This is a genomic window from Sphaerisporangium corydalis, from assembly GCF_025506355.1.
Classification (GTDB): Bacteria; Actinomycetota; Actinomycetes; order Streptosporangiales; family Streptosporangiaceae; genus Sphaerisporangium; species Sphaerisporangium corydalis.
The window spans coordinates 1-56110 of the sequence record NZ_JANZYP010000063.1 but is presented as its reverse complement, the minus strand read 5'-3'; the positions used below and the strand labels follow the sequence as shown (position 1 = coordinate 56110).

Here is a 56110-nt window from a genome sequence, read left to right as displayed (position 1 = left end):
GTGTACTACGACCTGCGCAAGGAGACCCCCGACGGGCCGCTGCACCGAGGCGAGGAGCGCGAAGCGCCGGCCGCGATCGGCCACGCCGTCAACTCCTTCTTCATCGACCACGACGAGCCGGCCGGTTTCCAGACCACGGACGCCGACGGCACCACGCGCGAGTACCGGGCGCACACCGGGCCGATCGGTTCGGGAGAGGCGGTCATCGCGGACGCCGAGTCGGAGATCATCAGATATCTGAAAACCTTCAATGACAAGATCCTCGCCGTGGACATGGAGGCCGGGGGCCTGACCCAGGCCTTCTTCGAGCAGGACGGCTCCCCGGCCGTACGTGGCTGGCTCGTCGTACGAGGGATCTCCGACGACGCCGGATCGGCCAAGAACGACGACTACCACGACATCGCCGCACGTCACGCGGCGACGGTCCTGCGCAGGCTCATCTCGTACCTGCCGCTGCCGTCCGACAGGACGTGACGTCCCGGCTCTCCCTGGGCGGCCGGTGACGAAGGAGACGGACGTGAACGAGTTCACACTCGGTGTGGTGAGCTCCCTCCTCGCCACCGCCCTCACCGTCGCGGCGGGCTGGGCCTTCTCCATGCGTTCCCGCCAGTGGCCGGTCGCGCTGCTCTCCCGGCTGACAGGTCTGGGGGTCCGGCGCGTCATCCCACGTCAGCGCCTGGCATCCAGGGAACTGACCGCCGAGCTGACCCGCGCGCGGTGGGTACGCGTGCTCGCCGGACGGGGGAACGAACTGACGCGCGACGGGTTCGCCGCGGTCTGGGAGGCGGCGGGCAGGCGGCTGGAGTTCGCGCAGGTCCTGCTGCCCGACCCCGGCCTCGGTCCCGGCTCCTGGCTCGCCAGGCGGGAGGAGGAGATGGCCCGCGTGGATCTGGGCTTCTCCGCCGGCCTGCTCGCCGAGCAGGTGCGCGTCAACGCCGCCTACGTGAGCGAGGTCGCCCGGCACCGCGAGCAGGTCGCGCTGCGCTTCTACGACCTGCCCAACCTGCACCGCGTCGTCATCACCGACGACGTCGCCTACCTGACCCTCTACCTGCGGACGGAACACGGCCGCAACTCGCCGTGCGTCGTCGCGCGCCGCCCCGGGCTGATGTACGACTACGCGTTACAGCTTTTCACCACCGCATGGGACCACAGCCGCCCGCCCGGGAGCGGCGATCAATGAGCACGCGCCTCGGGGGAGTGCCCGGTCAGCCGGGTGTCTGGGCGGTTTCCAGTTTGTGGATGATCGGGGTGAGCAGGGCGTTCAGCTCACGGACCAGGGCGGCGACCGCCAGGCGGGCGGTGTCGGGGAGGGACTCGGAAGGGCCGTCGGGGGCGGGCGGCAGGGCGTCGAGGGGGATGGGGGCGTCGATGAGCAGGGTGGTCCGCAGGAAGGGGGTGTGGGTGAGGTCCTGGTCGGTGGGTTCGAGGTACTGGCCGAAGGTCTTCGGCCACTCGCGCCACCCGCGGTCGCGCCACCAGTCACGGGAGGCGGTGAGCTGGGCGGGCAGGGGTGACACGAGCAGGATGTGGGCGGTGAGCGTGCCGTCCCAGGGGTTGCGGTCGCACGCGGCGGACAGCACGCGCCGGTGCCGGCGCACGTACGGCGGCGAGGGCGTGATCGCCAGCCGCCACGCGGCGCAGGCGAAGGTGACCGGCGCGATGTCGCCCCAGGAGCTCTCGAACGCCGCGGCGTTGCGCTTCACATGCTCCGCGTAGTGGCTCGACCCGTCGGTCGCGCGTTCGCGATCGTGGCCGTGGTCGATCCAGAAGGCATCGTGCTCGCCCATGCGTTCCTCTCCCCGACGTGCTTCCGCCGCCAGTCAACGCGACCCCGCGGCTCCGCGCGCGAATTTTCTCCCAGAGCCGACAGAACGCGCCCCCCTTGACCGGGCGGCATACCGTTGAGCACGCGTGAGCGCGGGTCACCGGGTCGGGCCGGTCATTCACCTGCCGGTCGGCGGGCCGCCCAGATCGTTCTTGTGGTGCGGACGGTTAGGTCGGTGCGGTTGAGGAGGCCGTGGGGGCCGTCGTCGGTGGTGAGGGTGTCGAGGGTGGACAGGTCGTCGGCGGTCAGGCGGTCGGCGAGGGCGGAGCGGAGGCGGCTCAGGGTCGCCTGGGCGTAGCGGCCGGTGGCGGCGGGGAGCGGGGGTGTCAGGGCGATGGGGAAGGTTCGTTCGGCCTCGATGGTGAAGCCCGCCTTTGTCAGCCGAGGTCCCCAGTCGGAGCCGAGATGCGGGACCAGGGCGGCGTGCCGTTCGGCCTGGAGGGCGTGGCAGCGTGCTTCGAGGCCGGGGCGGCCGATGCCGAGGTCGTCGGGAAGGAAGCGCGGGAAGGAGTCCAGTTCGGCGACGATCAGGAACCCGCCGGGGTCGATCGCGGTGAAGATCTCGGCGAGGACGCGATCGGGATCCGCCAGGTGGTGGAGGGAGGCGGACGCCCAGACCAGGTCGGCGGTGCCGACGGACGGCCACGCCGCGTCCAGGTCCGCCTGGACGGTGCGGACCCGGTCGGCCACCCCGAGCGCGCGGGCTTTGCCGCCGATGTGGTGAAGGAACCGCGGGGACAGGTCCAGGGCGGTCGCGTCGGCCCGGTCGAAGCGGTCGAGCAGGGCGAAGGTGCCGGTACCGGTTCCGCTGCCCACGTCGAGGATCCGGCGCGGGGGCCGGTCGGCGGTCAGTTCCTTGATCCAGGCGGTCAGTTCGGACAGGTAGGAGTGCAGGACCTCGGCGTCGAGGTCCAGCAGTTCGGCCATGGCCGATTCGTCGGTGTGTGCGGCGTGATCATGTGAGTGATGTGCGGCCTGATCATGTGTGTGGTGGTGGCTTTCCATGCCTCGACCCTATGTCCCTCTTGCCGCGATGACATAGTGTCTTGCCTATGACGCAAGACGGTGAACTCGACGTCCTGGTCCGCAAGCGGATCAGGGGGCTGCGGGTGGCGCTCGGCTGGTCCCTCGACGACCTGGCCGCGCGCTGCTACCTCAGCCCGTCCACCCTCAGCCGCATCGAGACGGGCCACCGGCGGATCAGCCTCGACCAGCTGAGCTCGATCGCCCGGGCCCTCGGGACCAGCCTCGACCAGCTCGTGGAGTCCGCCGACGACGAGGACGTGGTGATCAGGCCGCAGCACGACGCCGAGCGGGGGATCACCACCTGGATGCTGAGCCGGGAGGCCGGGCCGCAGGGCGTGACCGTGGCCAAGATGCGCGTCGCCAGACCGGCGCCCCGCCGCGACGTCGACGCGTTGAAGGTGCATCCCGGAAAGGAGTGGTTCACCGTCCTGTCGGGCACCATCGTGCTCCTGCTCGGAGAGCGGACCATCCTGATCGAGGCCGGGGAGGCGGCGGAGTTCTCCACCATGGTCCCGCACGCCTTCGGGGCGCAGGGCGGTCCGGCGGAGATCCTGGGCATCTTCGACCACGACGGCCAGCGCACCCACCTCCGGCCACTGCCCTGACCCACGGGACGGGCGGCGTGCTCAGATGTGCTCCATGACGATGATCGCGATCGTGTCGGGCTGGAGGGCCTCGAAGATGTGGGGCGCGTCGCCGGGGTAGGCGATGTAGTCGCCCGGGTTCAGTTCGACCGGTTCGGTGAGCGGGCCGACCAGCGCCCGGCCCGTGCCGAGGACCACGTGCTCGACGGTGCCCGCCATGTGCGGCTGGGAGATACGGGGTTCACCGGGCTGTACCTCCAGCCGGTAGATGTCCCGCCGGCTGTTGGCCTGACCCGACGCCAGCAGCGTGGCGGCGTAGTTGGCCTGCTCGGAGTAGGTGACCGGCCCCTCGCCCGCGCGGATCACCCGCACGTTCGGCCGCGGCGGGTCGACGAGCTGGCTGAACGGCACGCCCAGCGCGGCGCCGAGGGCCCACAGCGTTTCCACGCTCGGGTTTCCGGCGGCGGACTCCAGTTGCGACAGCGTGGACTTGGCGATGCCGGCCCGCCGCGCCAGTTCGGTCAGGGACAGCCCCGCGCGGTCCCGCTCCCGTCGTATGGAGGCCGCGATCAGCGCGATCAGCTCGGACGGGGACCTCTCGCCTCCGCCGGGAGCGGGCACGGACGACGGCCCCGCGGACTCGCCACGAGCGACGCTGAACGGACGTTCGGCGTGGGACAGGCCCCTGTTCCGCGCACCGGAGCCGGAGGCGGGGCCTCGGTTGCCGGATCTGCCGCCTTCGCCTGGTGAGCTCTTCGCCACCTGTTCGCTCCAGACTGCTAGTCGTTCGACTTGACGAACACTACCTCGTGTGTTCACTATATCGGCCATGAATTCGTTATGGCGAACAGTCGATCGTGGCACCCTTCGCGACATCGCTCTCGTATGTCTCGCTGATGCCATCGTCGCCGCCGCGTTCGGCGCGATCAGCGTGTCCGGGGGCCTGCCTGTGTGGGTACCGGTCGCCATGTCGCTGCTGGTCTTCGCCGGCGGCGCCCAGTTCGCCGCCATAGGCGTGGTGCTCGCCGGCGGCGGGCCGGTCGCCGCCGTCGCGGCGGCGATGGTGCTCAACGGCCGCCTGCTGCCCTTCGGGTTCGCCGTCGCCGACGTGCTCAACGGCCGGTGGTGGACCCGGCTCATCGGCGCCCACCTGATGACGGACGAAGCCGTCGCCTTCGTCCTTCGCCACGACGACCCGCGGAAGCGCCGCGCCGTGTACTGGACCGTCGGACTCGCCCTGTTCACGGTCTGGAACGTCGCGGTGGTGCTGGGCGCGCTGGGCGGCCGGGGGATCGCCGACACCGACGCCCTCGGGCTCGACGCCGCCTTCCCCGCCGTGCTCCTCGCCCTGGTGCTGCCTTCGCTCGCGGACAAGAGGACCCGCGTCGCCGCCCTGATCGGGGCGGTCGTCGCGGTGGCGGCCACCCCGTTCCTGCCCGCCGGTGTCCCGGTCCTGCTCGCGCTGGTCGGCCTGGTGCCGTCCATCCTGTCGCGAACCGGACGGAAACGGCCTGGGGAGGCGGCGCGGCCCGACGAGATTCCGGAGACCGGTGCCGCTACGGAGGCCGGTACGGCGACGAGAACCGATTCCACTCAGGAGACCTGCTGATGCCGCTGCTCGCGATCGTCGTGCTCGCCGTCGGAACGTACGCCTTCCGGCTGGCCGGGCCGCTGCTCCAGGACCGGCTGACCATCCCCGACCACGTGCGCCGTCTGATGTCGGTCGCCGCGGCCGTGCTCCTGGTCGCCCTGATCGCCACCGCCGCGCTCACCGAGGGCCACGGTTTCGCCGGCTGGTCCAGGCCGGCCGGTGTACTGGTGGCCGGCGTCCTCGTCCTGCGCCGCGCGCCCTTCCCCGTGGTCATCGTGGCGGCGGCCGCCACCACCGCGCTCCTGCGACTCTGCGGCCTGTCCTGACGCGATGCACGGTGTCGCGACGTGGCCGTGGTCGGGGTCGGCGGCACGACCGGCGTGCGGCCGTGATCCATCGCATTCAGGGTGGTGCGGGAGGGGGTGTGTCCGCTTCATTGCCCGGATTCTGGTGGTGGTCGCCGATGCCGTCGATTCTTAGGTGAATCAAGAGGGCCTTAGTCGGCGTTCCGGGCGATTCTGATGCTGCTGTGGTGCGTAATCTCGGTGCTGTGGAGTCTGTGTGGTTCGTCGGATTCGGTTATCGGGTTAGCCGGTGTTTCAGGTCTTGGGCGTTTGTTCGGGTTTTGTTAGTCCCAGGTGGTGCCGGGGGTGCGGCCGAAGGAGTCCCAGGTGGTTCCGGCGGTGCGGGTGAAGGAGTCCCAGGTGGTGCCGGCGGCGCGGGTGGCGGTGTTCTTGGCGGTGGCGGTGTTCGTCATTTTCTTGTTCCTTTTCTGGAGGGCCGTTGTTTTGTTCTCGCACTTACAACAATGCGGGAATCCGAGGCCCCGATCCAGATGAATGGACGGCAGCAAGCTGCCCGCCCGTGACCACTTCCTGCCACCGATGGACATGACACGCGGACCAGCCGGTCAGCCCCCAGGTCAGGGCGTCGACCGTCCACGTCGCGGTCGAGGGGAACCGGTCCCCGGCGAGCACGCGCCAGGCGCCCGCCCCCTGCTCCAGGGCCAGGCCATGCCTGAGGAGGACGCCGCGTGGATCCCGCCGACCGGACATCCTGGCGACGGCACCCGGCGGGTACACGGGCGCGGGCCATCGTCCGGCCCGACAGGCCGGCGGCAGGATGGTACGGAAGGGCGGTGCGGGAGGGGGGTGTCGCTTCTTGCTGATGGTCGCCGATGCCGTCGATTCTTATCTGAATCAAGAGGGACTTAGTCGGCCTACCGGGCTGATCTACTGCTGTGGTACGAGATTTCGATGCCGTGGAGCTGATATGGTCTGGTCGGTTTCGATTATTGGGTTCTTGTCATTGAATGAAATCGGATCTGGGACGTTCTCCAGAATTCTCTGATTTGTTAGTCCCAGGTGGTGCCGGGGGTGCGGCCGAAGGTGTCCCAGGTGGTTCCGGCGGTGCGGGTGAAGGAGTCCCAGGTGGTGCCGGCGGCGCGGGTGGCGGTGTTCTTGGCGGTGGCGGTGTTCGTCATTTTCGTGTTCCTTTTCTGGAGGGCTGTTGTTTTGTTCTCGCACTTACAACAATGCGGGAATCCGAGGCCCCGATCCAGATGAACGGACGGCAGCAAGCTGCCCGCCCGTGACCACTTCCTGCCACCACGGGAAGTGACATACCGGCCCATCCGGCCGGCCCGCGCATCGCCCCAGGTCAACCGGGGTGTTCAGACGAGCGGCGGCGCCTTCCTGGCAGACCCCCGGTAGCCCTCCACGGTGTAGCGCCGGTCGCTTTCGTCGAGTTTGGTGTTGGCCGCCGCGACCAGGTCGATGCCCAGGGTGTCGGCCAGCCGTACCAGATAGAGCGTCACGTCGCCGATCTCGGACCGCAGGCGCCCGGCCGCCTCGGGATCCGCCATGACCTCCGACGCCTCCGCGGGCGTCAGCCACTGCAGCTCCGCGACCAACTCCCCGACCTCCCCGGCCAGCGCCATCGCCAGATTCTTCGGCGTATGGAACTGCTCCCAGTCCCTCGCCCGCACGAACCCCCGCATCCGGGTGGTCAGTTCTTCCAGCTCGCTCATGCGTCCGGCCCCCCGTCGTCCGCTGCGACGTTGTGGGTCATTTGGGTTAGTACGTGGGTGAGGGTGGTGAGGTCGGCGGGGGTGAGGCCGGTGCGGAGGCGTTCGTCGTGGGCCTGGGCGGCGGCTCGGAGGCGGTGGAACAGGCGCTCGCCTTCGTCGGTGAGCTCGACCACGTGGATCCGCCGGTTGGCGGGGTCGCGGCGGCGGGTCACCAGGCCCTTGGTCTCCATGGCGTTGAGGTGGTGGGTGAGCGTCGCGCCCTCGATTCCCACGGCGGCGGCGAGCTCGCGCTGGTTGCCGAGCCGGTGGGTCTTGAGCGAGATCATGATCAACCAGGTCGGCAGGGAGCCGCCCGCGGCGGAGAGGCATTCGTCGAACGCCCGGCCGACGATCTTGGCCGCTCGGCTCAGCGCCAGCCCGATCGGCGGGGACGGTGGTGAGTCCATGACGGCAGCCTAGCGCAATCGATAGACATCTTACGGATTGACGCCTAATCGTTTGATGTCTAATCTTTGGAGGGTGAACGAGGGCGTCCGCAAGGGGCAGTGGCTGGACCGCTACCGGACCATGCTCTTCGTCACCCAACTGTCCCCGATCGCGGCCCCGTCCGCGTCCTGAGAGGAATCCGACATGTCCGTGCGGCTGAACCACACCATCGTCGAGGCCCGCGACCGGGACCTCACCGCCGATTTCCTCGTCGACATCCTCGGGCTCGCGCCCGCGCCGACCTTCGGGCCGTTCCGTGTCGTCACCGTCGACAACGACGTCTCGCTCGACGTCCTCCAGGTCGACGGCCCGGTGCATCCCCAGCACTACGCCTTCCTGGTCGGCGAGGAGGAGTTCGACCAGATCTGGGGCCGCGTCAAGGCCCGGGGGCTGGAGTTCTGGGCCGACCCCTACCGCCGCCGTCCCGGCGAGATCAACACCAACGACGGCGGGCGCGGCCTGTACTGGCCCGGCCCAGACGGCCACAACCTGGAGATCATCACACGCCCCTACGGTGGATGATCTCCGTCCGCCCACGGTGCCCGTAGCCGGTTCGGTGAACGTTTCACCTCGACCGCGCGACTCCACTCCTGCCCGGCCAGGTCATCCCCCCTGACTCTCCCGGGGCCGGCGGAGGCGGGTGGCGTGACCTGGCCACGGCCTGGCGCCGGTGCGATGCTTCTGGCGCTCGCCGGCCTGGTCGAAGCGGTCCGCGTGACGCCGGCGACGTCACCACGCAGGAGGATGGATGCGCAAAGTACGCAATCTGCTGGTCTCCGTAGTCCTGGCCGCCGGCATCGGCCTGTCCATCGGCGCGGCGCCCGCGAACGCCGACACGCTCCGGAACGTCTACTACTACGACTGGGACTGCCGCCGGGTCGGCGACCTCGGCATCACGAGCGGTTGGTGGACCTCCTACAGCTGCGTCCCCCAGTACAACTTCTGGTTCCTGTACGCCTGACGCCGCCCGGCAAGGGCCCGCCTTATGAGAGAGGCATGAAGGTCGCGGCGACGATCCAGACCGCCGCGACCACGATCACGATCAACCCGGCGAGGTCCCTGGTCCTCCGGGGGATCCGGCTCCACAAGGAGCGAAGGCCGTCGAAGCGGGGCACGGTCAGGCGGCGTCTCCGGATCGCCGCCACGACGAGAAGCGCCGCGAGAACCAGATGCCATCCGACCAGGCCGGGGTTGAGCGCCTTGACGTAATGTCCGGTGGCGGCGATCGCCGCGACATCCGCCGACGCGATGGCGAGCAGGATCCCGGCGGCCACGGCGCCGGCCCATCGTCCGGCACGGCCGGGGGCGGCGGCGCTGGCCGCGGCCGCCAGCACGACGACCATGAGGGGGAGGCCGGCCGTTTCTGCGTCCCAGATCCAGTACAGGGCGGCGTCCCAGACCGAGCCCGCGGGCTCGTAGACCACGCGAAGCGTCCGATCCGTCGGTTGCGGGATCGACGGGAGACGGCAGGTCGCCGTCCACCACGCCGACGCAGCGGCCGCGGCCGCCCACAGGACTGTACGGTGCCGGCCGGATGGCCACGGCGAACGGGCCACCAGGAGAAGGGACACCATCGCCGCGAGGTAGCAGCCGATCGTGGTCCAGGGCAGCGCGATCGGCAGCGGCTCCCCGGTGCACAGGTCGGTGCCCGGCCAGACGACCGCCGACCACAGTTCGAGCGCGAGGACCGAGCCGATCGCCGACAGGGCGATCGCGTTCGAGCGGCGTGGCCCGTGGAGCAGCAGGCCGGCGAGGACGGCCGGCAGCAGCAGGCCGGCCCAGTTGGTCAGCTCCCACGCCGCCGTCTGCGCGGCGGCGGGCTCGATCCAGGGGCCGGAGCAGAACCACTCCTTGGTCTGCCGCCCGAGTCCTGACACGGCCAGCAGGACCGGTCCGGCCGTGGTCAGGGCCGCGCCGAACCGGAGCGCCGCCGCGATGCGGGGAGCGGATCCCGCCTCCGATGCCTGAGTCACGGCCCTTTTCGTCCCGTCGTTGAAACAGATCAACTTGGGTGAGAGTAGTGCAGGGCGGGCGATTCAGGTGAGATGCGGAGGTATCAATGGCGCCTCGCTGCCGCACGAGAGCGCTGGTGCCGTCCTGCGCCTCGCCACCTGGGAAGGTGGCGAGGCGACGTCGGCGGGAAGGTCAGGTCGTGGGGCGGGTGGCGGCGGACAGGGCGGTTCGCAGGGTGGTGGCGTCGGTGGGGACGCCGGGGTCGGCGTCCAGGTTGGTGACGTTCTGCGGGTCCTTGAGGTAGGGCACGCCGTAGGCGGGGGTGCCGGGCTGGAAGCGCCAGCTTTCGGCGAGTGTGCCGGTGTTCACGGCGTCGAAACCGAGAGTGTCCAGGAGCGCCGTCGCCGAGGCGGTGGCCTCGGGGTCGTCGCCGGCGATCAGCAGGGCGGAGCGGTCGGGGGAGCCGGCGGGGCGGGCGAGAGAGAGCAGGTGCTTGTAGTAGATGTTGTTGAAGGCCTTGACGACCTTGGAGTCCGGCAGGTGCCGCTGGAGCAATTCGCTGGAGGTGGCCGAGCCTTCGTCCAGTTCCGGGATCTTCCCGTCGCGCTCCGGGTAGTAGTTGTTGGTGTCCAGGACGACCTTGCCGGCCAGCGGTTCCACCGGCACCTTGAGGTAGACGCCCAGCGGGACGGTCACCACGACCCAGTCTCCTGCCGCCCCGGCCTCGGCCGGGGTGGCGGCGCGGGCGCGCGGGCCGAGTTCCTCGACGAGCGAGGCCAGTGTCTCCGGGCCCCGGGAGTTGCTCAGCACGACGTCCAGGCCGGCCGCGACGGCCAGCCGGGCGAGGGTGCCGCCGATGTATCCGCTACCGATCAATCCGAGAGTTGCCATGACGGCGACAACCCCCCACACGGTATGGGTATTCCTATCGTGGAGGGGGGTTTTCACAGGGAGGACGAGATTTTACTCGGGAGTGGGCGGGCTCCCCGGTGAGGAGCCCGGAACGGCGTGGTGTGGGTCGTTTGTCCGGGTCAACCGCTCGTGGCGACAGCCGCCAGGCGGGCGGGGCGGTGGTCAGGCGCGGCGCGGCAGCGGTCAGGCGGGCGCGGCAGCGGTCAGGCGAGCGCGATATCGGTCAGGCGGGTGCGACGGCGGTCAACCGGGCGCGGCGGGATTCGCGGCGATCGACGAAACGGGAGGCGGAGACCTCCAGGCGGGACAGGAAGTCCGCGAGCACCTCGCGCGCCTTCTCCGCCTCAGGGTCGAGGTCGGTGCGGTCGAAGACCGACCATTGACGCAACACCGGCATGAGGACGTCGTCGAGGTGCAGGCGCAGGTCGTAGATGCCCGCGTTGGCGATGGTCATGGCCTTGCGCGTGAAGCCTTCGATGCCGGTGCCGGGCATCTGGAAGGTGGTGACCACGTCGGCGACGGCGCGCATGGTCTGGCTCGGGGTGAGCTCGAAGGCCGCGTGGAGCAGGTTGCGATAGAAGAGCATGTGCAGGTTCTCGTCGGCGGCGATGCGGGCGAGGAGGCGCTCGCAGTCCGGGTCCTTCGAGGCCCTGCCGGTGTTGCGGTGGGACACGCGGGTGGCCAGCTCCTGGAAGGAGACGTAGGCCAGTGAGTGCAGGACGCCTTCGTAGGAGTTGGTGAAGCCCTCTCCCATGTGCAGCATGCGGGCACGTTCCAGGGCCACCGGGTCGACGGCGCGGGTGACGGTCAGGTAGTCGCGGATGGCGGTGCCGTGGCGGCCCTCCTCGGCGGTCCACCGGTGCACCCAGGTGCCCCAGGCGGCGTCCCGGCCGAAGGTGGCGGCGATCTCGTGGTGGTAGCTGGGCAGGTTGTCCTCGGTCAGCAGGTTGACGATGAGGGAGACCCGCGCCTCCTCGGGGATCGCCGAGTCCTTCTCGGCCCAGGCCGCGCCGCCGAAGACGCCGTCGTAGTCGCGTCCCCGCGACCAGGGGACGTACTCGTGCGGGAACCATTCCTTGGCCACCTTGAGATGCCGGTCCAGCTCACCGGCCACCACCGGCTCCAGCTCGATCAGCAGTTCGGTCTCACCGTACTCACGCAAAGGATTGCCCCCGTTTTGGCTACGATTCCGTAACCTACGCTAGCGTAAGTTAGGAGCTCGCGAGCGGTCGGGTCCGGTGGGTCATCATCGGGGTGCGGGCGGCGCGGCTGAGTCACCCGGACGCCTGTCGGCCGTAGATAGCGGGTCGCGGCCGACGGAAACCGGCCCGCGGGAGGGCTCCGCCGGTTCGCCGACGGCTGAAACGGCGCCCGCCCTCGGCACCGGCCCGCCGCGTGGACGATCTCGCCGGACGGGCGCCGGACGTCTGCCGGACGGCAGGCTTCACCGTTCCATTCATGGTGGGCCTGAATGCGCTGTTCGGCGCGGCGCCCGTTCACTTCCGCACCACGCGTCACACGGCGCCAGGCCGGCGGCGGGGGTAGCGGGCCGGTGTCACCGCACGCCCCGGCCGTGTCCGCCCAGGTGGCGGGCCCGGCGGCCGGAGGCGGCGGTGAACGGCGGGTCCCGGCGGGTTAGGGCCGCCATTGTTGGCCGCCCAATTCCCCGGGTCCGGCCGCCCGGCGCCGCGGTTTGTGAAGATGTGAATGGAGTTTGTGAAAACGTGATCTGCGCCTACGGGCCCGGTAATAAGCGATTGACAAAAAGATCAGGTTGGCGAACTCCCGAATCCGGGTGCTACTCTCGACATTGTCAAGACGGCGCAAGTGAAAACCAGGAATTGAATAAGACCGCGATGATCGCGATCGAGTTTCGTTCCCGGCTCCGGCCGCCGTCGAGATTCAAAGCTGGCGAGCACGTCAAAGGGGATCGCTCTTGTGGCTTTACTCATCGCTCTAGGCTCCACCGCGCTCTCCGCCGGACCGAACGTCTCGATCGGCCGGGGGGCCGGTCAGGAGAACATCAGGCCCGCCGCGCGCGGCGCCTTCCCGGCGACGACGCCGGAACCGCAGGACCGTCCGTCCATGGCCGCGGATGACGCGCCGCCCGCGCTCTCCCCGTCCATCGCGGTCCTCCCCGCCGGCGCCATGCCGGCGCCCTCGGCCACGCCGAGTGAACGCATGCCGTCGCATCTTGCGGAAGCGGGTCGCACGGCCTTCTGACGTCATGATGTGACGGTTTCCGGCACGCCATAGCCGGCGCCCGCGACCACCGCCGACCCGGCGGTCAGGGCCGCGCCGCGCGCCGCCCGTGCCCACGCTCCCGACTGACGAGCCGGCCGCACCCGGCTCGTCTCCCGCGCCCGCCTTGAGGCCGGCGCCTGTCATGTGCGGTTTCGCGACCCGCGTTCGCCCTGTCCGGCCGAAACGCGCGCGAATCCGGAATACGCCGTTGGACCGGCACGGGAGGAATCCGTGCCAAAGCCTCTCAGGTGTGTTCCGTCGTGCGCTCGAACAGGGTGATACGGCCGCCGATCCCTGAAGTCACCACCCGCCCGCGGAGACGGACGCCCATGTCCGCGGGTCCCTTCGCCGACCGCAGGCCCGTCCACCCGGCCGCGCGGTCCGGTCAACCCTGTCACCCGGCCCGGTCACCCGGCCGCCGGCCCTGTCACCCGGCCTTCGTGCCGGCCCCATGCCGCCGCAACGCCCTTGAACGTCCCATCACGCTCGGAATACGGAGACGAACAGATGCTGAGCACATCAGAGAACGGGTTGAACGCTCGCCTCTTACTGGCGTCCATGCAGACCGCGCTGGACTCGGCGCGGGAATCCATGGACACGATCCGCGACATGCTGGCCACCGGGGGCGGGAGCGGCGAACCCGACGAGGCCGCCCTCGCCGCGGCGATCCGCTCGGTGCCGCGCTGGCACTTCGCCATGCTGAACGACCTGGAGCGCAGCGACGCCTACGCGGTGGCGCTGGAGCGCGTGCTCCCCCCGAACGCGCACGTGCTGGACATCGGCTCCGGCACGGGGCTGCTGGCCATGATGGTCGCCCGCGCCGGTGCGGCCTCGGTCACCACCTGCGAGCAGAACCCGATGCTGGCCGAGGTGACCCGCCAGATCGTCGCCAAGCACGGCCTGTCGGACGTGATCACCGTGGTGGCCAAGCGGTCGGTCGACCTGGTGGTCGGGGTGGACATGCCCCGGCGGGCCGACCTGATCGTGTCGGAGATCGTCGACTGCGGCCTGATCGGCGAGGGGGTGCTGCCGACGGTCGAGCACGCCCGCGAGCACCTGCTGGCCCCCGGCGGGGTCCTGCTGCCGGAGTCGGGCCGGGTGTTCGGCGCGCTCCTGGACAGCGTCGCGGTGGACCGGCTCAATCGGGTCCAGTTCGCCGGCGGCTTCGACGTGGGTCTGCTCAACGGGCTCGCGACCCGCGGTCACTTCCCGGTGCGCCTGAACACCTGGCCGCACCGGGTGCTCTCGCCGACCGCCGAACTGTGCTCGTTCGACTTCGCCAGGGGCTCGGCGGCGGACGGCTCGGCCGAGGTGGAACTGCACGCGGCCGAGGACGGCGTCGCCCACGGCATGGTCGTCTGGTTCGAGATGTCGCTGGGCGGCGGCATCGTGCTGCGCAACTCGCCGGACAACCTCGCCTCGCACTGGATGCAGGCCTTCGTCCCGTTCGTCGAGCCGATCGAGCTGTCGGCGGGCGACCGCGTGGAAATGCTCTTCTCCTGGCAGAACTGCCGGCTTTCCGTTTCCAAGATCAATGTTTCCACCACCATGAAGGGAATGCAGTGAGTTTCACTCCGAACCACACGCCGTTCGAGCTCGACCCGGCTCGTTTGTCCGAACTCGCGCTTGATTTCGCGAGCAACCCCATTTATCTCGACAACGAGGAATGGCAGAACACCGACAACCCGTATCGGCGGCAGTTGCGGCCGCAGATCATCAAGTACTTGAACTTCAGCACGCCGTTGCCCAAGGAGGACCTGCTCGACTATTCGGCGCTCGCCGCGAACCGCCTGCTCGCGACGGTGTACGAGACCGACATGATGTTCCTGCCCAAGGGCCCGATGACCGCGGAGCACTGGGCCGACTTCAAGAGTTTCTACAGCTCGACGAACCGGGCGCGCGGGGAGATGATCCGGCCCTACCTCGAAAGGCACGTCTTCGGCTTCCTCGACGACATCGAGGTCAGCGGGGAGTGGACCAAGGAGAGCCTGGTCGCCTACCTCGGCAGGCTCCGCGACCAGCCGTCGGTGCCGATGGCCAGCGAGAAGGCGATCCGCGAGTCCAGCGACCCCAAGCGCGCGGCCCGTAACTGGCTGATCCAGTTCGCGCCGGACTTCCTGTCCGAGGCCTCGCCGATGATCCGCAACGCCATGGGCTACTACGGGCCCGTGCAGTCGGAGTGGTTCAAGATCATCATCGACGAGTACGGCTACGGCGTCCACGAGTCCAAGCACAGCACGCTGTTCGAGCGGACGATGACCTCGGCCGGGCTCAGCCCCGACCTGCACCGCTACTGGCAGTACTACCTGACCAGCAGCCTGATGATGAGCAACTACTTCCACTACCTCGGCCGCAACCACGAGCACTTCTTCCGCTACCTCGGCGCGCTCTACTACACCGAGACCACGCTGGTGGACTTCTGTGAGCGCGGGGCGGACCTGCTGACCGAGGTGTTCGGCGGCGAGGTGGACGTCGAGTACTTCACCGAGCACGTCCACATCGACACCCACCACGGGCGCATGGCCCTGGAGAAGCTGATCCTGCCGATCGTCGAGCAGTGCGGCGAGGCGGTCATCCCGGAGATCGTGCGCGGGTTCGAGGAGTACCGGGCCATCGCCCAGCTCGCCGACGACGACTTCGCCACCCAGGTGGCCTGGATGGACGCCGGACCGCAGAACAAGAAGCTGCACGACCCGGTGTGGAAGAAGGTCGAGAGCGGCGAGGTGACGGCGCCGGTGGCGTACATCGTCGAGCCCCGGGGTGAGCTGTCCAACACCCACCAGCACGACGGCGACGAACTGTGCCACATCGCGTCGGGGACGATGAAGTTCGTCAGCGGCTACGACTCCCACCAGATCCTGGAGGCGGGCGAGGGCACGGTGATCTGGAGGAACCGCCTGCACGGCGCGATCATCGAGTCCGAGGAGTGCGTCTACGAGATCCACTCGGTCGGGGACTACCGCGCATGCTTGTCCTGACCTTCGCCGCCGAAGGCGCCGGCAACTGCGTCGAAGTGGGCAGCGTGCCGTACGTCTACGCGCGCACCGCGCGGGGGGCGTTCGTGCTGCCCGCGCGCTGCTCGCACCGGGGTGGCCCGCTCCACCTCGCCGACCTGGACAAGGCGGGCGTCCGGCTCGTATGCCCCTGGCACGGGGCCGGGATCTCGGCCACCCGGCTGATCAAGAAGGGCATTCCGGCCGTCCGCTGGGGCAACACGGTCACCGCCGTGTTCCCCGTGCCCGCCGACACCGAGACGAGCACCGGTCACCTGCCGCTGTCGCGGGACCTCTGCGGCATGCGCGCCGCGAACTGACCGGTACGCGGCGTACCGAACCGAGGCGCGCCGCGTACCGGCCGAAACGCCGCGTACCAAACCGAGGCGCGCCGCGTACCGGCCGAGGCGCGCGGCGAGAAGGCCGGACGCGAAACCGGCCCCGCCCGCCGCGCAACCCCGCCGGGGCGCCCGGTGTTCGTCCCCATGGAGAACACCGGGCCGCCCCGGCCCTTACCGCACGAGACTTCAGGAGGCTCCTCATGGCCTACGCAGCAGGGATCGCGGAGTTCGTCGACAAGGTGAACGCCGCGTTGCCCCCCGACTTCTACACCTACCCCGTGGAGCGGCAGCGCGCCCTCTACGATTCGCTGGCCGAGGCCCTGCCCATCCCGGTGCCCGCGTCCGTCACCTGGCGGGACGCGACCGTGGAGCACCAGGACCGCCCGGCCACCCGGATGCGGATCTACCAGCCCGGCTGGCACGGCGGCGACGGCGTGATCTTCTACGTCCGCGGCGGCGGCTTCGTCATCGGGTCGCTCACCAGCCACCACAGCCTGGTCGCCGAGATCGCCGACCGCACCGGGCTGGTCACCGTCGCCCTGGACTTCGGGATGGCGCCGGAGAACCCGTTCCCCGGCCCGGTGGAGGACTGCTACGCCGGGATGACCGCCGTGCTGGCCGACCCGGCCGCCTTCGGGCTGTCGGTCGACCCCGCGGCCGCGGTGGTCGCGGGCGAGAGCTCCGGGGCCAACATGGCGGTGGTGCTGTCGATGATGGCCCGCGACCGCGGCGGCCCGGCCCTGCGGGGCCAGGCGCTGATCAGCCCGGTGCTCGACTTCACCCGCTGGCGGCACGGCGGCGAGGACGCCCCGCTGCTGTCCGGCGGCGAGATGGAGTTCTACACCGCCTGCTACTGCCCCGACCCCGAGCTGGCGGCCGACCCGTACGTCTCCCCGCTGCTGGAGGGCAAGTTCCACGACCTGCCGCCCGCCTACGTCGTCGGGTGCGAGATGGACTCGCTGCGCGTCGACGCCGGGACCTACGCGGACCTGCTCCGCGCCAACGGCACGCCGGTCGAGCACGTCCTGGAGGCGGGCATGGTGCACGCCCCCGTGCGCGCCCGGGGGATGAGCGAGCCGGCCGCGGACATGGTCCGCCGGTTCTGCGCGGCCGCCGCCGCCCTGGCCGGGGGCCCGGAGGCAGTCAGTGACGCACGCTGACCTCACTGGCCCGGTCGTCGTCGTCGACCCCTACTCGTCGGGCGCGATGTTCCCCGCCGCGTTCGCCGAGCACGGGGTGGAGGTGGTCGCCGTCCTCACCTCCGAGCGGCCGCCGGACGCCTACGCCTCGTCGTACCGGCCGCAGGACTTCCGCAGGAAGATCGTCTTCACCGGTGACGTGGCGGCGCTGGCGGGCGAACTGCGGGCGCTGCGCCCCCGGTGCGTGATCGCCGGCGGGGAGTCCGGTGTCGAGCTCGCCGAGCGGCTGGCGCCGATGGTGGTGCCCGGCCGGAGCAACGTGCCGGAGCTGGCCTCGGCGCGGCGCGACAAGTGGGCGATGGCCCAGGCGGTCGCGGCGGCCGGGCTGCCGGTGATCCCGCAGATCTGCGCCGACGACGCCGAGGAGGTGGCGGCCTGGCTCGGCCGGGAGGGCCTCACCGGGCAGGACCTGGTGGTCAAGCCGCCGGCCAGCGCCAGCACCGACGGCGTGGTGAAGGTGCCGGGCGGCGACGGCTGGCGCGAGGTGTTCGCCAAGGGGCTCGGCCGGATCAACCAGATGGGCTTCGCCGACGACCGGCTGCTGGTGCAGAAGTTCCTCACCGGCACCGAGTACGTGGTGGACACCTTCAGCCGGGACGGCGAGCACGGCGTGGTCGACGTGTGCCGGTACGTCAAGGTGGACAACGGGCCGCACATGGCGGTCTACGACGCCATGCGCTGGGTGCCGGCCGACGACCCGGCCGTCCCCGGACTGGTCGAGTACGCCCGTGGCGTGCTGGACGCGGTCGGGATGCGGTTCGGGGCCGCGCACATCGAGATCATGAACACCGCCGGCGGGCCGGTGCTGATCGAGCTCGGCGCGCGGGCGCACGGCGGCGGGCAGCCGAGGTTCAACCGGATCGCCACCGGGGACAGCCAGATCGACCGGACGGTGCGCGCCCTCACCGGCGGCGAGGTCCCCATGGACTACCGCCTGGTCAGCCACCAGATGTGCGTGTTCCACATCGCCAGGGCGTCCGGCGCGGTGCGTGACGTGGCCGCGCTGGACGCGATCAAGGACCTGCCGAGCCACCGGTTCTCTGTGCTGAACCTGGCCGAGGGCGACCTCGTCCAGGCGACCAGGAGCCTGGTGGACAGCCTCGAATTCGGGTTCGTCATCCTGTCCCACCCCGACGCGGCGCAGGTCGAGCGGGACTACCAGGTCATCAGGGACCTGGAGCGCGACCTGGTGTTCGACGCACCCGGCGGGCCGGTGGCCTGAGATGACCTCGCCGATGATCTCCGTCGCGTTCCTGACCGGCTCCCTGGTCGTGATCGTGACGCCCGGACCGGACCTGGCGCTGATCACCCGGCTGGTGCTCACCTGGGGACGGCTGCGTCCCGCGGTGGCGGCGGCGGCCGGGATGGTCGCGGCCGGTGCGGCGCAGGCCGCCGTGGGCGCGCTCGGCATGGCCGCGCTGCTGGCGGCCGAGCCCGCGCTGTTCACGGCGCTGCGCTGGGCGGGCGCGACGGTGCTCATCGGCATGGCCGTCCCGGCCCTCCGGTCGGCCCTGTGGCCGCCGGCCCGGGCCGGGACGCCCGGCGGAGACGCGCCCGCCGGGCGGGCGTTCCTCCAGGGGCTGGCCTGCACCGGGACCAACCCCAAGGTGGGCGTCTTCCTGATGGCGTTCCTGCCGCAGTTCGTCCCGCCAGGAGTGGAACCGGCGCGAGGGGTGGCGCTGCTGGCCGCCGTGTACCTGGGCCTGGTGTTGCTGTGGCTGCTGACCTGGATGACGGTCGTCGGCAGGCTCGCCAAATTCGTGCACACCCCCGCCGTCACCCGCGTCACCTGCGGCCTCACCGCCGCGGTGTTCACGTTCTTCGCCGTACGGCTCGCCCTCGGCGCCTGACCACGACGTCACGGCCACCCGTCGCCGTGACGAGCCCCACCGGACGACCCGGCACCGACGCCGGCCGTCCGGGTGTCCCGTGCGACCCACGGCCGAACCTGGAGAGCCCGCAATGCCCGAGATCTGGTGTGACATCACCGGCCCCGCCGACCTCGGCGCGGTCGGCGGCCTGATCAACCACACCCCGGTCGACCACGTCCTGGTCAGGCCCGCCCAGGCGGCGCGGCTGCCCGAGGTGCGGCTGCACGACCGCGTCCAGGTCGCCTGCCTCGCCGAGGACCCCGGCGACCTGCCGCGGGCCGCCGAGCTGGGCGGCACGGTGGTCGTCACCGACTCTGAGCTGATCGGCGCCGTACGGGAGACCGGCCGCGCGGCCGGACTTCGGGTCACCGTCGGCGACGGGCCGTCCCTGCGGCACTGCCGCGACATGATCGGGCGCGTCGACCACCTCCTCGTCGACTTCACCGACCCGACGAACATCCCGCTGGAGCTGCTGCTGGCCGCCGCCCAGGGCACCGGCACCCGCGTCGTGAAGAAGGTGACCGGCCACGGGGACGCCGTCGTGTCCAGCGGGGTGCTGGAGTCCGGCCCCGCCGGGCTGCTGTTCGCCGTGGACGACATCGAGGAGGCGGGACGGCTCATGCCGCGCCTCCTGAGGGCGCAGCGGTTCGACATCCCCCTGGTCGAGGCGACCGTCACCGCGGTGCGCCACGCCGGGATGGGGTACCGGGGCTGCGTCGACACCACCTGGCTGTTCGAGCAGGACGAGGGGATGATCGTCGGCTCCACCTCCAGCGGCGGGCTGGTCGTGTGCGCCGAGGTCCACCACCTGCCGTACATGAACCTGCGGCCGTTCCGGGTCAACGCCGGCGCCGTGCACTCCTACGTCTGGTCCGACGGCGGGACCGAGTACATCACCGACCTGTCGGCGGGCGGCACCGTGCTGGCCGTCAACACCGCCGGTTCGGCCTACCCGGTGCGCGTCGGCCGGGTGAAGACCGAGCTGCGGCCGCTGCGCCTGATCCAGGCCGTCGCCGGAGGGGTGCCGCTCAACGTCTTCGTGCAGGACGACTGGCACGTGCGGATCTTCGACGCCGACGGCAGGCCGATGAACTGCACCTCCGTCGAGCCCGGCACCCGGCTCCTGGCGCACGTGTGCGAGCCCGGCAGGCACGTCGGCATCAAGGTCAGCGAAGCGATCGTCGAGAACTGACCACCCACCGAACCGAGCGCCCGCCACCCACCGAACCGAGCGCCCGCAACCCACCGAACCGAGCGCCCGCAACCCACCGAACCGAGCGCCCGCAACCCACCGAACCCGAGCGCCCGCAACCCATCGAACCCGAGCGCCCGCCACCCCACCGGATCGAACGTCCGACAGCCCCCAGCAGGCCGGAGAGCAACTGAGCATGGACAAGCCCATCGTCGTCATCGTCGACCCGTACTCCTCGGGCAACCTGCTGGCGCCCGCGTTGCGGGACGCGGGCCTGCTGCCGGTCGCGGTCACCTCCGCCCGCCGCCCGCCCGCGATGTGGGCGGGCTCGTACCACCCCGAGGACTTCCACCAGGTCATCGCGCACGCGGGCCACCTGGGAGAGACCCTCGCGCACCTGCGGGCGCTCACCCCGGTCGCCGTGCTCGCCGGCGCCGAGAGCGGCGTCGAGCTCGCCGACCGGCTGGCCGCCCTGGTCACCCCCGGGCGGGCGAACGACCCGGCCCTGGCCGCCGCCCGCAGGGACAAGGGCGCGATGGCCTCGGCCGTGGCCGCCGCCGGCCTGCCCGGCGTCGCGCAGGTGTGCACCGCCGACGCCGCCGAGGTCGAGGAGTGGCTCGCCAGGCCGGGCGGGGGAGGGCACGACCTGGTGCTGAAGCCGCCCAAGAGCGCGGGGACGGACGGCGTCACCCGCGTGCCGGCCGGCGCGGACTGGCGTCCGGCATTCCACCGCCTGCTGGGCGGGCGCAACAAGCTCGGCCTGGTCAACGACCGGGTGCTCGTCCAGGAGTACCTGACCGGCACCGAGTACGTCGTCGACACCTGCACCTTCGACGGGACGCACACGGTGACCGACATCTGCGTGTACCGCAAACGGCACAACGCCGGGCACATGGCGGTCTACGACTACATGGAATGGCTGCCGCACGACACCCCGGGCCACGCCGAGCTGGTCGGCTTCGCCACCCGCGTGCTCGACGCGGTCGGCGTCCGCTTCGGCGCCGCGCACATCGAGATCATGCGGACCGGCCAGGGGCCCCGGCTGATCGAGGTCAACGCGCGCATCGCGGGCGGCGGCGTCCCCGAATACTGCCGGGAGGCCACCGGCGACAGCCAGGTCGACCGGCTGGCCCGCTACCTCGCCGGAGACCGGGCCGTTCCGGCGGGCTTCACCCTGCGCAAGACCGTGCGCGGCGTGCTGTTCGTCGCCAGGACGCCGGGGGTGCTGCGCAACGCGGAGGAGTACCGGCGGGTGCGCTCGCTCGCCAGCCACCACGCCTCGCGGATCAACGTGCGCAGCGGCGACCGCGTCGCCGCCACCCACGACCTGTACTCCAGCCACGCCCTGGGCTACGTGATCCTCGCCCACGAGCACCCGGAGCAGGTCCGGGCCGACTACGAGGCGGTCCGCCGGATCGAGCGCGGCCTTGTGTACGACCAGGCACGCTGACCGATCCCGACCGCACCCGAGCTCTGGAGGAGCTGTGCTCACCTCGACGATGTCCGGCAAGCTCCGGCGCCTGGCCCGACTGTCCCGGCGGGGCGACGGCCGGTTCCTCTTCGTCCCCATGGACCACTCCGTCTCCGACGGCCCGATCGCCACGGCCGAGCGGTTCGGCCCCCTGGTCCGGGCCGTGGCCGAGGGCGGTGCCGACGCGGTCATCATGCACAAGGGACGGGCCCGCCTGCTCGACCCGGCGGTGACGCGGGGGACCGGGCTCGTCGTCCACCTCAGCGCCGGCACCTCCCACGCGCTGGACATCGACGCCAAGACCCTGGTCGGCGGGGTCGAGGAGGCGGTCAGCCAGGGCGCGGACGCGGTGAGCGTCCACGTCAACATCGGGTCGGTGACCGAGGCCGCGCAGCTCAGGGACCTCGGCAGGGTCGTCGCCGCCGCGGACGCCTGGGGGCTGCCGGTGATGGCGATGATCTACGCAAGGGGGGCGCACCTGGCCGCCCCGCACGCCGCCGCGACGGTGGCCCACATCGTCAACATCGCCGCCGACCTCGGCGCCGACATCGTCAAGACCGCCGCCACCCGGCCGGCCGCGCACATGGCGGAGGTCGTGGCGCACTGCCCCGTGCCGGTGGTGGTCGCGGGCGGCGCCGACGACGGGTCGGACCTGCTGTCGTTCGCCGGGGACATGATGGCCGCGGGCTGCGCCGGGCTGGCCGTGGGCCGCCGGGTCTTCCGGCACCCGGCGCCGCGCATGCTGGTGCGGGGACTCGCCGAGGCCGTGCACGGCCCCTCGCCCACAGCTCCGTACGGCCCGGCGTCCGCCGCCCCGGCCGAGGCGTCGCACGGACCCTCGCCCGCCGGAGCGGCCGCCGGCGGCGAGGAGCTGCGGCTGGCGGTGGGACGGTGACCCTCGGCCCGCGCGACCTCCGCGCCTACCTGGCCCGCCTCGGCGTCCGCCCGGGACCGGACGGGCCGGTCGCCGCCACCGCCGCGACCCTGCGGCTGCTGCACGAGCGGCACCTGCGGCGGGTGCCGTTCGAGAACCTCGACGTGATCGCCCGGCGGCGGCTCAGCTACGACCTGCGCGACCTGTTCGACAAGATCGTGGTGCGCCGGCGCGGCGGGTGGTGCCTGGAGACGAACTGGCTGCTCGGCCACGTGCTGACCGGCCTCGGCTTCCCGGTGGAGTTCATCGGCGCCGGGGTGGCGAACCGCGGCGGATTCAAGCACGACCTGAGCCACCTGCTGCTCCTGGTCCGCGCCGGGAACACGGCCCATCTCGCCGACGTCGGGTTCGGCGGCGGCGGGTACGCCGAGCCGCTGCCCGCCCGGCCGGGCGTCCACGAGCAGGCCACCGGCTCCTACCTGGTCGAGGCGGACGGCGACCGCCTGATCGTGGCGCGCCAGAACGGCGGCGCCTGGCAGGCGATGTACCGGTGCGCCCCGCTGCGCCCCCGGCACATCACCGACTTCGCCGCCACCAGCGACTTCCACGAACTGTCGGCCGAATCGCCGTTCAACACCGCGCCGCACTGCACCCGGCTGACCCCCGAGGGCTGGGCGGTGGTGAGCGGCGACCGGCTGGAACTGCGGTCGGACCGCACCCGCGCGTACGCGCTGACCGACCCCGCGCTCCGCGCCGCCGTACTGGCGTGGGTGCTGCACGACGCGCCCCGGCCGCCGCTCGGCCGCGAGGAGCACTCGACCATCGAGCGAGCCAGGGAGAGCCATGCAGGAAGTCAGTGAGCTGATACCGACGCTGTTCGACCAGCGGACCCGGCCCGACCCCTACCCGTGTTACGCGGCCTTGCGCGAGCGGGAGCCGGTGCCGCTGGCCACCGGCCGGGGCGTGATGCTCGGCAGCTTCGCCTCCTGCCTCGCGGCGTTGCGCGACCGGCGGCTGAGCAGCGACCGTACCGTGTCCTGGGCGTACTCCGGCGACCCGGCCGCGACCACGTCACGGCCGGAGATCCAGTCGCTGCTGTTCTCCGACCCGCCCGACCACACCCGGCTGCGCCGGCTCATGTCGCACGCGTTCACGCCCGGCATGGTCGAGCGGCTGCGGGCCTTCGTCCGCGCCCGCATCGACGACCTGATCGACGCGGCGGCCCCGGCCGGCCGGATCGAGGTCGTCGGCGGGCTGGCCTACCCGCTCCCGCTGTCGGTGATCGGCCACATGCTGGGCGTGCCGGGGTCGGACATGAAGTGGCTGCACGCCCGCTCCATGGTGCTGCCGCGCGCCTTCGACCCGGCCATGGCCGCCTTCGGGACCCCGCCGCCCGGCCACGCCGAGCGGATGGTGGCCGAGCGGGAGATGAACGCGTACTTCCTGGAGCTGGGCAGGAGGCGGCTCCGCTCGCCCGGCGACGACCTGGTCAGCGAGCTGGCCATGGTCAGCGCGGACGGCGACCGGCTGTCGGAGCGGGAACTGGCCGACAACTGCCGGCTGCTGCTCAACGCGGGCCACGAGACGACGGTCAACCTGATCGACAACACCCTGCTGGCGCTGCTGCGGCACCCCCGGGAGGCCGAACGGCTGCGCGCCGACCCCCACCGCGCGTCCGCGATCGTGGAGGAGACCATGCGGTGGGACTCGCCGGTGCAGATCCTGCAGCGGTTCGTCCCCCGCGACCTGCGGTTCGGCGAGGTGGACCTGCGGGCGGGCGACATCGTCGTGCTGCTCACCGCGGCGGCCCAGCGCGACCCGGCGGCGTTCGCCGACGCCGACGCGTTCCTGCCGGACCGCACCGACGGCAGGCATCTGGGCTTCGGGTTCGGCGCCCACTTCTGCCTGGGCGCCGCGCTGTCGCGCATGGAGCTCGGACTGCTGGCGCCGAGGTTCTTCCAGCGCCTGGTCGGCCCGGTGCTCGACGAGTCGTCCGTGCGCTACCGCGAGCAGGTGGCGCTACGCGGCCTGACCCGCATGGACGTCGACTTCACCGACGTCAGGCCCCGTGAACTGGCGTGGCCGCTGTGAACCGCGATGTCAGGCCGGGAACCGTCGTGGCCGCCGTGAGCCGCGTGACGCCAAGCAGGAGGACGAAGCGCCATGGATGACCTGACCCGGTTCACCGCCACCGAACTCGCGCACCTGATCCGCCGCCGCGCGCTGTCGCCGGTGGAACTGGTCGAGAGCTCCCTCACCCGCATCGAGAAGCGCGACCAGGTGCTCAACGCCTTCGTCACCGTCTGCGCCGACCAGGCGATGGACGCCGCCCGCGCGGCGGAGCGGGCCGTCACCTCCGGCGAGGTGCTCGGACCGCTGCACGGCCTGCCCGTCGCGATCAAGGACCTGGACGCGGTCGCCGGGGTGCGGATGACCCTAGGGTCGCGGCTGTTCGCCGACCACGTGCCCGACCGGGACGCGGCGTTCGTCACCCGGCTCAAGCGGGCCGGCGCCATCGTGGTCGGCAAGACCAGCACCTCGGAGTTCGGGCACAAGGCCGTCGCCGACAATCCGCTGACCGGGCCGGCGCGCAACCCGTTCGACCACACGATGAACACCGGCGGGTCCTCAGGCGGCAGCGCCGCCGCCGTGGCCGAAGGACTCGTGCCGCTCGCGCAGGGCTCCGACGGCGGCGGGTCGATCCGGGTGCCCGCCTCGATGTGCGGGGTGGTCGGGATGATGGGCACGTTCGGGCGGGTGGCCGAACCGGCAAGGCCCAACGCGTTCGGCCTGCTCACGCCGTCGGTGTTCTTCTGCCCGCTGGGCCGTACCGTCGAGGACGCGGCCCTGATGCTGGAGGTGATGTCCGGCCCCGACCCCCGCGACCCGTACTCGCTGCCGGTGACCGCCGGCGGCCCGCGTGACGGCCTCACGCGGTCGCTGCGCGGGCTGCGCGTGGCCTACAGCCCCGACTTCGGCGGGTTCCCCGTCGAGGAGGAGGTGGCCGCAGCGGTGCGCGGCGCGATCCCGGCCCTGGCCGAGGACGGCGCCGTGGTCGAGGAGGTGCGGATCCGGCTCCCGGCCTCCCACCAGGAGCTGACCGCCATGTGGCGCCGGCTCACCGCCGTGCGGCAGGCGGAGTTCGCCCACCACGCGCTGAGCAGGGGGCTGGACCTGCTCGGCGAGCACCGGGAGCTGATCAGCCCCGACTACGTGGACACGATCAGGCTGGGCGCCGCCCAGTCGGCGGTGGACTACCGCGTCGACGACGCCCTGCGCACCGAGTTGTTCGACGCCGTGGCCGACGTGTTCGACACCTACGACCTGATCGTGAGCCCGGTGACGTCGGTGGCCGGCGTACCGAACGGCGCGAACGGCGACACGCTCGGCCCCTCCGAGGTGTGCGGGCAGGCGGTCGACCCGCTGGTCGGCTGGTGCCTGACCTACGCGCTGAACCTGACCGGGAATCCGGCCGCGTCGGTGCCCGCCGGCTGGACCCGGTCCGGCCTGCCGGTGGGCATGCAGATCGCCGGGCGCCGGTTCGGCGAGCCGTCCGTGGTGGCCGCGTGCGCCGCCGTCGAACGCCGCCGCCCCTGGTACGACCGGTACCGGGCCCTCGGGTCCTGATCCGGGAAACGGCCCAGGTCCTGACCGAAACGGGCCTCGGGTCATGACCGGACGAACGAGCCCTTGTTCCGACTGAGGAAAACCGCAACGGCGGAGAACGGATCGGTGTTCCCCTTGATGAAGGAAGTGTCCATGAAAGCGATGTCCGACTTCGGAAGCGCCCACCAGGCGCAGGGACGGGAGCAGGAGATGGGACAGCACGGCGCGCCGGACGACAGGCCGCTGCTCCTCCTCATAGGCAGCAGTTCGAGGCTCAGCAGAGAGTTCATCCTGAAGTCGGTGAGCACGCGCTACCGCATGTGGCTGATGCACCCCGCGGAGGTGTCCTGGGAGGCGCCCTACGTCGTGGGCAACACCGTCGTGGACAACACCGACGCGCCGAAGCTGGTCGAGGCCGCGCGCGAGGTCGCCGCGCGCCACGAGGTCACCGGGGTGTTCTGCTACGACGAGGGACTGGTCTGGCCGGCCGCGTCGGTGAGCCAGGCCCTCGGCCTGCCCGGCAACCCGCCGGAGGTCATCGCCGCCTGCCGCGACAAGAACGCCACCAGGGTCGCCCTGGAGGCCGCCGGCGTGCGGCAGCCGATCTCCATCGGGGTCTCCTCCCTGGACGAGGCGCTGGCCGCCGCCGACAAGATCGGCTACCCGGTGGTGCTCAAGCCGCGCGGCCTCGCCGGCAGCATGGGCGTCAAGCTCGCCGCCGGCCCCGCCGAGGCCGAGTCCGCCTACGCCGCGGCCACCGCCATCACCTACCCCGGCGTGCCGGTGTTCGAGGTGTCGGTCCTCGTCGAGGAGTACGTCGGCGGGCCCGAGATCAGCGTCGACGCGGTGTTCCACGACGGCGAGTGCGTGCCGCTCGCCCTGGCCCGCAAGCAGGTCGGATTCGCCCCGTTCTTCGAGGAGACCGGCCACGTCGTCGACGCCGCCGACCCGCTGCTGTCCGACCCCGACGTGGTCGGCGCGCTCCGGCGCGCCCACGCCGCGCTGGGCTTCCACACCGGCGTGACGCACACCGAGTTCAAGCTCGGCCCGGACGGCTGGTGCCTGCTGGAGGTCAACGCCCGCGTCGGCGGCGACATGATCCCCTACCTCGGCCACCTGGCCACCGGCGTCGACATCGCGATGGCCGCCGCCGACGTGGCGGCGGGCCGCCGGCCCGACACCGCGTTCCGGCACCACAAGGTGGCGACGGTCACCTTCCTGTACCCCGAGCACGACACCGAGGTGGAGACGGTGACCGTGCACGAGCACAGGTACGCCCCCCACGTGCACAGCGCGACCGCGCTGGCCGGCCCCGGCGCCGTGCTCCGCCTGCCGCCACGCGGCTACATCTCCCGGTACGGCCGGATCATCACCCTGGCCGACACCGCCGAAGAGGCGCTGGCCGACACGACCGGGATCATCGAGATCGCCGGCCGGCCCGCGAAGCCGGTGTCCTGATGGCGGCCACCGAGGACCACCCCTCCGTCCTGCGGACCATGCGGGGCATCTCCCGGCCGGTGTGGCTGCTGCTCGCGGGCATGTTCGTCAACCGGCTGGGCAACTTCCTGCAGATCTACCTGGTGCTCTACCTGACCGGGAAGGGCTTCTCCGCCTACGGGGCGGGCATCGCCCTCGGCGCCTACGGCGCCGGCTCGGTCGTCGGGGTGCTGGCCGGCGGCTCGATCTCCGACCGGTTCGGCTACCGCTGGACGATCGTGACGTCCATGGCGGCGGCCGGGGCGCTGACGACCCTGATGGTGGTCCTGCCCAGCCTCCCGCTGGTCATCGTGGTCGCCGCGGTCGTCGGCGCGCTCGGGCAGGCCTACCGGCCCGCGTCCTCGGCGCTGCTGGTCGAGCTGACCCCGGCACGGCAGCACGTCATGGTGTTCGCGGTGTACCGGCTGGCGTTCAACCTGGGCACCACGGCCGGCCCGCTGCTCGGCGCGCTGCTGATCACCTACTCCTACGACCTGATGTTCTACGTCGACGCCGTCACCGCGCTCGCGTTCGCCGCGTTCGCGCTCAGCCTGCCGCACACCGTGCCGAGCACCGACGCCCCGGCGGCGGCGGACGGGGGGCGCAGGTCCTACCTCGGGGTGCTGGCCGACCGCAGGTTCACCCTGTTCATGCTGGCGCTGTTCCTCAACGCCGTCGTGTACATCCAGCACATCGCGGTCCTGCCGCTGCAGGTCACCGCGGACGGGCACCGGCCGGAGGTGTACGCCGCGCTGCTGTCGCTGAACGCGGTGATGGTCATCGCGCTGGAGCTGCCGCTGACCAAGTTCGTCCAGCGGATGCCCGCCAAGCTGGCCGTGGCCCTCGGCATCGGGCTGGTCGGCGTCGGCATGAACATGTACGTCGCCGGGCCCGCGATCGCGATGTTCGTCGTCGCGACCCTGGTGTGGACGCTCGGCGAGATCGTCGGCACGCCGACGGTGTCGGCCTACCCCGCCCAGGTGGCGCCGCCGGGGATGCGCGGCCGGTACATCGCGGCGGCGGCGCTGCCCATGCAGATCGGGTACGCCGCCGGGCCGGTCATCGGCGTCGCGATGTGGACCGTCTGGCCGGACGGCGTCTGGTGGGGGTGCGCGGCCATCACCGTCGTCGCCGTGCTGGCCACCCTCGCCGGCATGACCCGTACGACCGGGGACCCGGACGGCGGGGAGAGCGCGCCGGACCGGGAGCAGGCCGCCGCGAGCACGCACTGAGCCGGGCGGCGAACGGCCGGAAAGGACGGGTGGTGGGCACGGTGCCGGAGGAAGACCCGCACGACGACGCGGCCGGGCGGCTGCGCGCGCTGCTCCAGGAGGACCTCGACGCGGGGTTCGCCGAGCTGGTGCGCGAATACCAGCAGCTCGTGTACACCATCGCGCTGCGCGTCTGCGGGCACCACCACCCCGACGCCGAGGACCTGGCCGCCGAGGTGTTCCTGCGGGCCTACCGGGCACTGCGCGGGTACTCCGCGGCACGCCTCGGCGAGCTGCGGCCCCGGCCGTGGCTGGTCACCATCACGCTCAACATGGGCCGCAACAACGCCCGTGACCGGGGCAGGCGACCGCTCCAGGTGACCCTGGAGGACTTCGTGGAGCGGTCTCCGCAGGGCGACGTCTTCGACGACGTCGCCGCCGGGCTCGACCGCCGCCGGGCGCTGGCCGAGCTGACCGCCTGCCTCCCCGACCAGCAGCGCGACGCCGTGCTGCTGCGTCACCTGTGCGAGTTGTCCAGCGCCGAGGTCGCCGAGGTCCTCGGCTGCCCGGAAGGGACGGTACGTTCACATGTCTCCCGAGGACTGGTCAGGCTGCGCGGGCTACTCGCGGAGCGGTATCCCGCGCTGGCCGCAGGCCAGGGATCCGGCGGCACGGGCACCCCGGTCGCTCAGGTGCGACGGCAGGAGAGGATCAGTGGCCACAGGAGAGGATGACCTCGCGCGGGTCGCGCGGATGCTGGCCGAGCTGGCACCCGGCCCGGTCGACCTGACCGGGCGGCTGTTCGCCCAGTGGTGCACGGTCGGCTCCCCGGTCGGCGAGGTGTACGTCGCCTCCACCGACCGCGGAGTGTGCTACCTGCGCACCGGCGAGTCGGTCGGCGGCGACGACCAGCGGTTCCTGGAACAGCTCCGCGACCGCCTGGGCAGACCGGCCAGGCGCGCCGCCCGCCCGCCCGCCGGGGTGGCGCCGGCCCTGCGCTCCGGCAGGCCCGGCCGGTTGCCGCTCGACCTGCGCGGGCTGTCGGACTTCGAACGCGCGGTGCTGGAGGCGACGGCGCGCATCCCGGTCGGCGAGACCCGGCCGTACCGGTGGGTGGCCGAGCGCATCGCCCGCCCGACGGCCGTGCGAGCGGTCGCCTCGGCCCTCGGCCGCAACCCGGTACCGCTGCTGATCCCCTGCCACCGCGTGACCCGTGCCAACGGCGACATCGGCGGCTACGTGTTCGGCGGCCAGGTCAAGGAACGCCTGCTGCGGCTGGAGGACGTCAACGTGGACGAGGTGAACGACCTGGCCGGCGAACACGTCTACTTCCTGGGCAGCGACACCACCAACATCGTCTGCTTCCCGACCTGCCACCACGCCCGCCGCATCACCGAGCCACACCGGCAAGGCTTCCGCACCATCGCCCAGGCCCGCCGCGCCGGCTACCGCCCCTGCAAACACTGCAAACCAGCCGAACTGGCAGCCTGACCGCCCCCTGTTCGTACGCCTGTCACGGACGAGGACGGCCTGCCCAGCAGTAAGCGACGCGCCGGTTGCCCAGGTCGGCGTGGCTGGGCATGGCCTGGCGCCAGGCCCGGCGGCATTCGGAGGACCTTTCGAGCGTGAACAGGACGGCTCCGCGCAGGCTGAGGGTCCCGGCCTCGTTGAGGCGGTCGACATATGCCGGCCGGTAAGGGCATGTGGGCTGGCATGAAAGGAGGGAGGACGTATCCCGCCCTCCCTCTATGGTGCTAGCCGTCCGTCTAGGAGACCCCACTTGTGAGACCCGGAATCACTGTGATCACGTGAAGCATCCAAATAAAGGCGACCACTAGGCTCACCAGCGCGTATTTCATGTAACCCTCTTGGTTGGCGACATATACGGTCGAGCTTCATTGCTAGATGTGGCGGACCAAATTCTAGATGCTCGGACCGTGACCGCGCTACCGATCTCCAAACTTATGCGTGCATGGTTGGAGATGGGTGGTTGAGGGGTGTATGTGCGTTTCGTTCAACCGAGGTCTGACTGTGAGCGATGCGAAGTTTCGGAGCAAGGTGCTCGGTGTTACGAGTCCGCTGCTTCCGAGAGGCCCTGTAAGCGCATTCGAAGGCGATGCGCCTCGGCCAGGCCGAGATGATCGTATAGCTCGAGGGCGTGCTGCCAAACCCGCTGGGCCTGAGCTTGATCACCGACATGTTTGAATGATAAGCCCATATGATCCATGACCTCGGCTTCCAGGTGTACGTCCCCGATGCCCTGAATCGCCTGTAATGCCCTGTCGTAGAACTCCAGCGCGGTCTGGTGACGACGGGCACGCTGATGAGCGTCGCCAATGCTGTTGAGCGTCTGAGCCTCACATCGCCGATCGCCGATTTCGCGGTAGATGCGCAGGGCGTTTTTGTAGCGTTCCAGCGCTTCTCCATACCGGTCGAGATGCTGGAGTACGTTGGCCGTGTTGTGCAGCAGGGTGGCGGTGTCCTTCGGGCTCGTCTCCGGGACGATGGCGGCGGCCCGCTCGTAGTAGCTCAGCGCGCTGGTGTACTGGCCGCGACGTGCCTCCACCTCGCCGAGGTTGTTCAGTACCACGCGATGACCGTGAAGATTACCGTCCTCCTCGTGCAACGCGAGGACCTCACGTAAGCGATCGGACGCGGCTCGGTAGTCCCCCGTGTCGTGGGCGACGCCGGCGATTTGGTTCAGGCTCAGGGCCATGCCGTACCGGTCGTTGAGCCCTCTCTTGATTTTGAGTGCCTGTTCGAAACATCCCATGGCCAGATCGAATTCGGAGCGGTGCCAGTGAGCCAGCCCGCATTGTCCGAAAACCTCCGCGACCCCCTGCTCGTCGCCGAGTGCTTGCTGAATCCGTAACGCCTGAGCCGCGACGTCCAGGCATTCGTCAAGTCGGCCGGTTCGCCAGAGCGCTTCGCTGAGATCGGTCATCGCGCGTGCGACTCCGGGCCGGTCGCCCAGCAGCTGCCAGGCATTGATCGCCCTCGTGTGCACGCGAATTGCGTCCGCCGCGTGCCGCCACAAGCTGAGGTGGCGGCTCAGAATATGCGGGAGCAGCGCGGCGTGCCGGGTCCAGCCGTTGTCCGACGCATGGAGGGTCAGCCGCAGGAGATTTTCCAATTCGGTGCTCAGCCATCTTCCGGCCTGATCCGCGGTCGCCAAAGCGGGAGAAGTGCGCGGAGGGGCCTTCACTTCGACGGGAATGCGCCTGCGGTGCTGGTAAAGGAGCCTGTCGGCACGGTCGGTCACAAAAAGGTAGTAGTCGAAGAGGCGGTGGAGGGCGTCCGTACGCTCGCTTTCCGGCCGCTCCCCGGAAAGCGAGACCGCGTAGTCGCGAATGAGGTCGTGGAATCGGTAGCGGCCGGGTCGCGGCTCGGCGATGAGGTGCTGGTCGAGCAGGTCGTCGAGCAACTGTTCCGCGTCTGCGAGGGGTAGTCCGAAGAGCGCCGCCGAACTGTGTGCGGTGAATTCCAGCCCCGGGTGGTACCCGAGCCAGACGAACGCCCGGCGCTGATTTTCCGCGAGTTCTTCGTACGAAAGGCGGAAGGCGGCGATGATGTGGCGGCTTTCGGCTCTGATCTCGGTCAGACGCTGGTCGTCCCGTCCCAGCCGCTCCGCCAGGTCCGCGACACTCAGCGCGGGGCGGTGCCGGAGCCGGCTGCCGACGAGTTGGAGCGCGAGAGGAAGGTGGCCGCAGAGCCGGGTCACCGCGGCGACGTGCTCCGATTCGAGTACGCGCCGCGTGCCTGCGGCGCGGTCGAGCAGGGTGGCCGAGTCCTCGGCGGGCAGCACGTCAAGGGAGAGAGACTCGACCCCGTCCAGGCCGGCCAGCCGCCGCCTGCTGGTGACGATGACCAGGCAGCCGGGCACACCGGGCAGGAGGTGGCTGATCTGCTCGTGTCCCGCCGCGTTGTCCAGCACGATGAGAACCTTGCGCCGGGCCAGTTCCTTGCGCCAGAGCGCGGCGCGCGCGTCCAGATCTTCGGGGATGCCCTCGCCGGGCACGCCGAGGTGACGGAGTAGCCGATCAAGGGCGGCGGCCGGGTCGACCGTTTGGCGATGGGCGCTGTGCCCGTGCAGGTCGAGGAACAGCCGGCCGTCGGGATACCGGTCGGTGAGAAGGTGGGCCAGATGCACGGCGAATGCTGTCTTGCCGACCCCTGGCATGCCGTCGACGGCCAGTACGGGCACCGCCATCGCGCCGAGCACTTCTGCAGAGGTCAGTCGGGCGAGTTCGGCCGTCCTGCCGGTGAAAGTGGGGATGTCGCGCGGTAAATCGTTGGGAGGGGGATTTCCCGCCGTCTTTCGCGCCCGGGTTTCGGGCAGCAAAGTGGGGTCGTGAAGGAGGATGCGTTGGTGCAGTTCCTGTAAGGCGGGCCCGGCCTCGGTGCCGACCTGGTCGTTGAGCCGCCCTTGTGCCTGCCGATAGGCCGCCAGCGCGTCTGCCTGCCTTCCGCTGACGTAGAGCGTCCGCATCAGGAGTTCGACGAGCCTCTCGTCGAACGGGAAGCGGGTCACCAGTTCCGACAGCTCAGCGATCAGCCGAGTGTGCTCGCCCACACCGTGCTGGAGGGTGACGCGCTCCATGGTGCTGCCGAGCATCTCGTTCTCGAGGTTGGCGCGCGTCGTCTCCGCCCAGGTGCCGTGCAGTCCCGCCAGAGGCTCACCACGCCAGAGCTTCGCCGCTTCATGGTAAAGGCCGATGGCGTGGTCGGTTTCACCGGCGTCCGCCGATGCCCGGGCTTCCGCACGCAGCCTACGGAACCGGTGATAATCGATGTTTTCGACGTCCGTTTCCAATATGTACGCACCGGAAATGCCACGCAGGCGTGCGTCTCCGACATCGCCGATTTCCTGGAGACGGCCTCTCAAGCGGGCGATGCTGCTCTGTAACCTCGCCCGCGCTTTCCCAGGGGGGTTATCGTCCCACACTCTGCCGATGATCGATCGAATCGGAACGGCCCGGCCCGGAGTCATGAGAAGGATCGCCAGGACGAGCCGCTCCCTGGCCCAGTCCAGGTCATGGCGCTGCTCGCGGGACCAGAGCTCCACTGGACCCAGAATGCGAAATTCCATTCGAGTCTCTTCTCGGGAAGTCGTCCTTGCCTGTCCGGCATCTTTTCACCGGATTGGCGATCGATCCAGTACCCGGCGCAGGATTACTACGCCATTTGCGCGATGTGAGGGCCGCAGGTAAAACGCAAGTCTGCCGCAAGGATTTCCGCAAGACCGCCGGCCGATACTTCCGATGAGGGCGAGGGGGTTCGCCCGAACCGCCGACGGTGGGCTAGGGGGATGGCAGAACAATGTCTGGTCAGGAATGGCGTGAGGTTCCGATCGGGCTCGACGCGCACAGGTGGGTGACACGTCCGGACTGCAAAGCGGTTCTCGCCGTGGTTCACACGGTCACCTCGGGACAGCGGCTGCTCGACACCATGAGACTTGTCGAGTCGGATCTACGGGTCCAGGTCGTCTTCACCATGGCCCCCGATGTCTTCGGCAACGGGGTGGCCGAGTTCATCGACGGCTTGGGGGTGGTTCAGCTTCCCTGGCACCAGGCCACACGACAGCGATTCGATCTCGCTCTTGCCGCGAGCCTTGGAGCGATCCATCAGCTTCATGCCCCACTGATCGTCATGCAGCATGGGGCAGGCTTCAACAAGCTGGTGCGAGGGCGAGAAGGACTTCGCGCTGTCGGAGGATCCGTCGCGTACGGGCTCGACGCGCAACGCCTGGTCCACGACGGCGCGGTCATCCCGTCCGCGATCGTGCTCGCCCACCGGTCCGACCTCGGCCGGCTCGGCCGGACGTGCCCGGAGGCGGTGCCCGCGGCCGCCGTGGTCGGTGACCCGTCGTACGACCGCCTGACGGCGAGCCTGGCGCATCGTGCCACCTACCGAGAGGCGCTGGCGGTCGGACCGGATCAGACCCTCGTGGTGGTCTGCTCGACATGGGGTCCTCTGTCATTGTTCGGGCGGCGGTCTGAGCTGTTCTCCAGATTGGTCTCCGAACTGCCCCGGTGCCGCTTCCGGGTAGTGGCGCTTTTCCACCCAAATGTCTGGTTCGGGCATGGTGTCTGGCAGGTGAGGACCTGGCTCGCCGACTGCCTTCGGAAAGGCCTCAGCCTGGTACCTCCGGAGGCGGACTGGCGGTCGGTGCTCGCCGCGGCCGACCTGATCATCGGTGATCACGGATCCGCCACGTTGTACGGGACCGTCACCGGGGCTCCGGTGATGCTCGCGAGCGTCCCCGAGTCCGAGGTCGATCCGGCCTCCCCATTCGGTGCCCTCGCCGCTGTCGCGCCCAGGCTGTCCCCGCACGAGTCGCTACTTGAACAGCTCACAAGGGCACGGGACGAGACCCAGGAAGGCAGGTACAAGAGCGTGGCCGAGCTGATCACCTCCGCGCCGGGCCGCTTCGACCGCAATATGCGTCACCTGATGTACCGGTTGATGCGGCTGAAACAGCCCGCGACCATCACACCGGCCGCACCAGGCGCGGTGCCGTTCCTCCTGAGCCGGTGGTCGGTCCACGAAGCTCCCCCGGCCGGCCCGCCCATCACGGCCCCGGTCCACACGTGCTGCGCGGACTGCGCGACCGGTGCCGGGGCGAGTCCGGCGGAAGAGACCAAGCGGAAGCGCTCGGGCCGGAAAAGGCCGGCTTCATGACCAGCCCGGCGGTCACCAGCACGGAGGCGGATGTGCTCGAGAACCTTGTCGCCGTTCACCTGTTCCGGCTCCAGGACGTCTTCCACATGAGTCGCGCCAGGTCCGCACCGCGAGTGGCGGAGGGCGAGCTCAGCGCACCGGCGATGCTGGTGATTCCTCGCGGCGGACCGCTCCGCGAACCCCATCTGATGATCTTCACGGGGGTGAGGAGCTTCTGCGCGATACCGTCGGGCACGCTCATCACCGAGGGCGCCCATGTCGTCGTCCATCTCGACGACGGCCTGGACGAGGGGTGGTGCAGGGTCGCCGACGTCGTGGTGGCGGCGACGCGGCGCGCGTACCCTTTCCCGGCCCATCGGGTAACGCGCGTCCTCGACCGGTACCCCGGCTGTGAGGTGGCGACCAGCAGGCGGCGGAACGGCTGCCTCGCGGGACTGCGTGACGGGCGATTCGCGAAGATCACCGAAGTGAGCGGGTCCGTGACCGCCGCGGGCCCGGGGCCCGCGGTCTATGGGTCGTTCCTCTACGGGTGGCTGGTCGCCGGCGTCCCGCTGGAATGCCTCACCACGGCCTCGGTGGTCCTCGGGCGTTATGTCGGCTCGGCCCCGGGCGGATCCGGCTCCCTGGAGGTCGCGGGCCGGGCCGAGATCACGCTGACCCATCCCTCACTCAGAAGCGTGCGAAAGAGGATGTCATGACACCGATGACCGTGCGAGAGCCGTCCTTGACCAGGAAGGTGATGGTCGCTGGTGCCGTCAGCTTCTACCTGTCCGTGGGAGTTCCGGAGTTCCCACTGCGCTACACCCCCAAGTGCACTCCTCGCTGGACGGCCGGAGGGGTGTCCGGAGCGGCGGGTCACATCGCACGCGTCCTCCGTACCTTCGGAGAGGACGTGCGTTTGTGCACGGTGGTCGGGCGCGACCCCGTGGGCGTGGAGATACGCGCGGAACTGGACCGAGGCGGGCTACTCGGCCCGGGAGTGATCGAGGGCCCGGGATCGTCGATGGGGGTCGCCCTGGTCGCGCCGGACGGAAGCCGCCTCGGCCTGCCCCACCTCGAGCCGGTGAACGGGGTCACCTACCCGTCAGATGTGATGGATTCGATGGCGCGTGACGCCGACCTGCTCGTTCTGACGAACGCGAAGTTCGTCCGTCCCCTGGTCGGTCCGATGGCCCGGCTCGGCGTGCCCATCGCAGTGGACGTCCACCTCATCGCCGACCTCGACGACGAGTACAACCGGCCGTGGCTCCAGGCGGCCGAGATCATCTTCTGTAGCCACGAGATCCTTCCCTGCCGTCCTGAACTTTGGGTTCAAAGAATCTTCGACCGTTACCCGAGATGCCGGTTGACGTGCGTGGGCCTCGGGTCGCGGGGGGCGCTGCTGGGCATACGGGACGGACGCCTGCTCTGGGCGAAGGCGGTGGCGCCTCGCGGGGTGGTCAACACCTCGGGGGCGGGTGACGCGCTGTTCGCCACCTTCCTTCACGTGTGGGCACACACTCGAGACGCCGCGAGCGCATTGCGGGCCGCGGTGCTCCACGCGGGCTGGAAGATCGGGCACCGGCTTCCGGTGACAGCGTCACTGACCAGGGTGGAACTCGCGGATCTGGCGATGTCGCATCCACCGCTCTCCACCTCTGGGCGCTGGGACGGGGGTTCGCCCGGCACGGTGACGCCTTACTGGGCAGCCGGCTGAGCCGATCGAGCCCGATCCGCTCACTCGTCCGCGCGCGCCGCGAGCCCCGTCCGTGCGTCGATCTCCCGGGCCTCCTCCTGGTAGCGGCGCGCGTCGTCTCTCCTGCCGTCCGACAGGGCCAGGTCTCCCAGCGCACGGAGCGCCAGTGCCTCACCCGTGGTGGAACCGATGTCCCTCATGACGCGCAGGCCCTGTGCGAGTAACTGAGCGGCGGCGATGCCGTCCCTGATCCGCGCACGGCCGAGCAGGATCAGCACCCGTCCCTGGTTGCGCGGATCATCTTCCGCCGCCAGAAGGTCGCGTGCCTCCGTCAGCCGGGTGTCGGCCTCGTCGTCGCGCCCCATCTCGATGAGGGTCTCACCGAGGTCGCACAACGTGAGCGCGGCCCTTCGGGACTCGTTCTCCGCTCGGTAATCCTGGAGCGCCTGCTCGAATCGCGTGATCGCGGCGTCGAGGCGGCCGAGATCCTTTTCGACCAGCCCCAGCCGCCGTCGCGTGCCCGCGACACGCTGCCGGTTCCCCAGGCGGTGCCAGATGCGTAACGCCTCGCCGAACTCGTCGGCGGCCTCCTCCAGCCGCCCGAGCGAGCGGAGTGCCAGTCCCGTGCGATTCAGCATCTTGGCCTCGGCGCGAGCGTCGGAGCACGCTCGTGCCGCCTCCAGCCCCAGCCGGTCCACTCCCAGTTGCTCGGCGTGGTGACCCCGGTAGAGGAACAGCGGCCACAGTGCGTCGACGAGCTCCAGGGCGGTGCGGAACGCGTCTCGGTCGAGGGCGGTCCGTACGGCGGAGCGCAGGTTGGCGAACTCGTGCTCCAGCCAGTCCAGGGCCTGAGTCCGGTCGGCGAAGACGATGGGTTCGGCAGGCGGGTGCGCCAGTCGCGGTGCGGGCAGGCGCCGGTAGGGGAGTATGAGCTGGCTCGCGGTGAACGTGGTGTGCAGAAACCAGTCCAAGGCCTGTCGCACGGTCGCGTCGAGCACCGCCGGGGTCTCGTTCCGCTCCGCCATTTCGCGCGCGTGGAGCAACGTCAGGTCGTGGAACCTGTAGTTCCCGCCGGGGACGTCGTCCAGCAGGTTGGCGTCCACCAGCACCCCGAGCAGGTGCCGGACTTGTGTACGGGGCTGCCCGACCGTCGCGGCGGCGGCCTGGTCGTCGAACGTCCCGCCGGGAAAAAGCCCGAGCAGCCGGTAGGCGCGAGCCACCTCAGGCGTCAGCCCTCGGTAGGACAGCGTCAGGGCGGCGCGAATCGCGATGTCCTCCTCCACGAAAAGCGCGTTGAGGCGCTGTCTCTCCTGACCGAGGGCGTCGACCATCTCGGTCAGGTCCCAGACCGGCCTGCTAGCGAGCCGGGCGGCGGCCACGCACAACGCCAGCGGGAAACGTGAGCACAGCTTGACGAGCTCCAGGGCGGCGTCCGGCTCCCTTTCCACCCGCTCGCCGCCGAGGGTCTGCCGCAGAAGTTCCAGCGCGCCCTCGGTGGTGAGCCGTTCGAGCTGTACGCCGCGGGCGCCGCGCATGAGCAGCCCCGCGAGCCGCCAGCGGCTGGTGACCACGGCCACGCTTCCCGCCGAGGCGGGAAGCAGAGGGCTGACCTGGGCGGCTGAGAGAGCGTCGTCGAGGACGACGACCAGGCGGCGTTCGCTGACGATGGACTGGTAGAGCCCGGCGCGTTCCGCCAGGCCCACTGGGATGCGCTCAGGAGCGACGCCGAACGCCCTGATGAACCGTCCAAGGATCTCCGTAGGCTCGACGGGCTGGTCCGCCGCGTGGCCACGCAGGTCCGCGTAGAGCTGGCCGTCGGGAAAGGTGTGGCGCTCGCGGTGTGCCCAGTGCAGTGCCACAGCGGTCTTGCCGATGCCGGCCGGACCGCTGACAACGGCGACTTTGGGCACGCCCGCGCCGCGGTCGTCGGAACGCACGAAATCCAGGAGGGCAAGAGCCTCGATCCGGTCGATCAGGATGCCGCCCGGGGGAAGCTGGGAGGGCTTGGGGAGGGGCCCGAACCCCTGATGGACGTGAATTCCACCGTGAATGTCGCGCGCCTGGACGACAGGGCCCAGAACCGACCCGCTCACGTTGTTGGCATGACCTTCAAGGGCGTTGTCGTCACCGGGACCGTTGTTCATCACCCTGCACACATCATGGGGACGGGAGCCTGGTGAACCTTCCGGCCAGTGGATGACCGTCCACCTGTGGCATTGAAAGGGACTTCTATGCTTACTCGTGCCCTAACGTCCCGTCAAGGTCGATAACTCGATCGGTGTGGTGAGCGGATGCCCGGCGACCGGCCTGGAATGGGGTGCCGACGCGTGCTCGCCGGCTTTCCGTCCGTACGGATGTGATCCTTCCGGGGGCCTGCGTCAGGCCCGCCGAAGGTCGCTGGCGGTGTGATCGTCTGCTGGGCTCGAGGCGGCGGGTGCCCAGAAAACCAGGCGTAAGCGATCTGTCATCTCTTATAGCGTGATGAACGTGAATCCGACCTTCCACTGTGCCGCCATCGCAGGGGCGAGCCCATGCTGAGCCGGCTGCTTCGTGATCGCCTGCGGCCCTACTCGGCGGCGTTGGCCGCCGTGGTGCTGTTCCAGCTCATCGGTACGATCGCCTCGCTGTATCTGCCGAGCCTCAACGCCGACATCATCGACCAGGGCGTCGCCCGTGGTGACACCGGTTACATCCTGTCCACCGGCGGCTGGATGCTGGTCGTGTCCCTCGTCCAGATCGCCTGCTCGGTCGCGGCGGTCTACTACGGGGCCAAGGTGGCGGCGGGGTTCGGGCGGGACACGCGGTCGGCGATCTTCCATCAGGTGGGCGCCTTCTCCGCCCGGGAGGTCGCCCATTTCGGGGCGCCGAGCCTGATCACCCGCAGCACCAACGACGTGCAGCAGGTCCAGATGCTCGTGGTGATGACCTGCACGATGCTGGTCGCCGCGCCGATCATGGGCGTCGGGGGCATCATCATGGCGCTGCGCCAGGACATCGGCCTGTCCTGGCTCATGCTGGTCTGCGTCCCGGCGCTGCTGATCTCGATCGGACTGATCATCTCGCGCATGGTCCCGCAGTTCCGCGCGATGCAGACCCGCATCGACGAGGTCAACCGGGTGCTGCGCGAGCAGCTCTCCGGCATCCGCGTCGTGCGGGCCTTCGTCCGGGAGCCCGAGGAGACCCGCAGGTTCGCCGAGGCGAACGAGGCGCTGACCGGGACCGCGCTGCGCGTCGGACGGCTCACCGCGCTGATCTTCCCGACCGTGATGCTGATCCTCAACGTCTCCAGCGTCGCCGTGCTGTGGTTCGGCGCCGCCCGGGTCGACAGCGGCGAGATGCAGATCGGCGCCCTCACCGCCTTCCTCATGTACCTGATGCAGATCCTCATGTCGATGATGATGGCCACCTTCATCTCGATCATGATCCCGCGCGCCGCCGTGTGCGCCGAGCGCATCGGCGAGGTGCTGGACACCGAGTCGTCGGTGCGCCCGCCCGAGAGCCCCGTGCGGCAGGTGCGCGTCCACGCCGAGCTGGAGATGCGTGACGTCGAGTTCCGCTACCCCGGCGCCGCGGCTCCGGTGCTGTCCGGCATCTCCTTCCGCGCCGTCGCGGGACAGACCACCGCCATCGTCGGCAGCACGGGTTCGGGCAAGACCACGCTGGTGTCCCTGGTGCCGAGGCTGTTCGACGCCACGGCGGGCACCGTCTCGGTCGACGGCGTCGACGTGCGCGACCTCGACCCGCAGATCCTCTGGTCGCGCATCGGCCTGGTGCCGCAGAAGCCGTACCTGTTCAGCGGCACCGTCGCGAGCAACCTGCGCTACGGCGACCCGGACGCCACCGACGAGGAGCTGTGGGCGGCGCTGGACGTCGCCCAGGCCCGCGACTTCGTCGAGGCGATGCCCGAAGGCCTCCAGGCGCCCATCGCCCAGGGCGGCACGAACGTGTCCGGCGGCCAGCGGCAGCGGCTCGCGATCGCCCGCGCGCTGGTCAGCAAGCCCGAGATCTACCTGTTCGACGACTCGTTCTCGGCCCTGGACCTGACCACCGACGCCCGGCTGCGCGCCGCGCTCCGGCCGCACACCGCCGAGGCCGCCGTCGTCATCGTCGGCCAGCGGGTCTCCACCATCGCCGGCGCCGACCAGATCATCGTCCTGGACGACGGGCTGATCGTCGGCATCGGCACCCACGAAGAGCTGCTGGAATCCTGCCCGACCTACATCGAGATCGTCGAGTCCCAGATGACCGCGGAGAGCGCAGCATGAGCGACCGGTCCACGGCACCACCGGCACCAGCGGCCCCCGCGCCGCCACGGCCCGCGACCCCGCCGCGCCCGCCCGCCGGGGGCGGACCGTTCGGACGGGGACCGTTCGGCGGCATGGGGATGCCCGCCGAGAAGTCGATGAGCTTCGGGCCCTCCACCCGGCGGCTGATCCGCCGCCTGGATCCCGACCGCCCCAAGCTCCTCGCCGTCATCGGCCTCGCCGTGCTCAGCGTGATGTTCGCCGTCATCGGGCCGAAGATCCTCGGCCGGGCGACGGACCTGATCTTCAGCGGCGTGGTCGGCGGGCGGCTGCCGGCCGGGACGACCGCCGAGCAGGCGGTCCAGGCCGCCCGTGCGTCGGGCAACGACAATCTGGCCGAGATGCTGGCCAAGATGGACCTCGTGCCCGGCCAGGGCATCGATTTCAGCGCGCTGGGCGTGGTCCTGACCTGGGCCCTCGGGCTCTACGTCGCGGCGTCGGTCTTCAGCTGGCTGCAGGGCTACCTGCTCAACGACATCACGCAGCGCACGGTGTACCGGCTGAGGTCCGACGTCGAGGACAAGCTCAACCGGCTGCCGCTGAAGTTCTTCGACGGCCAGCCGCGCGGCGAGCTGCTCAGCCGGGTCACCAACGACATCGACAACGTGTCCCAGACCCTGCAGCAGACGCTGAGCCAGCTCCTGGCCTCGCTGCTGACCGTGGTCGGCGTGCTGGCGATGATGTTCGTGATCTCGCCGCTGCTCGCGGTGATCGCCCTGGTGACCATCCCGGTGTCGACGATCGTCACCGGCCTGATCGCCAAGCGCTCGCAGAAGCAGTTCGTCGCGCAGTGGGCCCACACCGGCACCCTGAACGCCCACATCGAGGAGGCGTTCACCGGCCACGAGCTGGTGAAGGTGTTCGGGCGCGGCCCGGAGGTCGAGGAGGTCTTCCGGGAGCGGAACGAGAAGCTGTTCAAGGCGAGCTTCGGTGCCCAGTTCATCTCCGGGATCATCATGCCGACGATGATGTTCATCGGGAACCTCAACTACGTCGCCATCGCCGTCGTCGGAGGTGTGCGGATCGCCACGGGCGCGATGAGCCTGGGCGACGTCCAGGCGTTCATCCAGTACTCGCGGCAGTTCACCCAGCCCCTGACCCAGGTCGCCTCGATGGCCAACCTCCTGCAGTCCGGCGTGGCGTCGGCCGAGCGGGTCTTCGAGCTGCTGGACGCCGAGGAGCAGGACCCCGACGCCGCCGACCCGGTGCCGCCCACGGTCCGGCGCGGCCAGGTCGAGTTCGAGCACGTGTCCTTCAGCTACAACGACGACCAGCCCCTCATCGAGGACCTGTCGCTGGTGGCCGAGCCCGGCCACACGATCGCGATCGTCGGCCCGACCGGCGCCGGGAAGACCACCCTGGTCAACCTGATCATGCGCTTCTACGAGCTGGACGCCGGCCGCATCACGCTTGACGGCGTCGACATCACCGCGATGCGCCGCGACGACCTGCGCTCGCACATCGGAATGGTGCTCCAGGACACCTGGCTGTTCGGCGGGACCATCCGCGAGAACATCGCCTACGGCAACCCGCAGGCCACCGAAGAGGACATCCAGGCCGCCGCGCGGGCCACGTTCGTCGACCGGTTCGTCCGCACCCTGCCCGACGGCTACGACACCGTGATCGACGACGAGGGCGGCAACGTCAGCGCCGGCGAGAAGCAGCTGCTCACGATCGCCCGCGCCTTCCTGGCCAACCCGTCCCTGCTCATCCTGGACGAGGCCACCAGCTCGGTCGACACCCGGACCGAGGTGCTGGTGCAGCACGCGATGGCCGCGCTGCGTACCGACCGCACCAGTTTCGTGATCGCCCACCGGCTGTCCACCATCCGCGACGCGGACCTCATCCTGGTGATGGAGGCGGGGAGCATCGTGGAGCACGGCACCCACGAGGAGCTGCTCGCGGCCCGGGGCGCGTACCACCGCCTGTACTCGGCGCAGTTCAGCGGCGCCCTGGTCCCTGCGGACGACGAGACGACGAGCGTGGGCTGAGGACCCCGGCCCGCGCCCGTCACGCGAGCCGGGGGCCCCGTAACGCGAGCCGGGGCCCGCACCGTGAAGGTGCGGGCCCCGGTTTCGTGATGCCGTGCTTCAGGCGGGAACGATGTTCTCGGCCTGCGGGCCCTTCTGGCCCTGGGTGACGTCGAAGGACACCTTCTGGCCTTCCTGCAGCTCGCGGTAGCCCTGGGCGGCGATGTTCGAGTAGTGGGCGAAGACGTCAGCGCCGCCGCCGTCCTGCTCGATGAAGCCGAAACCCTTTTCCGCGTTGAACCACTTCACGGTTCCAGTCGCCATGTCAATCTCCTTCGATAGAGGGCCTAGCCGGAATCGGCGCCGCGCCGATCCCGTGTCGCCGTGATGAGCCCGTCCGGAGATGACCGGTAAAACAAAATGCACTTGACGTTACATTCCCGTCAAGTGCACACAAAGTTTACGGATACCACAAATGCAACGCTATTTATAATAGCACACCCTGCCACAGACGTCGCCCCCACCACGCGACCGCGGCCCGCACCTCCGGTCCAGGACCAGCTCAGGGCCGGTGAACGGCCCGTTCGCGCCCGGTACGGAGGCCTGGCCGGCGGCGTGTCGGGTCATCGGGATCAGGGCGCGCCGGGTCATCGGGGGATCAGGCAGAAGGGGTGCCCGGCGGGGTCGGCGTAGACGCGCCAGCCGCCGTCCCGGCCGAGCGGGGTCGCGCCGAGGGCCAGGACCTGCTCCTCGGCCCGGTCGAGGTCATCGACCTCGATGTCGAGATGGAACTGCTGCGGGTGCTCGACGTCGGGCCAGTGCGGCGGCCGATGATCGTCGACACGCTGGAAGGCGAGCACCAGACCGGCCGGCGTGTGCAGGGTCGCCCAGCCGGCGTCGAGCGACCACCGCCGATCGGGCCGGTCGACCGTCCCGCCGAGCAGCCCCTGGTAGAACACCGCCAGCTCCCGCACCGCCGGACAGTCCAGCACCACACACTGCAGATCGCCGATCACACATTTCCTTCCGAAGGAGACCGCGCCGCCCGGCACCGTAACCGATGACTCCGGTCAACCCACACGGTTGTACATTTCAGCCGTTTTCAGGGCTTTTCGTGCACGGGGGGCGATCCTCCGGTCCACGCCTGATCCGGGAGCCGGGTGGGTCAGGAGAGGCGGCCGGAGTCGTGGGAGTCGAGGAGGTGTTTGGGGGCGGTCAGGCACCAGGCTTCGGTGACCAGTTCGAACAGCTCGTCCGCGTCGATCTTCGTGAGGTGGACCACGACCCAGCCGAACCGGCCCGCCGTGAACTGCGGCTCGAACACCTCCGGGCGCTCCGCGACCATCGCGATCTGCTCTTCGATGGTCGCCTTGAGACCCGCGGTCTCGGTGCGCTCCCACAGGTAGCCGAAGCCCTTCCCGGCGACCTTCAGCGCGATCCAGTCGCCGCCGTGGCCCTGCGTCACCTGGGGCAGCCGGTCCAGCATCTCCAGGAACTCCTCGATAGTCACACCCATGGGTCTTATGTAGCAGACGCCTCCGACATCCTTGCGGCCCCGGTGGCCGTACCAGGACCCGGTCCGGCCGGTCAGGGGTGCGGCGCGGCGGTATGACGAACAGGGGTAAGACTGTAATGGTACGAACCATCTTCGAGAGGAATCCTCATGCAGACCCGCCGTATCGGCGATGTCCAGGTCAGCGCGATCGGTCTCGGCGGGATGCCGATGTCGATCGAGGATCGCCCGGACGAGCGGCGCTCGATCGCGACGATCCACGCCGCGCTTGAGGCGGGCGTCACGCTGATCGACACCGCCGACGCCTACCATCTGTACGCGAACGAGGTCGGACACAACGAGGCTCTCATCGCCCGGGCGCTGGCCACCTACGATGGCGACACCTCCGAGGTGCTGATCGCGACCAAGGGCGGCCACGTACGCCCTGGGGACGGCAGGTGGACCCTGGACGGTTCGCCGGCCCACCTCAAGGAGGCCTGCGACGCCTCGCTCAAGCGGCTCGGCGTCGAGGCCATCGGGCTCTACCAGTTCCACCGGCCCGACCCGAAGGTCCCCTACGGCGAGTCGGTGGGGGCGATCCGCGACCTGCTGGACGCCGGGAAGATCCGCATGGCGGGCATCTCCAACGCCGACCCCGGGCAGATCAGGCAGGCCGCCGACATCCTCGGCGGGCGGCTGGTCAGCGTGCAGAACCAGTTCTCGCCGGCGTTCAGGTCCAGCGAGCCCGAACTGGAGCTGTGCACGGAACTCGGCATCGCGTTCCTGCCGTGGTCTCCGTTCGGCGGCAGCTCGAACGCCGGGCGGCTCGGTTCGCGCTTCGGCGCCTTCGGGGACGTGGCCAAGGCGCACGGGGTGAGCCCGCAGCAGGTGTGCCTGGCCTGGATGCTCGCCAAGTCGCCCGTGGTCATCCCCATCCCGGGCTCGTCGCGCCCCGAGACCATCCGCGACTCCGTCGGCGCGGCGGACCTGTCGCTGTCCGCAGAGGAGTTCGCCGCCCTCGACGCGGCCTGACCGCGCGCTTCCGCGTAGGAGGTCCGGTCCGGTTCGGGCACCAGGTGTTCGCGGGTGCCTGAGCCGGGCGGGGCCCGCCTGTCACTCTCCGGACTCTTGCCGGATCCTGTCGTCACCCTTCGTGCCCGTGCGATAACTTGGCGCGATGGAAAGGTGGACGAGGAGGGGACATATGCGGGAGTCATCAAGGCTGCTCAGCCGCCGCGGACTGCTCTGCGCGAGCATCGGCCTGGGCATGTTCGTCGGTCTTGAGACGGCCGGTGTGGCGTCGGCGGCGGTCGTGGGCGAGCACGCCGGCCTGGCGCCGTCGCGTGCGGTCCCGTGGCAGGCGCGCCACAACCTGACGTCGGCGCAGTACCAGGCGGAGTTCGACCGGTTGACCGGCCTCGGATACCGGCTGGTCCATGTCGACGGCTACACGGTCGGCGGGCAGGACTGGTATGCGGCGATCTGGGAGAAGTCGGCGGGTCCGGCGTGGGTTGCCCGGCATGGTCTGACGTCGGCGCAGTATCAGGCGGAGTTCGATCGCCTGGTCGGTCTTGGCTATCGGTTGGTTCATGTCAGTGGGTACGGGGCCGGGTCGCAGGATCGGTATGCGGCGATCTGGGAGAAGTCGGCGGGTCCGGCGTGGGTGGCCCGGCATGGTCTGACCTCGGCGCAGTATCAGGCGGAGTTCGATCGCCTGGTCGGTCTTGGCTATCGGCTGGTTCATGTCAGTGGGTACGGGATCGGGTCGCAGGATCGGTATGCGGCGATCTGGGAGAAGTCGGCGGGTCCGGCGTGGGTGGCCCGGCACGGTCTGACCTCGGCGCAGTACCAGGCGGAGTTCGACCGGCTCGTCGGCCTCGGCCACCGCCTCGTCCACGTGGACGGCTACACCGTCGCCGGGCAGGACCGGTACGCGGCGATCTGGGATCGGGGAGCGAGCCCGCGCTGGGCGGCCCGCCACGGCCTCAGCTCGGCGGGGTACCAGCAGGCGTTCGACCAGTTCGTGCGCCAGGGCTACCGGCTCGCCACCGTCAGCGGCTACGGCTCCGGTTCGACCAGATTCGCCGCCCTCTGGGTCGGCTGACCCCCCGCCACCTACCAGCGATCTGGGCCCTTGCCGCCGACGGTCCGAACTCCGATCGGCAGGGGCCCGGACGTGTTCCAGTCAGCGGCCGCCTGTGGCGGGGACCCGGTGCGGCGGTCGACTGACGGTAGCGCCATCGGGACGGCCCCGGCCGCGCCGCGTGATGGGCGTCGGGTGGGACGCGTAATGGGGGCGTCGGGTGGGGGGAGGGGTCAGAGCTGGGCGATGGTGGCGAGGATGGCGGGTTTGGTGGGGTCGAAGGTGAGGTCGCCTTCGTACTCGGGGCGCCAGGACTGGACCGGGACGATGCCGGGTTCCAGCAGTGTCGTGCCTTCGAGGAGTTCGGCGAGTTGGTCGGTGCCACGTGAGGTGAGGGAGCCGGAGCTGGTCGAGCGGTAGATCCGCTGGCCGGCCTCGTGGGCCTCGGGGGTCGCGTCGCCCTCGAAGGCGTGGGTGATGAGCAGATGGCTGCCGGGGACGAGCCGCTCGCGGAGCCGGCGCACGATGCGCGCGACCAGGGCGTCGTCGGAGATGAAGTGCAGCATGGAGAGCATCAGCACGGCGGTGGGCCGGCTGAAGTCCAGGGCGCCGGAGATCTCCGGGTGGGCCAGCAGCGCCTCGGGTTCGCGCATGTCGGCCTGGACGACCGTGGTGTACGGGTTGTCGGCCAGCAGCGCACGGCCGTGCACCAGGACGATCGGGTCGTTGTCCGCGTAGACCACCCGCGCCTCGGGGTCGACGCGGTGGGCGACCTGGTGCACGTTCTCCTGCGTGGGCAGCCCCGAGCCGATGTCGAGGAACTGGCGGATGCCCTGGCGGGCCAGCAGGTTGACGCCACGTGCGAGGAAGGCGCGATTGGCCCTGGCCATCTCCCGCACGCCCGGCAGGATCGCCATGAACGCCTCCGCCGCCTCGCGGTCGGCGGCGAAGTTGTCCTTGCCTCCGAGGTAGTAGTCGTACATGCGCGCGACGCTCGGAGTGGCCGGGTCGATGCCATCCGGAGGCACTGTGTGTTCGGTCATCACCTGTTCCCTCCGCCGGGGACACAGGATACTCGGGGTGGATCTTCGCCACGAATCCAGGACATAGGGCACGGGCGCCCGCCCCCGCAACGTCCCGATCGTGGCTGGATCGCCGGTACGTCCCCGCGCCGCCCCGAGCGTGGTCAAATCACCGGCACGTCCCCGCACCGCCCGACCGTGGCCGGATCGCCGGCACGCCTCCGCATCACCCTGACCGAGGCCGGATCAGCGGTCCAGCGTCGGCCACGTCCTGACCGTGGCCGTGTCGCTGGATGTGGTGGTGTCGGGGTGTGGTTACTGGCGTCGCATCGCCGCGGCGTCCAGTAGTTCGGCCACGGTGCGGCGGGGGGTGTCGTCGTCGGACGCCGGCCTGCCGTGGATGCGGTGCAGCAGTTCCAGCCGCAGGTGCGCGGCCTCGCCCCGGACGACGCGCCGGAGCAGTTCGTCCTTTTCGGTGCCGGGCAGGGCGGCGAGCCAGCGGTCGAGTTCGCGCGGGTCCTCCCGGCGGGCGTCGGTGTCCGAGGCGGCCTCCGCGGCGACCGCGAGGAGGCTGGGGTCGAGGCGGAGGAAGTCCGCCAGGGCCCGCTGGGATTCGGTGAGCGAGCCGAGCCCCGCCGGAACCTGGGGCTCCTGTTCGTCGCCGAACTCCTCGTCGAACGCCTCCTCGTCCCGCTCCCATGTGCCTACGGCGGCCAGCCAGGCGAGGTAGAGCGGCCGGAGGTCGCCGGAGGCGAGTTCGGCCCGGACGCCGGCGAGGGTGGCGAGCCGGTCCTCGTCCGGGTCCGGTTCGTCCTCGTCCTCGTCCTCATCTTCGTCTTCGTCCTCGTTACGCAGGTCGAGGACGAGGTGGTCGCCGGAGACCCACGCCTCGACCTGCTCGTCCATGAGGTACGGCCGCACGGCGTCCAGGTCGAGGACCTTCTCCGGCAGCCGCAGAATCACCTGGTGGGTGCCCCAGTTGGTGACGTACAGGTGGGCGTCGTAGTACTGCTCCATCATCCGCTGCGGGTCGCCGCCGAGATCACCCCACTCGTACTCGTTGGTAAAGGTGGTGGCGGTGACCTCCGCCCCGGCGGACAGCGCCCGTACCTCTGCCTGCTGGGCGGCGGACAGCGGATGGTCGATGGCCAGGAACTCGTAGTACTGGTACTCGCTCATGGGTCATGGCTCCAGTGCCGATAGGCGTCGGGGGTCGCCTCCGGGCCGGGGCGTCCATGCCGGGGCCGCGTCGAACGTGGCAACGGTCGCCGAGGATATCGGGACGCGCCGTCCCTCGGCGCCGCAACCGGAGATCAGGCCGGACGTCGCCGCGGGCCGCGCTCCCCAAGGAGGGCGATTTCTCCTTTTCGTCCGATTCATACCGGGTCTATCCATGAGATATGAGAGTGGATAGGTGGATAAATGGTGATGCGGTAAATGCGGATGATCAGTAGAGTTGGGCCTAGATTCAGGGGGAAAGGCGCAGGTGCTTCGCTCGTAGATCCGCGGAACCGTTGATCGGGTTCCATGGATGAAACGACGGAACGCGGCGTCGAGACCGCCGGAAACGACAACTGAATGCTTTCTTCCCCGGTGCGCAGGCTGCGGGTACTTCGCTCTCCTAAAGCGGAGGTCCGGGTTCGATTCCCGGCACCGGTGCCGTGCCGGTGTGGTGTAAGGGCAGCACGTCAACGTTCCGCCGCCGCTTCGATCTCGGGGAAGACACAACTTGACAAGCACCTTCCCGGTGCGCCGACTGCGGATACTTCTGGTTCGATCCCAATGGCCCCCATGGGGCCATCGCCCAGCTTGGTGGGCAGCCCGCCGTCACTTTGATCTCGGGAGGGGACACGATTTCAGCGGACGCCCCTGAATGACGGCTCCTCTCTCGGCCTGCCCGTCGGCACGACCTTGAGAGGAGCTTTTCGTTATGGCGAAGTTCAATCGCAAGAACACGCGGGCCGCGTCGTTCAGCCCGGTCACCACCGAGGCGACCCCGTCCGGCCGCACCCACGAGGGCGCCCCCGGATACGTGCGCGACGCGAAGAGCGAGCTTTTCCTCCTGGCCGTGTCGAACATGGTCGGCGAGGACACCTTCTACGAGAATGCGGGCGGCCGCGACGACCGGTTCCGCTCCCTGGTCCACCAGATCGCGGTCGAGGACGCCGACTGGCTGGCCGGCTTCCTGCCGTGGCTGCGCGGCGAGGCCAACATGCGGTCGGCGCCGATCGTCGCCGCGCTGGAGGCCGTCAAGGCGCGCCTGGCCGCGGGCCTGGACGGCGGGAACCGGCAGCTTGTGGCGAGCGTGCTCCAGCGCGCGGACGAGCCCGGCGAGGCGCTCGCGTACTGGATCTCCACCTACGGCCGCGCGGTGCCCAAGCCGGTCAAGCGGGGCATCGGCGACGCCGTCCGGCGGCTGTACAACGAGCGGTCCCTGGTCAAGTACGACACCGACGGACGGGGTTTCCGGTTCGGCGACGTCGTCGACCTGGTCCACCCCGTCCCCGACCCGGGCAAGCCGTGGCAGGGCGAGCTGTTCCGGCACGCCCTCGACCGCCGGCACGCGCGCGACAACCCCGTGCCCGACTCGCTGGGGATGCTCCGCCGCCGTGCCGAGCTGCTCGCCCTTCCGGTGGCGGAGCGGCGCGGCGTGCTGGCCGACTCCGAGCGGCTGGGCTCGGCGGGCATGACGTGGGAGGCGCTCGCCGGCTGGCTGCAGGGCCCGATGGACGCGGGCGCGTGGACGGCCGTGATCCCGTCGATGGGTTACATGGCGCTCCTGCGCAACCTGCGCAACTTCGACGAGGCGGGCGTCTCCGACCAGGTGGCCGCCCGGGTCGCGGCGAAGCTCGGCGATCCGGCCGAGGTCGCGCGGTCGCGCCAGCTTCCGTTCCGCTTCTACTCCGCGTACCTGGCGGCGCCGTCGCTGCGGTGGGGTCAGGCGCTGGAGCGGGCGCTGACGCTGGCCACCGCCAACGTCCCGGCGTTCACCGGCCGTACCTTGATCATGGTCGACACCTCGGCGTCCATGTCGTCGGGGACCATTTCGGCCCGCTCGAAGGTGACGCCGGTGCAGGCCGCGGCGCTGTTCGGCGTGACGCTGGCGGTCCGCGGCGGCACGGTCGACCTGCACGGCTTCGCCGACGGTGTGTTCCGGCACGACGTCAAGCGGGGCACGTCGGTGCTCAAGGAGGTCGAGCGGTTCTGCGGCCGGATCGGCGAGGTCGGCCACGGTACCGAGATCGCCGCGTCGGTGCGGGCCGCGTACCGGGGTCACGACCGCGTGGTGATCCTGTCCGACATGCAGACCATGAACGGGTACGGCGGGAACGTCACCGAGGCCGCGCCCGCGCACGTGCCCATGTACGGCTACAACCTGCAGGGCTACCGGCACGGTGCCATGCCGGCGGGCCGGGGTGACCGCCACGAGTTCGGCGGGTTCTCCGACTCGACGTTCCGGATGATCCCGCTGCTCGAGGCGGGCAGGTCCGCGTCGTGGCCGTGGGTCTGAGCAGGTCCGGTGGTCCTCCGTCCGCGTGACGGGGGACCACCGGGACGGCCTGGCCGTGAGGGGAGGACGGCCAGGACGGTGCTGGGGGGATATCCAGGTAGATATCAGGATGAGCAGGTGGATGTCCGATGGTGGACACGCTGTTGATGGCGGCCCAAGGGCGGTCGTACGCTCCGCTCGAAATCCGAACATCCTGTGGGGGGATTCGGCACCTTGATCCATTGGAGCGTTACATGTCGCTGACCAACGACGTCCTGCCCTCGCCGGCGGAGCCGCGCAAGGTCGCCTTCGGGACGGTCGAGGCCACCGTCGACTACACCGAACTGCGAAAGGTGACCCCGGACAAGCAGCCGGCCTATTTCGATGCGATCTACCGCTTACTGACCAAGGACCAGGCGGCGGAGGTCTGGTCCCAGGTCTCCACGTTCAAGGACGACGACCGCACCTGGCTGGCGCACGCGCTCTACCTGTACGCGAAGAACCAGGCCGCGCTGCCGGTCGCCCACGACCACCAGAACTCCGTGGCGCGGCTGGTCGACCGCGCGAGCACGCACACCGCCATGCCGGGCGCGCAGGGAGACGCGTTCGAACGGGAGGTCCTGCGCGTCTGCGGCTGGGTGTCGGCGGTGGTCGTCGCGGCGAACCTCCCGCTTCCGCTCGAAATGGTGACCAAGCTCGGCCTGGTCTACAACCCGCCCGGCGTGGACATCGACGAGAGCGGCAGGCCGAAGGTCGGCCCGTTGAAGGCGGCCGTCCTGCGCGACGAGCTCATCCCCACGCTGCGGAAGGTGATCGACGGCCAGGCCGCCTTCTGGGTCCCGGTGAAGGGCACCCACCTGGAGCCCGAGCCGATCGACCGGATCAGGAAATTAGCCGACTTCGTCCAGAACTATGTCGCGTTGCGCGTACGGCCGTACGCCGACGCGTGGGAGGACGGGCCGTACTTCGACGGGTTCCGGTACTCCGATCGGCTGCAGAGCACGTGGGTGCTGCCCGCCGGTCCCGACAAGCAGTTCGGTTACCTCCTCAACCGGGCGCAGCGCGTCGGCTGGGACCGCGCGCACGGCGAGCTGCTGACCAAGGCGAACTACGACGGCAGCCGCCCGGGCGACCAGGAGGCGCTCGGTGGGCTGATCAAGGAGGCGCTGCGGGCCGACGAGGTGCTCGCCAAGGAGGTGTTCATCCTCATCAAGCACACCGGCGCCCATACGGGAGGCGTCGGCAACATCTCCATCCAGCCCGTCTTCCCGACGGACCAGTGGAACGGCGGCAAGGCGGACTGGCGCTGGCGGATGATCCGCACCCTCGTGCACGAGCTGCTGCACCGGCTCGCGCACCCCGCCTTCACCGCAAAGGCGGAGGGCATCCGGCACGGCCAGATCATCCGTGAGGGGTTCGTGGACCTGCTCACGGTCGACATCTACGCCAAACTCTGGGACGAGGTGCAGCGCTCGCCGTCGGCGGCCTCGATCCTGCTCGGCGGCATCGATGCCACGACACCGCCGAACCGGTCGTTCTTCGAGGTCGGGTACGGCAAGGCGGGGGAGTCCGCCGCGACTATTCGCGGCTTGCTGAGCGACGACCACGTACGCGCCGCGTTCTTCCTCGGCGCCACCCACCTCATCGGCCTCTGACCCGCCTCATCGGGTTTCTACCCGCCGTGCGCCGGAGGGTGCGGTCCAGTCCTGGCGGTAGTCGTCCCAGTCGGCTTCGGTGGCGGCGAAGTCGACGTACAGCGCGACGCCGAAGTTCGCCCGACCGCTCCGGCCGAGGCCGAGCCGCACGCCAAGCAAAGCGGCGCGCACGGTCTCGGCGGACGCGTGGTGGGTCAAGTTGTCGTCGTGGTAGGCGGGCAGCCCCATGACCAGCCGGGTGCCCGGCGGTACGGCGGCCAGCGCCAGCTCGGTCTGCCGCCGTACGTACCCGGTGTAGAGCGCCTCGGTCGGCTGAGCGGTGTCGTAGCTCATCACCGCGACCTGGTCGAGGCGCCGGGCGACCTCGGTCAGGTAGCCGGGCGTCCACCACTTGGCGTGCCCGAGCACCAGGCCGCCGACCCGGCTCATCCCGGGTAGCGGCTCGATGTGGTGCACCGACATCGACAGCACACCCCTGCCGGGTGGTACGGCCGCGCGGGTGCGGTCGAGCAGGTCGAGCAGTCCGGGGTCGCCGTCGGGCACCGGCTCGAAGTTGTAGTGGACGCCGTCGAAGCCGGCGGCGATCACCTGCACGGCCGCGCGCGCGACGGCGGCCCGTACGGCGGGCGAGGACAGGTCCAGCTTTCCGGGATCGACCCGCTGGCCGAGCCAGGCGTGCACCTTCAGGCCGGGTACGGCGCGACGCAGCGAGGTGATCGCCCAGGCCGCGCGGGGGTACAGGGACGTCGGCAGGGTGCCGTCGTAGGAGAGCGGGCCGGTGTGCAGGTAGACGTCGCGCACGCCGCCGTCCCTGAGCCGGGCGGCGAGCGTGGCCAGCTCGCGGTCGCCGTTCCGGCCGTCGACCCACGCGTGCCCGAGCCACATCGCGTCCTGGCCCCGGGTGAACGAGCCGGGGGCGGGGGTGCCGAGGCTCAACGCGTACAACGCGGCACCGCTCGCGACGGCGAGCACCCCGGACACCAGGAACAGCACCGTCATCACGAGCCGCGCACGGGCCCGGCGCCGGGGCCTGAGTTCGGGCGCGGGCGCACTGTCGGCGGGAAGGACTCTCGCGATGGTCAGTGTCCCGATCCCCCCGGCCGGCGGCCCATGGCCCGCGAACAACCGGACCGCCCAGCACGATACCGCCCCTGACCACTCCCGAACGGACGAACACCTCGCGTCGCCACCGGCTGAGGCCGGCCGTCGTCGTTTGCTGGAGGACCCGCGTTTACCGTCCGCCGGCCGATGCCTGAAAGGCTCGGGGCATGCGGATCGACTTGCACGCCCACTCCACCGCCAGCGACGGGACGGACTCACCCGGCGCGCTGATGCGGGAGGCCGCCGCCGCCGGGCTCGACGTGGTGGCCATCACCGACCACGACACGACCGCCGGGTGGCAGGCGGCCGTGGACTCGCTACCCGCCGGGCTGACCCTGGTGCGCGGCGCCGAGCTGTCGGGCCGGTGGCACGGAGGCGAGCCGTCGATCGGGGTCCACCTGCTCGCCTACCTGTTCGACCCTGAGTACGAGCCGCTGGTGGCGGAGCTGGCCAGGGTGCGCCTGTCCCGTGACGTGCGGGCCGAGAACGTCGTCGCGATGCTGAACGCGGACGGTGTCGGCGTCACGCTCGAAGAGGTGCGCGGGTACGCGGCGGGCGGTACGGTCGGGCGCCCGCACGTCGCCCGTGCGCTCGTCGGTCGCGGGCTGGTCGCTTCGATGGACGAGGCGTTCGCCCCCGAATGGCTGGGACGCCGGTACCGGCTGCCGAAGGCCGACATCGACGTGACGACCGCGATCCGTCTGGTGAACGAGGCGGGCGGGGTCTCGGTACTGGCACACCCGAGGGCGGGCAGCCGGGGACACGTCGTGCCCGACACACTGATCGCCGGTATGGCCGCTGCAGGCTTGTGGGGCGTCGAGGCCGGTCACGTGGACCACTCACCGGAGGACCGCGAGCACGTACGCGCCCTGGCCCGCGACCTCGGCCTCCGCTACACCGGCTCCAGCGACTACCACGGCACCAACAAGACCGTCCGCCTCGGCGCCCACACGACCGATCCCGCCGTCTACGTAGCCCTGACCACCACCACAACCGGCACACCCCCCATAACCACCTGACCCCACCCCCCAACCACCCACCCACCGCCCAGGGCGCCGACTTCGCCGTACTACGTCCCGCCGCCTCGGCGCCTCGTTCGCAGAGGCATCGTGCAGCGGGAGATGCTGCCGCCCGCAGCAGGGACCTACTGGACACCTCGGCGCCCTCGCGACGACTCTCGATGGCCTGCCACCGCACAAGGTGACGGCCCTACGCCACGCTGTGGGCGCCTCTGTCCACGTGCATCGTGGCCCCCTTCCGAACACCCGTGCACCACGACCCTCATCCGATCACCCGCCCACCCCGACCTCCGGGGCACCCCACCCCCGGCGCCGATACGGCGAGGGAGTGCGGTGGCGAATCCGGCGCCGAATTACGGTGGCGAACCGGTGAACCACCGCATAATGCCCGACTTCGCCGTTCCCCGTCCTGCCGTGTCGGCGCCGAGTAACTGCCCCCGATGGTGGAGGGGGGGCCTCAGGTCCGAGGGTGAAGGGTAAGCGCGGCTGGCGACGCGTGGATGGATGGGCAGAAGGTCAGATCCCGGGGCGGAGGTCAGGGGGACGGTGGGGCCGGGGTACGCCCAGGAATGTCGGTGGGGCGGAAGGGCCGGTAGGCCTTGGAAATACTGCCCGAGCCGAAGGCGAGGACCTTTTCAGTTCGGCTCGGCGCCGTAGAAGGCGCCGACTTCGCCGTACTGCGTCCCGCCGCGTCGGCGCCTATGAGCACGGCAGGGGCCGAGGGTACGAAC

Annotated in this window: 52 protein-coding genes and 1 tRNA gene (1 of these 53 cut by a window edge); 34 read left to right on the top strand and 19 right to left on the bottom strand. The window is 70.4% G+C overall.

The window, feature by feature from the left end; all coding sequences use genetic code 11:
- Together NYZ98_RS32600 and NYZ98_RS32595 are read left to right on the top strand one after the other, a co-directional pair.
- Nucleotides 1-474 carry the 3' portion of a 5'-methylthioadenosine/S-adenosylhomocysteine nucleosidase family protein gene (locus NYZ98_RS32600; RefSeq protein WP_262847446.1) on the top strand. The gene continues 423 nt to the left of window position 1, outside the view, so the window shows 474 of its 897 coding nt (coding positions 424-897); the start codon falls outside the window, past its left edge; it ends in the stop codon at nucleotides 472-474.
- Between the two features lie 43 nt (nucleotides 475-517).
- Entirely contained in the window at nucleotides 518-1183 is a 666-nt protein-coding gene (locus NYZ98_RS32595; RefSeq protein ID WP_262847445.1) for a hypothetical protein, read from the top strand.
- 25 nt (nucleotides 1184-1208) lie between these two features.
- On the opposite strand, the gene NYZ98_RS32590 is transcribed toward NYZ98_RS32595, so the two are convergent.
- Entirely contained in the window at nucleotides 1209-1790 is a 582-nt protein-coding gene (locus NYZ98_RS32590) for a hypothetical protein (protein WP_262847444.1), read from the bottom strand.
- Nucleotides 1791-1942: 152 nt separating this feature from the next.
- A complete protein-coding gene (locus tag NYZ98_RS32585) occupies nucleotides 1943-2755 on the bottom strand; it encodes a class I SAM-dependent methyltransferase (protein WP_262847443.1) in 813 nt (270 codons plus the stop codon).
- Nucleotides 2756-2880: 125 nt separating this feature from the next.
- Between NYZ98_RS32585 and NYZ98_RS32580 the strand changes: the two genes are divergently transcribed.
- Nucleotides 2881-3459, top strand: a complete 579-nt coding sequence (locus tag NYZ98_RS32580; RefSeq protein WP_262847442.1) for a helix-turn-helix domain-containing protein — start codon at nucleotides 2881-2883, stop codon at nucleotides 3457-3459.
- A gap of 21 nt (nucleotides 3460-3480) precedes the next feature.
- Here NYZ98_RS32580 and NYZ98_RS32575 read toward each other — a convergent pair whose 3' ends face one another.
- Complete coding sequence (locus NYZ98_RS32575; protein WP_262847441.1) at nucleotides 3481-4059, bottom strand: helix-turn-helix domain-containing protein; 579 nt, start codon at nucleotides 4057-4059, stop codon at nucleotides 3481-3483.
- A gap of 208 nt (nucleotides 4060-4267) precedes the next feature.
- Here NYZ98_RS32575 and NYZ98_RS32570 point away from each other — a divergent pair, with 208 nt between their 5' ends.
- Nucleotides 4268-5047, top strand: coding sequence for an AzlC family ABC transporter permease (locus NYZ98_RS32570; protein WP_262847440.1), 780 nt, complete (start codon nucleotides 4268-4270; stop codon nucleotides 5045-5047).
- Nucleotides 5047-5355, top strand: a complete 309-nt coding sequence (locus tag NYZ98_RS32565; protein ID WP_262847439.1) for an AzlD domain-containing protein — start codon at nucleotides 5047-5049, stop codon at nucleotides 5353-5355. Before NYZ98_RS32570 ends, NYZ98_RS32565 begins: the two co-directional genes overlap by 1 nt.
- 302 nt (nucleotides 5356-5657) lie before the next feature.
- Here NYZ98_RS32565 and NYZ98_RS32560 read toward each other — a convergent pair whose 3' ends face one another.
- From NYZ98_RS32560 to NYZ98_RS32545, 4 genes are all read right to left on the bottom strand, one after another.
- Nucleotides 5658-5786: a hypothetical protein gene (locus NYZ98_RS32560; RefSeq protein WP_262847438.1), complete on the bottom strand. Its 129-nt coding sequence runs from the start codon at nucleotides 5784-5786 to the stop codon at nucleotides 5658-5660.
- 597 nt (nucleotides 5787-6383) lie between these two features.
- A complete protein-coding gene (locus NYZ98_RS32555) occupies nucleotides 6384-6512 on the bottom strand; it encodes a hypothetical protein (protein ID WP_262846615.1) in 129 nt (42 codons plus the stop codon).
- Between the two features lie 189 nt (nucleotides 6513-6701).
- Entirely contained in the window at nucleotides 6702-7058 is a 357-nt protein-coding gene (locus NYZ98_RS32550; protein WP_262847437.1) for a nucleotide pyrophosphohydrolase, read from the bottom strand.
- Nucleotides 7055-7504, bottom strand: coding sequence for a MarR family winged helix-turn-helix transcriptional regulator (locus NYZ98_RS32545; protein ID WP_262847436.1), 450 nt, complete (start codon nucleotides 7502-7504; stop codon nucleotides 7055-7057). The genes NYZ98_RS32550 and NYZ98_RS32545 overlap by 4 nt, the downstream gene beginning before the upstream one ends.
- Nucleotides 7505-7688: 184 nt before the next feature.
- On the opposite strand from NYZ98_RS32545, the gene NYZ98_RS32540 reads away from it, so the two are divergent.
- Both NYZ98_RS32540 and NYZ98_RS32535 read left to right on the top strand, forming a co-directional pair.
- Complete coding sequence (locus tag NYZ98_RS32540) at nucleotides 7689-8066, top strand: VOC family protein (RefSeq protein ID WP_262847435.1); 378 nt, start codon at nucleotides 7689-7691, stop codon at nucleotides 8064-8066.
- A gap of 226 nt (nucleotides 8067-8292) precedes the next feature.
- On the top strand, nucleotides 8293-8505 hold the full coding sequence (locus NYZ98_RS32535; protein WP_262847434.1) for a hypothetical protein: 213 nt from the start codon (nucleotides 8293-8295) through the stop codon (nucleotides 8503-8505).
- A gap of 22 nt (nucleotides 8506-8527) precedes the next feature.
- Here the strand turns inward: NYZ98_RS32535 and NYZ98_RS32530 are convergent, their stop codons facing one another.
- The 4 genes from NYZ98_RS32530 to NYZ98_RS32515 form a co-directional block, all read right to left on the bottom strand.
- Nucleotides 8528-9517, bottom strand: coding sequence for a hypothetical protein (locus NYZ98_RS32530; RefSeq protein WP_262847433.1), 990 nt, complete (start codon nucleotides 9515-9517; stop codon nucleotides 8528-8530).
- Nucleotides 9518-9689: 172 nt separating this feature from the next.
- On the bottom strand, nucleotides 9690-10388 hold the full coding sequence (locus NYZ98_RS32525) for an NADPH-dependent F420 reductase (RefSeq protein ID WP_262847432.1): 699 nt from the start codon (nucleotides 10386-10388) through the stop codon (nucleotides 9690-9692).
- Between the two features lie 244 nt (nucleotides 10389-10632).
- Entirely contained in the window at nucleotides 10633-11571 is a 939-nt protein-coding gene (locus NYZ98_RS32520; RefSeq protein WP_262847431.1) for an acyl-ACP desaturase, read from the bottom strand.
- Between the two features lie 850 nt (nucleotides 11572-12421).
- Entirely contained in the window at nucleotides 12422-12592 is a 171-nt protein-coding gene (locus tag NYZ98_RS32515; RefSeq protein ID WP_262847430.1) for a hypothetical protein, read from the bottom strand.
- Between the two features lie 568 nt (nucleotides 12593-13160).
- Between NYZ98_RS32515 and NYZ98_RS32510 the strand changes: the two genes are divergently transcribed.
- The 16 genes from NYZ98_RS32510 (at nucleotide 13161) to NYZ98_RS32435 (ending at nucleotide 30378) form a co-directional block, all read left to right on the top strand.
- Nucleotides 13161-14219 carry a 50S ribosomal protein L11 methyltransferase gene (locus tag NYZ98_RS32510; RefSeq protein ID WP_262847429.1) on the top strand — a complete coding sequence of 353 codons (1059 nt, stop codon included), beginning with the start codon at nucleotides 13161-13163 and terminating at the stop codon, nucleotides 14217-14219.
- Nucleotides 14216-15631, top strand: a complete 1416-nt coding sequence (locus tag NYZ98_RS32505; RefSeq protein ID WP_262847428.1) for an iron-containing redox enzyme family protein — start codon at nucleotides 14216-14218, stop codon at nucleotides 15629-15631. The genes NYZ98_RS32510 and NYZ98_RS32505 overlap by 4 nt, the downstream gene beginning before the upstream one ends.
- Nucleotides 15619-15966 (top strand): Rieske (2Fe-2S) protein, encoded by a 348-nt coding sequence (locus tag NYZ98_RS32500; protein WP_262847427.1) that lies wholly within the window; start codon nucleotides 15619-15621, stop codon nucleotides 15964-15966. The genes NYZ98_RS32505 and NYZ98_RS32500 overlap by 13 nt, the downstream gene beginning before the upstream one ends.
- A 221-nt stretch (nucleotides 15967-16187) precedes the next feature.
- Nucleotides 16188-17147: an alpha/beta hydrolase gene (locus NYZ98_RS32495; RefSeq protein WP_262847426.1), complete on the top strand. Its 960-nt coding sequence runs from the start codon at nucleotides 16188-16190 to the stop codon at nucleotides 17145-17147.
- The gene (locus tag NYZ98_RS32490; RefSeq protein WP_262847425.1) at nucleotides 17134-18408 is read left to right on the top strand and encodes an ATP-grasp domain-containing protein; all 1275 of its coding nucleotides are present in this window, start codon (nucleotides 17134-17136) and stop codon (nucleotides 18406-18408) included. The genes NYZ98_RS32495 and NYZ98_RS32490 overlap by 14 nt, the downstream gene beginning before the upstream one ends.
- Before the next feature lies 1 nt (nucleotide 18409).
- Nucleotides 18410-19036, top strand: a complete 627-nt coding sequence (locus tag NYZ98_RS32485) for a LysE family translocator (protein WP_262847424.1) — start codon at nucleotides 18410-18412, stop codon at nucleotides 19034-19036.
- Nucleotides 19037-19148: 112 nt separating this feature from the next.
- Entirely contained in the window at nucleotides 19149-20249 is a 1101-nt protein-coding gene (locus NYZ98_RS32480; RefSeq protein ID WP_262847423.1) for a 3-dehydroquinate synthase II, read from the top strand.
- Between the two features lie 196 nt (nucleotides 20250-20445).
- The gene (locus NYZ98_RS32475; RefSeq protein ID WP_262847422.1) at nucleotides 20446-21699 is read left to right on the top strand and encodes an ATP-grasp domain-containing protein; all 1254 of its coding nucleotides are present in this window, start codon (nucleotides 20446-20448) and stop codon (nucleotides 21697-21699) included.
- A 34-nt stretch (nucleotides 21700-21733) separates the two neighbouring features.
- Complete coding sequence (locus NYZ98_RS32470; protein WP_262847421.1) at nucleotides 21734-22615, top strand: 2-amino-3,7-dideoxy-D-threo-hept-6-ulosonate synthase; 882 nt, start codon at nucleotides 21734-21736, stop codon at nucleotides 22613-22615.
- Nucleotides 22612-23454 carry an arylamine N-acetyltransferase family protein gene (locus tag NYZ98_RS32465; RefSeq protein ID WP_262847420.1) on the top strand — a complete coding sequence of 281 codons (843 nt, stop codon included), beginning with the start codon at nucleotides 22612-22614 and terminating at the stop codon, nucleotides 23452-23454. Before NYZ98_RS32470 ends, NYZ98_RS32465 begins: the two co-directional genes overlap by 4 nt.
- Nucleotides 23438-24685: a cytochrome P450 gene (locus tag NYZ98_RS32460; RefSeq protein WP_262847419.1), complete on the top strand. Its 1248-nt coding sequence runs from the start codon at nucleotides 23438-23440 to the stop codon at nucleotides 24683-24685. Before NYZ98_RS32465 ends, NYZ98_RS32460 begins: the two co-directional genes overlap by 17 nt.
- Before the next feature lie 72 nt (nucleotides 24686-24757).
- Nucleotides 24758-26221 (top strand): amidase, encoded by a 1464-nt coding sequence (locus NYZ98_RS32455; protein ID WP_262847418.1) that lies wholly within the window; start codon nucleotides 24758-24760, stop codon nucleotides 26219-26221.
- A 132-nt stretch (nucleotides 26222-26353) separates the two neighbouring features.
- Entirely contained in the window at nucleotides 26354-27658 is a 1305-nt protein-coding gene (locus tag NYZ98_RS32450; RefSeq protein WP_262847417.1) for an ATP-grasp domain-containing protein, read from the top strand.
- A complete protein-coding gene (locus NYZ98_RS32445; RefSeq protein WP_262847416.1) occupies nucleotides 27658-28908 on the top strand; it encodes an MDR family MFS transporter in 1251 nt (416 codons plus the stop codon). The genes NYZ98_RS32450 and NYZ98_RS32445 overlap by 1 nt, the downstream gene beginning before the upstream one ends.
- Before the next feature lie 32 nt (nucleotides 28909-28940).
- Nucleotides 28941-29621 (top strand): RNA polymerase sigma factor, encoded by a 681-nt coding sequence (locus NYZ98_RS32440; protein ID WP_262847415.1) that lies wholly within the window; start codon nucleotides 28941-28943, stop codon nucleotides 29619-29621.
- Nucleotides 29602-30378 carry a methylated-DNA--[protein]-cysteine S-methyltransferase gene (locus NYZ98_RS32435; RefSeq protein WP_262847414.1) on the top strand — a complete coding sequence of 259 codons (777 nt, stop codon included), beginning with the start codon at nucleotides 29602-29604 and terminating at the stop codon, nucleotides 30376-30378. Before NYZ98_RS32440 ends, NYZ98_RS32435 begins: the two co-directional genes overlap by 20 nt.
- 577 nt (nucleotides 30379-30955) lie before the next feature.
- Here the strand turns inward: NYZ98_RS32435 and NYZ98_RS32430 are convergent.
- Nucleotides 30956-33976 carry an AfsR/SARP family transcriptional regulator gene (locus tag NYZ98_RS32430; protein WP_262847413.1) on the bottom strand — a complete coding sequence of 1007 codons (3021 nt, stop codon included), beginning with the start codon at nucleotides 33974-33976 and terminating at the stop codon, nucleotides 30956-30958.
- Between the two features lie 230 nt (nucleotides 33977-34206).
- Between NYZ98_RS32430 and NYZ98_RS32425 the strand changes: the two genes are divergently transcribed.
- The 3 genes from NYZ98_RS32425 to NYZ98_RS32415 all read left to right on the top strand — a co-directional run bounded on the left by NYZ98_RS32425 (nucleotide 34207) and on the right by NYZ98_RS32415 (nucleotide 37264).
- The gene (locus NYZ98_RS32425) at nucleotides 34207-35568 is read left to right on the top strand and encodes a hypothetical protein (protein ID WP_262847412.1); all 1362 of its coding nucleotides are present in this window, start codon (nucleotides 34207-34209) and stop codon (nucleotides 35566-35568) included.
- 32 nt (nucleotides 35569-35600) lie between these two features.
- The gene (locus NYZ98_RS32420; RefSeq protein WP_262847411.1) at nucleotides 35601-36266 is read left to right on the top strand and encodes a hypothetical protein; all 666 of its coding nucleotides are present in this window, start codon (nucleotides 35601-35603) and stop codon (nucleotides 36264-36266) included.
- Between the two features lie 305 nt (nucleotides 36267-36571).
- On the top strand, nucleotides 36572-37264 hold the full coding sequence (locus NYZ98_RS32415; RefSeq protein WP_262847410.1) for a carbohydrate kinase family protein: 693 nt from the start codon (nucleotides 36572-36574) through the stop codon (nucleotides 37262-37264).
- 20 nt (nucleotides 37265-37284) lie between these two features.
- On the opposite strand, the gene NYZ98_RS32410 is transcribed toward NYZ98_RS32415, so the two are convergent.
- Complete coding sequence (locus NYZ98_RS32410; protein ID WP_262847409.1) at nucleotides 37285-39387, bottom strand: ATP-binding protein; 2103 nt, start codon at nucleotides 39385-39387, stop codon at nucleotides 37285-37287.
- Between the two features lie 387 nt (nucleotides 39388-39774).
- Between NYZ98_RS32410 and NYZ98_RS32405 the strand changes: the two genes are divergently transcribed.
- Nucleotides 39775-41508, top strand: coding sequence for an ABC transporter ATP-binding protein (locus NYZ98_RS32405; protein ID WP_262847408.1), 1734 nt, complete (start codon nucleotides 39775-39777; stop codon nucleotides 41506-41508).
- Between the two features lie 113 nt (nucleotides 41509-41621).
- Complete coding sequence (locus tag NYZ98_RS32400; RefSeq protein ID WP_262847407.1) at nucleotides 41622-43538, top strand: ABC transporter ATP-binding protein; 1917 nt, start codon at nucleotides 41622-41624, stop codon at nucleotides 43536-43538.
- 99 nt (nucleotides 43539-43637) lie between these two features.
- Here NYZ98_RS32400 and NYZ98_RS32395 read toward each other — a convergent pair whose 3' ends face one another.
- The 3 genes from NYZ98_RS32395 to NYZ98_RS32385 all read right to left on the bottom strand — a co-directional run bounded on the left by NYZ98_RS32395 (nucleotide 43638) and on the right by NYZ98_RS32385 (nucleotide 45033).
- The gene (locus NYZ98_RS32395) at nucleotides 43638-43841 is read right to left on the bottom strand and encodes a cold-shock protein (RefSeq protein ID WP_049562746.1); all 204 of its coding nucleotides are present in this window, start codon (nucleotides 43839-43841) and stop codon (nucleotides 43638-43640) included.
- Nucleotides 43842-44164: 323 nt separating this feature from the next.
- Nucleotides 44165-44533: a VOC family protein gene (locus tag NYZ98_RS32390; protein ID WP_262847406.1), complete on the bottom strand. Its 369-nt coding sequence runs from the start codon at nucleotides 44531-44533 to the stop codon at nucleotides 44165-44167.
- Nucleotides 44534-44682: 149 nt separating this feature from the next.
- Entirely contained in the window at nucleotides 44683-45033 is a 351-nt protein-coding gene (locus tag NYZ98_RS32385) for an MmcQ/YjbR family DNA-binding protein (RefSeq protein ID WP_262847405.1), read from the bottom strand.
- A gap of 147 nt (nucleotides 45034-45180) precedes the next feature.
- Between NYZ98_RS32385 and NYZ98_RS32380 the strand changes: the two genes are divergently transcribed.
- Together NYZ98_RS32380 and NYZ98_RS32375 are read left to right on the top strand one after the other, a co-directional pair.
- Nucleotides 45181-46041 carry an aldo/keto reductase gene (locus NYZ98_RS32380; RefSeq protein WP_262847404.1) on the top strand — a complete coding sequence of 287 codons (861 nt, stop codon included), beginning with the start codon at nucleotides 45181-45183 and terminating at the stop codon, nucleotides 46039-46041.
- 172 nt (nucleotides 46042-46213) lie between these two features.
- Complete coding sequence (locus NYZ98_RS32375; RefSeq protein ID WP_262847403.1) at nucleotides 46214-47113, top strand: hypothetical protein; 900 nt, start codon at nucleotides 46214-46216, stop codon at nucleotides 47111-47113.
- A gap of 212 nt (nucleotides 47114-47325) precedes the next feature.
- On the opposite strand, the gene NYZ98_RS32370 is transcribed toward NYZ98_RS32375, so the two are convergent.
- Together NYZ98_RS32370 and NYZ98_RS32365 are read right to left on the bottom strand one after the other, a co-directional pair.
- Nucleotides 47326-48135, bottom strand: a complete 810-nt coding sequence (locus NYZ98_RS32370) for an SAM-dependent methyltransferase (RefSeq protein ID WP_262847402.1) — start codon at nucleotides 48133-48135, stop codon at nucleotides 47326-47328.
- A gap of 294 nt (nucleotides 48136-48429) precedes the next feature.
- Nucleotides 48430-49293 (bottom strand): hypothetical protein, encoded by an 864-nt coding sequence (locus NYZ98_RS32365; RefSeq protein WP_262847401.1) that lies wholly within the window; start codon nucleotides 49291-49293, stop codon nucleotides 48430-48432.
- Between the two features lie 410 nt (nucleotides 49294-49703).
- On the opposite strand from NYZ98_RS32365, the gene NYZ98_RS32360 reads away from it, so the two are divergent.
- The 3 genes from NYZ98_RS32360 (at nucleotide 49704) to NYZ98_RS32350 (ending at nucleotide 53259) form a co-directional block, all read left to right on the top strand.
- A tRNA-Arg gene (locus tag NYZ98_RS32360) sits at nucleotides 49704-49773 on the top strand.
- Between the two features lie 271 nt (nucleotides 49774-50044).
- On the top strand, nucleotides 50045-51625 hold the full coding sequence (locus tag NYZ98_RS32355) for a TROVE domain-containing protein (protein WP_262847400.1): 1581 nt from the start codon (nucleotides 50045-50047) through the stop codon (nucleotides 51623-51625).
- A 233-nt stretch (nucleotides 51626-51858) separates the two neighbouring features.
- On the top strand, nucleotides 51859-53259 hold the full coding sequence (locus NYZ98_RS32350; protein WP_262847399.1) for a hypothetical protein: 1401 nt from the start codon (nucleotides 51859-51861) through the stop codon (nucleotides 53257-53259).
- 6 nt (nucleotides 53260-53265) lie between these two features.
- On the opposite strand, the gene NYZ98_RS32345 is transcribed toward NYZ98_RS32350, so the two are convergent.
- Nucleotides 53266-54258: a glycoside hydrolase family 18 protein gene (locus NYZ98_RS32345; protein WP_262847398.1), complete on the bottom strand. Its 993-nt coding sequence runs from the start codon at nucleotides 54256-54258 to the stop codon at nucleotides 53266-53268.
- 269 nt (nucleotides 54259-54527) lie between these two features.
- Between NYZ98_RS32345 and NYZ98_RS32340 the strand changes: the two genes are divergently transcribed.
- Entirely contained in the window at nucleotides 54528-55379 is an 852-nt protein-coding gene (locus NYZ98_RS32340; protein WP_262847397.1) for a PHP domain-containing protein, read from the top strand.
- Nucleotides 55380-56110: the final 731 nt, after the last annotated feature.

Excerpts from the sequence above, each read along its gene's own strand:
- NYZ98_RS32345 (WP_262847398.1), bottom strand. The coding sequence starts at position 54,258 with ATGACGGTGCTGTTCCTGGTGTCCGGGGTGCTCGCCGTCGCGAGCGGT.
- NYZ98_RS32480 (WP_262847423.1), top strand. The coding sequence starts at position 19,149 with ATGCCCGAGATCTGGTGTGACATCACCGGCCCCGCCGACCTCGGCGCG.
- NYZ98_RS32355 (WP_262847400.1), top strand. The coding sequence starts at position 50,045 with ATGGCGAAGTTCAATCGCAAGAACACGCGGGCCGCGTCGTTCAGCCCG.
- NYZ98_RS32540 (WP_262847435.1), top strand. The coding sequence starts at position 7,689 with ATGTCCGTGCGGCTGAACCACACCATCGTCGAGGCCCGCGACCGGGAC.
- NYZ98_RS32495 (WP_262847426.1), top strand. The coding sequence starts at position 16,188 with ATGGCCTACGCAGCAGGGATCGCGGAGTTCGTCGACAAGGTGAACGCC.
- NYZ98_RS32460 (WP_262847419.1), top strand. The coding sequence starts at position 23,438 with ATGCAGGAAGTCAGTGAGCTGATACCGACGCTGTTCGACCAGCGGACC.
- NYZ98_RS32380 (WP_262847404.1), top strand. The coding sequence starts at position 45,181 with ATGCAGACCCGCCGTATCGGCGATGTCCAGGTCAGCGCGATCGGTCTC.
- NYZ98_RS32455 (WP_262847418.1), top strand. The coding sequence starts at position 24,758 with ATGGATGACCTGACCCGGTTCACCGCCACCGAACTCGCGCACCTGATC.
- NYZ98_RS32525 (WP_262847432.1), bottom strand. The coding sequence starts at position 10,388 with ATGGCAACTCTCGGATTGATCGGTAGCGGATACATCGGCGGCACCCTC.
- NYZ98_RS32585 (WP_262847443.1), bottom strand. The coding sequence starts at position 2,755 with ATGGCCGAACTGCTGGACCTCGACGCCGAGGTCCTGCACTCCTACCTG.
- NYZ98_RS32580 (WP_262847442.1), top strand. The coding sequence starts at position 2,881 with ATGACGCAAGACGGTGAACTCGACGTCCTGGTCCGCAAGCGGATCAGG.
- NYZ98_RS32475 (WP_262847422.1), top strand. The coding sequence starts at position 20,446 with ATGGACAAGCCCATCGTCGTCATCGTCGACCCGTACTCCTCGGGCAAC.
- NYZ98_RS32340 (WP_262847397.1), top strand. The coding sequence starts at position 54,528 with ATGCGGATCGACTTGCACGCCCACTCCACCGCCAGCGACGGGACGGAC.
- NYZ98_RS32395 (WP_049562746.1), bottom strand. The coding sequence starts at position 43,841 with ATGGCGACTGGAACCGTGAAGTGGTTCAACGCGGAAAAGGGTTTCGGC.
- NYZ98_RS32545 (WP_262847436.1), bottom strand. The coding sequence starts at position 7,504 with ATGGACTCACCACCGTCCCCGCCGATCGGGCTGGCGCTGAGCCGAGCG.
- NYZ98_RS32555 (WP_262846615.1), bottom strand. The coding sequence starts at position 6,512 with ATGACGAACACCGCCACCGCCAAGAACACCGCCACCCGCGCCGCCGGC.
- NYZ98_RS32370 (WP_262847402.1), bottom strand. The coding sequence starts at position 48,135 with ATGACCGAACACACAGTGCCTCCGGATGGCATCGACCCGGCCACTCCG.
- NYZ98_RS32385 (WP_262847405.1), bottom strand. The coding sequence starts at position 45,033 with ATGGGTGTGACTATCGAGGAGTTCCTGGAGATGCTGGACCGGCTGCCC.
- NYZ98_RS32590 (WP_262847444.1), bottom strand. The coding sequence starts at position 1,790 with ATGGGCGAGCACGATGCCTTCTGGATCGACCACGGCCACGATCGCGAA.
- NYZ98_RS32425 (WP_262847412.1), top strand. The coding sequence starts at position 34,207 with ATGTCTGGTCAGGAATGGCGTGAGGTTCCGATCGGGCTCGACGCGCAC.
- NYZ98_RS32350 (WP_262847399.1), top strand. The coding sequence starts at position 51,859 with ATGTCGCTGACCAACGACGTCCTGCCCTCGCCGGCGGAGCCGCGCAAG.
- NYZ98_RS32415 (WP_262847410.1), top strand. The coding sequence starts at position 36,572 with ATGGGGGTCGCCCTGGTCGCGCCGGACGGAAGCCGCCTCGGCCTGCCC.
- NYZ98_RS32515 (WP_262847430.1), bottom strand. The coding sequence starts at position 12,592 with ATGCGTTCACTCGGCGTGGCCGAGGGCGCCGGCATGGCGCCGGCGGGG.
- NYZ98_RS32510 (WP_262847429.1), top strand. The coding sequence starts at position 13,161 with ATGCTGAGCACATCAGAGAACGGGTTGAACGCTCGCCTCTTACTGGCG.
- NYZ98_RS32405 (WP_262847408.1), top strand. The coding sequence starts at position 39,775 with ATGCTGAGCCGGCTGCTTCGTGATCGCCTGCGGCCCTACTCGGCGGCG.
- NYZ98_RS32430 (WP_262847413.1), bottom strand. The coding sequence starts at position 33,976 with ATGGAATTTCGCATTCTGGGTCCAGTGGAGCTCTGGTCCCGCGAGCAG.
- NYZ98_RS32570 (WP_262847440.1), top strand. The coding sequence starts at position 4,268 with ATGAATTCGTTATGGCGAACAGTCGATCGTGGCACCCTTCGCGACATC.
- NYZ98_RS32445 (WP_262847416.1), top strand. The coding sequence starts at position 27,658 with ATGGCGGCCACCGAGGACCACCCCTCCGTCCTGCGGACCATGCGGGGC.
- NYZ98_RS32485 (WP_262847424.1), top strand. The coding sequence starts at position 18,410 with ATGACCTCGCCGATGATCTCCGTCGCGTTCCTGACCGGCTCCCTGGTC.
- NYZ98_RS32365 (WP_262847401.1), bottom strand. The coding sequence starts at position 49,293 with ATGAGCGAGTACCAGTACTACGAGTTCCTGGCCATCGACCATCCGCTG.
- NYZ98_RS32550 (WP_262847437.1), bottom strand. The coding sequence starts at position 7,058 with ATGAGCGAGCTGGAAGAACTGACCACCCGGATGCGGGGGTTCGTGCGG.
- NYZ98_RS32500 (WP_262847427.1), top strand. The coding sequence starts at position 15,619 with ATGCTTGTCCTGACCTTCGCCGCCGAAGGCGCCGGCAACTGCGTCGAA.
- NYZ98_RS32410 (WP_262847409.1), bottom strand. The coding sequence starts at position 39,387 with ATGAACAACGGTCCCGGTGACGACAACGCCCTTGAAGGTCATGCCAAC.
- NYZ98_RS32560 (WP_262847438.1), bottom strand. The coding sequence starts at position 5,786 with ATGACGAACACCGCCACCGCCAAGAACACCGCCACCCGCGCCGCCGGC.
- NYZ98_RS32375 (WP_262847403.1), top strand. The coding sequence starts at position 46,214 with ATGCGGGAGTCATCAAGGCTGCTCAGCCGCCGCGGACTGCTCTGCGCG.
- NYZ98_RS32565 (WP_262847439.1), top strand. The coding sequence starts at position 5,047 with ATGCCGCTGCTCGCGATCGTCGTGCTCGCCGTCGGAACGTACGCCTTC.
- NYZ98_RS32450 (WP_262847417.1), top strand. The coding sequence starts at position 26,354 with ATGAAAGCGATGTCCGACTTCGGAAGCGCCCACCAGGCGCAGGGACGG.
- NYZ98_RS32400 (WP_262847407.1), top strand. The coding sequence starts at position 41,622 with ATGGGGATGCCCGCCGAGAAGTCGATGAGCTTCGGGCCCTCCACCCGG.
- NYZ98_RS32535 (WP_262847434.1), top strand. The coding sequence starts at position 8,293 with ATGCGCAAAGTACGCAATCTGCTGGTCTCCGTAGTCCTGGCCGCCGGC.